This is a genomic window from Flavobacterium crassostreae (genome assembly GCF_001831475.1).
GTDB classification, from domain to species: Bacteria; Bacteroidota; Bacteroidia; order Flavobacteriales; family Flavobacteriaceae; genus Flavobacterium; species Flavobacterium crassostreae.
On the sequence record NZ_CP017688.1, the window covers coordinates 2,479,870 to 2,537,540 of the forward strand.

A 57,671-nucleotide genomic window follows, 5' to 3' on the forward strand; every position below is an offset into this window, starting at 1 on the left:
ACATTATGATGCCCAATTGGCCAAAAACCAAATCCGTGCTTTGTTTGACTTTCAGGAGCCTAACGGTTTTATTCCGGACTGTATCTTTAGAGACACCTCTATTGAAACCAATAACTACAGAAACACCAAAGCACCACTAGCTGCTTGGGCCGTATGGGAAATTTACCAACAAACAAAAGATCTTGCTTTTATTACCGAAATGTATCCAAAATTACAAAAATACCATGCATGGTGGTATAACGAGCGAGATAATGACCAAGACGGAATCTGCGAATTTGGCGCAACAGATGGTAGTTTGATTGCTGGAAAATGGGAAAGCGGCATGGATAACGCCGTGCGGTTTGATCACAGCAAAATGCTTAAAAACAATGAAAAAGCCTATTCAATAGATCAAGAAAGCGTGGATTTAAATGCTTTTTTGTATGCCGAAAAAAACTACTTAAACCAAATGGCAACTGTTTTAAAACTAAGCCAAGATCAAAAAAAATGGAAGCAAGAGAGTAGCACCCTAAAAAAACAATTGCAAATCCAATTTTGGGACCCAAAAACCGGTTGGTTCTATGATACCACACTCGATGGTACGTCTTTTATAAAACAAATGGGATGCGAAGGCTATTTACCTCTATGGGCAGGAGTAGCAACCTCAAAACAAGCTCGAGCCATCAAAAATAATTTAATGGATCCAAACACCTTTAATACCTTGGTACCCTTGCCTACTTTGGCGGCAAACAACCCTAAGTTTAAACCAGATAACGGGTATTGGAGAGGACCGATTTGGTTAGACCAAAGTTATTTTGGTATTCACGGCCTAGAAAAACAAGGCTTCAAAAAAGAATCCCAACAACTAACCTACAAACTTATCCATAATGCCGAAGGTGCCCTGAATAAAGGAATGTCTATTAGAGAAAATTACCACCCCTTAAGCGGTAAAGGATTAGAGGCCGAAAGTTTTAGTTGGTCTGCAGCACATTACTTACTTTTACTTTTAAATAATTAATTCTGAAAAACCAAAAAATGAACCACCATAACTCACTCCTATCCAGATTGCTTCCGCTTTGCCTATTGGTATTTAGTTTGCAATTAAACAGGCTATATGCACAAGAAAAAACAGCAACTCCTTTGCAGAAAAAAGATCCAAAAACTTTTTTTTCAAAACCAGATTTAATGCAAATTGGGGTATATTATTATCCTGAACAATGGCCTAGAGAACAATGGGAACGGGATCTAAAAAACATTAAAAAGTTAGGCTTTGAGTTTACCCATTTTGCAGAATTTGCTTGGACATTCCTGGAACCAGAACAAGGAAAATATGATTTTAAATGGTTAGATGATGCCCTAGCACTAGCCGAGAAAGAAGGCCTAAAAGTTATTCTTTGTACCCCTACACCCACACCTCCGGCATGGATGGGAGAAAAATATCCCGAAATTTATCTTGTAGATGCCAATGGCAGACGTAGAGAACATGGCAATAGAGCCAATATAGCGGTAACTAACGAAAAATACAACCAATTTACAGCCCAAATTGTAACCCAGTTAGCCAAACGCTATGGCAAAAACAAAAATGTAATGGGATGGCAAATTGATAATGAACCCTTAGGAACCGCCGATTTTAGTCCATCAGCACGCAAAGCATTTCAGGTTTGGCTCAAAACCAAGTACCAAACCATTGAAAAACTCAATACAGCATGGGTAGGTAGTTTTTGGAGTACGCGTTATTCTAATTTTGAACAAATCCTACTGCCTAATGCCGAAATTTATTTTGAAGACAAATTAAGTCCACATGCCGTTTTAGATTTTAAAAGATTTACCTCCGATGCCCAAGCAAATTTCTTAAACAAACAAGCAGAAATACTCCGGACACACATTGATCCAAAACAGTGGATCACCACTAATTTTACCAATGTGATTTATGATGCTGATCCGCGTAGTGCTAACCAAATGGATTTTATCACCTATACCATGTATCCGGTAAGTGGTCAAAATCATTTAGGCGGAGACAATTTTAGAATGGGGTCTCCAAACAAAATTTTTGAAGCCAATGACTACTACCGCTCTATTAACGGCGTTACTGGTGTTATGGAACTACAACCCGGACAAGTAAATTGGGCAAGCGTGAATCCCCAATTGCTTCCTGGTACGGTACATATGTGGATTTCGCAGGCCTTTGGAGGTGGTTGTTCCTTTACGTGTACTTACCGTTACAGACATCCGTTAGGAAGCAGTGAAATGTATCACGAAGGCATTGTAGGCACCGATGGTGTAACACTATCCACGGGTGGCAAAGAGTTTGTTGAAGCCATACAAGACATGAAAAAATTGCGTCAAGAATACCAGCCTACAGCAACTTATCCTGAAAATTTAGCCCAAAGAAAAACAGGTTTTTTGTGGAGTCATGACAATCTTTGGGATTTAGAAAATCAAAAACAAACCAAATACTGGAACACCTGGAAACACCGAAATACCTATACATCTGCCATAAAATCTACTGCAGCACCAATGGATTTTATTACCGAAGAAACCAATTTTGAAGACTATCCTTTTATAGTGGCACCAGCCTACCAGCTCATTGATTCAAAATTAGTTGCCAAATGGACTAACTACGTTCAAAATGGAGGACACTTAATACTATCTTGCAGAACAGGTCAAAAAGATAAAGAAGGTCATTTTTTTGAAGCCAACTGGAGCGCACCTATTGTGCCTTTAATTGGAGCCGATCTCGATTTTTTTGACGTACTAGTTACCGATGTAGAAGGAACCGTAAAAGCAGCCAATACACTTTTTAAATGGAATACCTGGGCAGATGTACTTAGTCCCAAAAAAGGAACTGAAATATTGGCCACCTACGAAGACCAATTTTATAAAGGTAAAGCAGCTGCTATCACTCGAAAATTAGGAAAAGGAACCGTTACCTACATTGGTGTAGAAAGCACAGACGGAAGCCTAGAAAAACAACTTGTACGAGAAGTATACAGTCGGGCAAATGTAGCCATCGAAAACCTACCCAAAGGCGTGCTTGTAGAATGGAGAGACGGCTTTTATGTAGCGGTAAATTATAGCAATGAACCCGTTACTATAGCAATGCCAAAAGCAAGTAAAATATTGGTAGGACAAAATCCGTTGCAACCAGCACAAGCCTTAATTTGGAAATAAAATATAACCTATTAAAAGTATACCCATGAATTTTTCAGAAACCACGATCCAACAACTAGTACAAGACCATTATGGACTTACTACCACCGCAAAAGCACTCAATGGTTATGAGGAGTTAAATTTTCTTTTGTCCGATGAAAAAAAAGAAAAATATATTTTAAAAATAACCAACGAAGCCCATTCTTTTCCTTTTCTGGAAGCGCAAGTTGCCATTATAGCCCATCTAGCAAATAGCAAAATGGCTACACATTTTCAGCATTTTTGCTTTAATAAACAAGGAGAAGCCTTAACCAAAATAGAAAAAGATTCTAAAACCTATTACGTCCGAATTTTAAACTTTTTAGAAGGTACTTTCTGGGTAGATCAAGCGGTTAAATCCAACGAATTACACACTAATTTGGGAGCATTTATGGGAAGCATGGATTCTGAATTACAACATTTTTCTCATCCTGCAATGCACCGCAACTACAGCTGGGACATTAGTCGTGCTACTGAAGCCAACGATGCTTTGCATCACATTTTAAACCATGAAAAAAGACGTATTGCAGGGTATTTTTTATTACAATTTGAAACCGAAGTACTTCCAAAAATACATCATTTGCGCCATGCATATATACACAATGATGCAAATGATTATAATGTATTAACTCAAGGAAACCAAATTAGTGGTTTGATCGATTTTGGAGACATGGTCTATACGGCTCTTATAAATAATCTTGCCATTACCTGCACCTATGCTATGCTCGAAGAAAAAGAGCCATTAGAGGTAGCTACAGCAATTGTAAAAGGATACCATAGCTCTTATTCTCTTACCGAGCAAGAAGTAGGTGTTTTGTATTATCTAATTGCCGCAAGACTTTGCATTAGTGTAACCCAATCTGCTTACAACAGTTCTTTAGACAGCAATAACGAGCACCACTTTATTACCGAAAAACCCGCCTGGAACTTATTATACCAACTTATCAAAATAAATCCTATAAAGGCAGAAGACCATTTCAGAAAAGCGTGTGGTTTTACTGCTATAATTGATGATCAAAATTACCATGATTTAGTAAATCTTCGGCAGCAAAAACTTGGCAAAAATTTAAGTATTGGTTACAAAGACAAGCTAAAAATAACAAAAGGCGCCTTACAATATCTTTATGATGACAAAGGAAGAACTTTTGTAGATTGTGTAAACAACCCCTCTCACGTAGGTCATTGTCATCCTGTGGTGGTCAAAAAAATGCAAAAACAAATTGCAACCTTAAACACCAATACTCGGTATTTAAATGACACTATAATAGAATATGCTCAAAAACTTACCGACACATTACCGGATGCACTAAGTGTTTGTTATTTTGTTAATTCAGGCAGTGAGGCCAATGATTTAGCCATCCGAATGAGCCGTCATTACACCAAGCAAAAAGACATTATTGTATTGGATCACGCCTACCACGGCACCTCTACAGTAGCCATGGAAATGAGTCCTTATAAATTTGATAGTAAAGGCGGTTTTGGGCAAATGCCTTGGATCCATAAAGCCATCAATCCAGATCAATATCGTGGACCATATACCTATACGGATGCCAATGCAGGCCCAAAATATGCTGCAGATGTTGCACGCATTATCCAAGAGTTAAAACATGAGAACAAAGCACCTGCAGTATTTATTTGCGAAACTCTTTTGGGCGTAGGCGGACAAATTCCACTTCCTGAAAACTATCTAAAAAATGTGTACCAACACGTCAGAGCAGCAGGAGGCGTTTGTATAGCCGATGAGGTACAAGTAGGTTTTGGACGTATCGGAACCCATTTTTGGGGTTTTGAACTACAAGATGTAGTGCCAGACATTGTTGTTTTGGGAAAACCAATCGGCAATGGACATCCTTTAGCTGCAGTTATTGTTACCAAAGAAATTGCAGAGGCATTCCATAATGGTATGGAGTATTTTAACACTTTTGGAGGCAATCCAGTATCCATGACCGCAGGATTGGCAGTACTAAATGTTATCCAAGACGAAGAAATGCAACAACACGCACTAGAGGTAGGAAACCATCTGATGGCTGGGCTTAAAAGCCTAATGCACAAATACCCTATTATTAGTGATGTACGTGGCCATGGTTTGTTTTTAGGAGCCGAAATGGTCAAAGATCCAATTACTAAAGAACCAGCTGTTGCTGAAATTGATCAAATAGTAGAAAAAATGAAAGAAAAAGGCTATCTACTAAGTACCGATGGCCCCTTACACAACGTATTAAAAATAAAACCTCCCATGCCGTTTAACAAAGACAATGCCGATGAAATGGTACACTTATTAGAGGTAGCACTTAGCGAGTTATTACACCCAAGCAACTAATTAAACCATAATAGATTACAATTAATTTCATTTTAAATGGAAAACAAAAAACCACCGCTAGCAACCGAGATACATCTTGCAGATTTAGAAAAACAATTAGAAGGTAGCTTATCCTGGGATTCAAGCAGCCGTTTGTTATACGCAACAGATGCAAGTGTTTATAAAGAAATGCCTTTGGCTGTAGCTGTTCCAAAGACCAAAGAGGATATTCAAAAAATAATTAATTTTGCCCGAGAAAATAAAACAAGTATTGTTCCTCGAGCCGCAGGAACCTCACTTGCAGGACAAGTGGTGGGCAACGGAATAATTGTGGATATCTCGCAAGAGTTTACTAAAATACTCTCTTTAGATACCCAAAACAAAACCGTTTGGGTAGAACCCGGAGTTATCCGTGACGAATTGAACTTGTATCTAAAGCCATACCAATTGTTTTTTGGCCCCGAAACCTCTACTAGTAACCGATGCATGATAGGCGGCATGGTTGGCAACAATGCCTGTGGTGCTAGATCGGTAATTTACGGTTCTACCCGAGACCATTTATTAGAAATAACTGGTTTTCTGGCAGATGGTAACCAAGTAACCTTTGGGGCTTTAACCAACGAAGAATTTGAAGAAAAATGCCAAGGAGTCAATGTGGTTAGCCCGCTTGAACAAGCAATTTATGTACAAATAAAAGCGATTTTATCCTCTGCAGAAAACACGCATTTAATAGAACAAAATTTTCCAAAAAAATCCATCCCCAGAAGAAACACAGGATATGCCCTAGATTTATTAGCAACAAGCATGCCTTTTAAAAATTCTGAAGAAAAATTTAATTTTTGCAAATTAATAGCTGGATCCGAAGGAACTTTATTTTTTTCTACTGCCATAAAACTAAATCTAGTAGAGGCTCTAAAACCCTTAGCTGCATTAATATGCGTGCATTTTGACAGCATTAACGAAGCCTTAAAGGCAAATTTGGAAGCGCTAAAATTCCAACCTAATAGTGTGGAATTAATAGACCATTATATCTTAGATTGTACCAAAGAAAACCTGGAGCAAAGCAAAAATCGTTTTTTTGTAAAAGGAGATCCCAAGGCCATACTGGCTATAGAATTTTTGAGAGATACCCCAGAAGAAATAGCACAAATTGCCAAAGAGATGGAAGCACAGATGCGTTCTAAAAACTTAGGACACCATTTTCCTATTGTTTATGGCGAAGATACCAACAAGGTTTGGAGTTTAAGAAAAGCTGGATTAGGGTTGTTATCAAATATTCCTGGAGATGCAAAAGCAGTAGCGGTAGTAGAAGACACTGCCGTAGATGTAAACGATTTACCTGATTTTATTGAAGAATTTAATGCCATTTTAAAACAACGGAATTTAAATTGTGTGCATTATGCCCATGCCGCAACCGGAGAGTTACACTTGCGCCCTATACTTAATTTAAAAACCAAAGAAGGAACTGAGCTCTTTAGAACCATTGCTACAGATATTGCTCATTTAGTAAAAAAATACAAAGGCTCTCTTAGTGGCGAACATGGTGATGGAAGATTGCGTGCAGAGTTTATTCCATTAATGCTTGGTACCGAAATTTACAACTTATTTTTGCAAATAAAACACAGTTGGGACCCCTGGAATGTTTTTAACCCCGGAAAAATTGTGAACAGTCCGCCAATGGATACCCACCTGAGGTATACAGCTGGACAAACCACTGCTCCTATTGAAACCTATTTTGATTTCTCAGAACAAAACGGCATTCTGGCTGCTACTGAAATGTGTAATGGATCTGGTGATTGCCGAAAAACAGAAAAAAGCGGTGGTACCATGTGTCCAAGTTATATGGCTACACGAAACGAAAAACACACAACCCGCGCTAGAGCAAATCTATTGAGAGAAACCATTACTCATGGCAGCACTGAAAACAAATTTGACAGCAAAGCCCTTATAGAGGTTCTTGACTTGTGTCTGAGTTGCAAAGGTTGCAAATCCGAGTGTCCATCAAATGTGGATATGGCAAAACTCAAAGCCGAAACCTACCAACATTATTACCAAAAAAACGGCATTAATTTTAGAACATTACTTATTGCCAACACGCCAAAAATAAACCAATTTTTTGCAGCTGCTCCTTGGTTATACAATTTATCCACCAAAGGTATTTTGGGTACTTTAATCCAAAAAACAACTGGCTTTACAACCAAAAGAACGTTGCCTTTGATGCATCACATTACTTTTGAAAAATGGATGGAAAAACACGTTCAAGAAGGAAATTTTGTACACGGAACCGTTTATTTATACAACGATGAATTTTTAAACTACTACGACGTTGCAATTGGTCAAACAGCAGTAAAGCTATTAAACCGTTTGGGATATCAAGTAATACTACCCAAAATTGGCATTAGCGGCCGTACCTATTTGTCTAAAGGAATGCTAAAAGAAGCTCGTGAAATTGCCGAAAAAAACATTATCGATTTTGAAAAAGAACTACCCAAAACCCAGGTTTTAATAGGCATAGAACCCTCGGCAATACTTTCCTTTAGAGACGAATATCCTGACTTATGCCGTGGCGATTTGAAAGAAAAAGCAAAAAAAATTGCCAGCAGAACCTTACTAATTGAAGAATTTATAGCACAAGAAATAGAACACGGAAGGATAACTTCGGATCAATTTACAGACAAACCCGAACGCGTACGCATGCATGGACATTGTTTTCAAAAAACATTATCTTCTGTGGTACCATTAAAAAAGATGCTCATGTTGCCTAAAAACTACCAGGTTCTAAACATCCCAAGTGGCTGTTGCGGAATGGCGGGTTCTTTTGGTTATGAAAAAGAGCATTATTCCCTTTCTATGAAAATAGGAGAACTTGTTTTGTTTCCTGCCATCCGATCCGAAGAAAAAAGTACTCTTATTGCTGCTTCTGGAACTAGCTGTAGGCATCAAATTGCGGATGGAACCAAACATGAGGCCCAACATCCGGTTGTTATACTGTATAGTGCCTTAAAATAAATATAAAGAGCTTAAAACAATGGTACTTATTTTAGAACTATTGTTTTAAGCATTCTTAGATTCAACTCATAAATACTACAAAAAAAGCCTCACATTACTGTGAGGCTTTTTAGTATAAAAAAGTGGAGAATTATTTTTTCTCTGATTTTTCCATTTTAGCTTTCAAGGCAGCTAATACATCGTTACTATCTCCTAGAGTAGCAGCTGGTGCATTAGTGTTTGAAGCAGAAGAAGTGTTTTCTGTAGCGGCTTTCACATTTTTCTCTTCTTCTTCACGGAAGATAGCAGTGTGAGAGGCAACTACTCTTTTGAATTCTTTGTTAAATTCAATTACTTTGAACTCAGCAGATTCTCCTTTTTTCAATTTCTTACCATCTTCTTTTTCAAGGTGACGTGTAGGAATGAAAGCAACGATATCGTCTCCAAATTCTACTGTAGCTCCTTTATCAACAATCTCAGCAATTTCACCTGTGTGGACAGTTCCAACAGCAAATGAACCTTCGTATTGATCCCAAGGATTAGGAGTAGTTTGTTTATGACCTAAAGATAATTTACGTCCGTCAACATCTAATTCTAATACTACAACATCTAGTTTTTCACCAACGTTTACAAACTCAGATGGGTGTTTGATTTTCTTAGTCCAAGATAAGTCAGAGATGTAAATTAATCCATCAATTCCTTCTTCTAATTCTACAAAGATACCAAAGTTAGTAAAGTTTCTAACAATACCTGAATGTTTAGAACCTACAGGGTATTTAGAAGTAATATCTGTCCAAGGGTCTTGAGACAATTGTTTGATACCTAATGACATTTTACGGTCATCTCTATCTAAAGTTAAGATAACAGCTTCAACAACATCCCCTACTTTTACGAAATCTTGTGCAGAACGTAAATGAGTAGACCAAGACATTTCAGAAACGTGGATTAAACCTTCAACACCTTCAGCAACTTCGATGAAAGCACCGTAATCAGCGATTACAACTACTTTACCTTTTACTTTGTCTCCAATTGCTAAGTTAGCATCTAGAGCATCCCAAGGGTGTGCGTTTAATTGTTTCAATCCTAATTGAATTCTTGTTTTCTCATCATCGAAATCAAGGATTACAACATTTAATTTTTGGTCTAATTCTAGAACTTCAGATGGGTGGTTAATTCTAGACCAAGAAAGATCCGTAATGTGAATTAATCCATCAACTCCACCTAAGTCAATAAAGACACCATAAGAAGTAATGTTTTTAACCACACCTTCTAATACTTGTCCTTTTTGTAATTGACCAATGATTTCTTTTTTCTGTACTTCAATATCCGCTTCAATAAGCGCTTTGTGAGATACAACAACGTTTTTAAATTCGTGGTTGATTTTCACAACTTTGAATTCCATTGTTTTGTTTACGTAAACATCGTAATCTCTAATTGGTTTAACATCAATTTGAGATCCTGGTAAGAATGCTTCAATTCCGAAAACATCTACGATCATACCACCTTTAGTTCTGCATTTTACAAAACCATTAACAATTTCACCAGTTTCGTTTGCAGCAATAACTCTATCCCATGATTTGATAGTACGTGCTTTTCTGTGAGATAAAACTAGTTGTCCAGTTTTGTCTTCACGGATATCAATTAATACTTCAACCGTATCCCCTACTTTTAAATTTGGGTTGTAACGGAATTCGTTCAAAGAAATTACACCTTCTGATTTTGCGTTGATATCAACAATAACGTCTCTATCTGTAATTCTAACAACAGTACCATCTACTACTTCTTCTTGGTCTGTAGCGATGAATGTTTTAGATACTAATTCTTCAAATTCTTGTAAGTTTTTCTCATCTACTGGATCAATACCTTCTTCAAAGTTATGCCAGTTAAAATTTGCTAAAAACTCTTCTTGTGATTGGATTTGTTCAGACATGCTGATTAAAATTTGTATTCTGTATTTTCTTGAGTTTCATAAAGTAGCAGAAAACAACAGAAGTTGTTTGTATAATTAATTTATCCCTAATGGAAACTCTTATCCACCAAAAGGTGTGCAAAAGTAATACTTTTTTTTGAAACAACAAAAAATTAATTCAAAGACAAGTTATTGAAAATCAGTAACAAAATATCTGGACCTATTGCAGATTTTGAGCTTGCTATCGCTTTTTTTTATACAAAGTTTAGAAATACAGTGTTTGCCAGATGGTATCTGATAAGTAAATAAGCGACCCAAGGATTTTTAAACTAGGTTTTTGAAGGTATAAATAAGCTAAACCTATTGAAGAATTAGTGGTTTAAATCCAGAATCTCTTTGGGATTGTGCTTGTACTTAAACACAAACGGAAAAATAATTGCAAGCACTAAAGCATAAGCGGCAAAGCTTAGCCAAATATGTTGCCATTGCCTACTACCATCTGCAAGGGTAAAATAATGCTCAATAAGATACCCACTAGCAAAACTTCCAATTAAAGCTCCAAAACCATTTACCATCATCATAAATAAGCCTTGAGCGCTTCCTCGTATTTTAGGATTGGTTTGGGTCTCTACAAATAAAGAACCCGATATATTAAAAAAATCAAATGCCATACCGTACACTACGCAAGACATAATAATCATCCATAATCCGTCTGTGGGATTCCCGAAAGCAAACAAGCCAAAACGCAATACCCAAGCCAACATGCTTAAAAACATGACGTATTTGATGCCAAATTTTCTTAAAAAAAACGGAATTGCTAGTATAAATAAAGTTTCGGATACTTGAGATACAGACATAATAATTGCGGGATATCTAACTGCAAGACTATCTTGGTATTTTTCTATGTTAGCAAAATCATGTATGTAGGTATCTCCATAGGCATTGGTTAATTGTAGCGCAGCGCCTAACAACATGGAGAAGGTAAAAAACACCGCAAATTTTTTCTGTTTGAATAACTCAAAAGCATGCAGACCCAATGCGTGAGTAAAAGTAGTTCGGGTATCTATTTTAGACATCGGAAGGCATTTTGGCAACGTCAAAGCATAGGTTGCTAATAAAAACGATACCGCAGCTGCAATATAAAATTGATTGGCAGAGGTTTCGTTATGCGTTAAACTCACTACCCACAAAGCAACTATAAACCCAATAGTACCCCAAATCCGGACAGAAGGATACTGTTTTACCACATCTAAATTAGCAGCAATCAAAGCATTATAGGCCACAGTAATGGATAAAGAAATAGTTGGCATATAAAAAAACATGTTTACAAGCATGACCCAAAAAAACGTAGTTGGGTTATCTACCATAGGCAAACAAACCAAAGACACGCCTCCCAAGAGATGGAGAATGCTGTATAATTTTTCGGCATTAATAAACCTATCCGAAATAATGCCTGTAAATGCTGGCATGAATACAGACGAAATCCCCATGGTAGAGAATATAATTCCGAACTCGGTACCAGACCAGTGTTTGTTATTGAACCAATAGGCACCAATGGTAAGCAACCAAGAACCCCAGATAAAAAACTGCAAGAAATTCATTAAAACCAACCTGTTTTTAATCCCAATCATCTGAATAAATTGTTTTTATTAGTTCCTGTAAACATAACTACCTAAGGCAATACTTGACTTAAACCACAACAAGTACGTTTGTTACCAATTGCATTACTAAGTCAAATTGGGCTTCTTTGGTAAGGTTGGAGTTGTCTATAGTTGTTGCATTTGGGGCTATTTTTAGAGGAGAATTTTCTCTATGGGTGTCGATATAATCGCGCTCCTCAACATTTTTCAAGACTGCTTCGTGGGTTACCAAATCTCCTTTGGCAAGCAACTCCTGGTAACGCCTTTGTGCTCGGGTTGCAGCCGTTGCTGTCATAAAAATTTTAAGCTCTGCATCCGGAAAAACCACCGTACCGATATCCCTTCCGTCCATTACAATGCCTTTGTCTTTGCCCATTTGCTGTTGTTGCTCTACTAATTTAGAACGCACTTCTGAAATTTCAGCTACTTTGCTCACAAAACCAGAAACCGCAATTTTCCGAATTTGTTGCTCTACATTTTCATCATTGAGAAACATCTCTCCATACCCTAAATCTTCATTAAATTTAAACTGCAATTTTACCTCTGCCAAAACTGCAATTAAGGATTCTTTATCAAAAAAACCGGCACCAATATAGCCTTTTTTCATAGCAAATAACGTTATTGCACGGTACATAGCACCAGTATCTACGTAGGCATATCCTAGTTTACTGGCCACTTGTTTTGCTAAAGTAGATTTGCCTGTGGATGAAAATCCATCAATTGCAATGGTAATTTTTTTATTCAAAATATTATTTTTCAAAATTTATTGTTAATCCAAACAAACTAGTATTGCCCGCTAGAGTGTACCTAGAATACGAATAGTTAAATTTTAATTTGTTAAATTTTAATCCAAAACCTAATGCGACTCCTGAAAAATTGCGTTTTTCAAGAATTCGTAATTCTTCGGCTCGCCTAAAGTTGTATCCCAATCTTAAATTAAATGCTTTTTGAGGAAACAGCTCTACTCCAATAATTGCATGTCTTAAGGCATTGTTTACAAAAGAAACGTTCTCTTGGGTAGTGGTGCCCTCTAGTGTAGTTATGCTTCTTTCTGGATTAGAAAAAGCAACATTCCACTGCTGTAAATTCTCTAAGGTAAGGTGCCAGCGTAAAGGAACATGATCCAGCTCTTGAGACACGCCTATAAGTATCTCTAATGGCAATTTTTCGTTAATTTCAGAATAGCTAGTAAATTGCATTCCTACATTACGGATTGCCAAAGCCCAGTTAACGTCATTGCGCTCGTCTATAAATAAAAACCCTAAATCTAGGGCTCCTCCTAAAGAGTGGTAGCGTTCTAAGGTGGACGATATTAGTTTTGCATTGGCGCCTACATACATGGTGGTATACGGAATATTGTAGGCATACCCGAGGGATAATGCGGCTTCACTTCCTGAAAAAGAATTGGTTTTTTGCCCCTTTTCATCATAGCCTTCAAAGCTTCCGTAATTTACATAATTAACCCCAGCATAAAATGTTTGTACATGCCTATCATAGGTGTACGCGTAGCCTGCGTTACCGTAGCTTACTTCTCCAAAATAGCTGCCATAATTCAAAGCCAAATGGTTGTGCATTTCTTGGTTTAAAGTAGCTGGATTAAAGTTTACTTGATTAACATCGTTATCATAAATGGTTACTGTTTTGCCTCCAAGTGCCGCTTGTCTGGGCGAAGTACTTAAGTTCAGAAATTGGTATGTTGCCTTTCCTCCTATTTGCGCCTGAGAAAAAACAGACAGCAATAAGAAAAAGTATAAAACCTTCTTTTTGAATAGTTGCATCATAGTATTTAGTACCAGCGAAGATAAAACTATAATATTAGTAATACCTTTTTTTTTGGCATCTTAAAAATAAAATAAAATTCCAAAATCGTTGTTTAGTATAGTATAAACTAGATTTTGGAATATATAGTATCTTGATTTAATAAACTTTACAGATTTTTTTTGTTTTTAACATCTTGATCTGTTACTGCAATTTTTAAAACCTCATTCATTTCTTTTACAAAATGAAAGGTCAGTCCTTGTATATACTCTGGTTTTATTTCGTCAATATCGCTTTTATTTTCTTGACATAAAATAATTTCTTTAATGTTGGCTCTTCGTGCTGCTAGTATTTTTTCTTTGATCCCTCCTACTGGCAATACTTTTCCTCTTAAAGTGATTTCTCCTGTCATGGCAATGTTTTTCTGAACTCTTTTTTGTGTAAACAAAGAAACCAACGAAGTTAACATAGCAATACCCGCACTTGGACCATCTTTGGGTGTAGCACCTTCTGGCACATGTATATGGATGTTATATTTGGACAAAATATCTGGGTTAATCCCTAAATGTTCTGCATTTGCTTTGATATACTCTAGTGCAATGGTTGCAGATTCTTTCATTACTGTACCTAAATTACCAGTAATGGTCATGGTTCCTTTTCCGGGAGAAATAAGGGATTCTATAAATAAAATATCTCCTCCTACGCTAGTCCATGCTAATCCAGTAACCACTCCCGCAACATCGTTGCTCTCGTATTTATCTCTTCCTAGTCTAGCTACTCCGAGTACTTTGATAACATCCTCATCGGTTACTTTTTTGTTGTAGGTCTCTTCCATGGCAACAGATTTGGCTGCATTTCGGATTACTTGTGCTATTTTGGCTTCTAAACCACGGACTCCAGATTCTCGGGTGTAGCCTTCTACTATTTTTTCTAGTTGTCTTTTTCCAATGGTTAAATCCTTAGGCGTAAGTCCGTGTTCTTTTAATTGTCTTGGAAACAGATGTTGTTTTGCAATTTCTATTTTTTCTTCGGTAGTGTAGCCAGACATTTTGATGATTTCCATTCGGTCTCGCAATGCCGGCTGAATAGCGCTCATGTTGTTAGAGGTGGCAATAAACATCACTTTAGATAAATCATATCCCATTTCCAGAAAATTATCATAAAAAGAGTTGTTTTGTTCTGGATCCAAAACTTCTAACAAAGCAGAAGATGGATCTCCTTGATTGCTATTGGATAGTTTATCAATCTCATCCAAAACAAAAACCGGATTAGAGGTTCCTGCTTTTTTAAGGCTCTGAATAATCCTACCTGGCATGGCACCTATGTAGGTTTTTCGGTGGCCTCTAATTTCAGACTCATCGCGCAAACCACCCAAAGAAATACGCACGTATTCTCGGCCTAGCGCTTTGGCTATAGAACGTCCAATAGAGGTTTTTCCGACACCCGGAGGCCCTGTTAAACAAATAATTGGCGACTTCATATCGTTTCGTAATTTTAAAACGGCCAAATGCTCAATCATTCTTTTTTTAACTTCCTCTAGGCCAAAATGATCTTTGTCCAGAATTTTTTGAGCACGTTTTAAATCAAAGTTATCCTTAGAAAAGGTATTCCAAGGAAGATCCAAAAATAGCTCTAAATAATTTCGTTGAATCCCAAAATCTGGGGCTTGCGGATTCATGCGGCGCATTTTGGATAGTTCTTTATCAAAATGTTGTTGGGTTTTTGGGTCCCATTTTTTGGTTTTTGACTTCTGGAGCATTTCGTCCATTTCTTCCTCCTGAGATACACCACCTAATTCTTCCTGGATGGTTTTCATCTGCTGGTGCAAAAAATATTCTCTTTGCTGTTGGTCTAAATCAAAGCGTACTTTGGATTGAATATCATTTTTTAATTCTAATTTTTGCAATTCAATATTCATGTACCGAAGTGTTTCTAAAGCCCGAGCTTTAAGATCACTAATGGCCAATAAATCTTGTTTTTCTTTTACGGTCAAATTCATATTTGAGGTAACAAAATTGATCAAGAAAGATTGGCTTTCGATATTTTTGATAGCAAAAGTAGCTTCACTCGGAATATTAGGACTCTCCTTTATGATTTGTATCGCTAGTTCTTTTACAGAATCTAATATTGCCAAAAACTCGGTGTCTTTTGGACCCGGACGACTTTCGTCAAAATTGCTAATGGTTGCTGTTAGGTATGGCTCTTCGGAGACCACAGCATCTATTTCGAAGCGTTTTTTACCCTGCAAAATTACCGTAGTATTTCCGTCAGGCATTTTTAAAACCCGTAGAATTCTGGCCACTGTTCCAATGGTATGGATGTCTTCTTTGGTAGGATCTTCGTCTTCTTCATTTTTTTGAGCCACCACTCCTATGATTTTTCCGGCAGCATTGGCATCATCAATCAATTTTATCGATTTGTCTCTGCCGGCTGTAATTGGAATTACTACCCCAGGAAACAAAACCATATTACGCAACGGCAGTATTGGCAAGGATTCTGGCAATTCTTCCTTAATCATTTCCTCTTCGTCTTCTGGCGTTAACAAGGGTATTAATTCTGCTTCTGAATCAAATTCATGAAGTGACAAATTGTCAATAGTAAGTATTTTATGATTTGACATAGTATATTTAGGTCTTTTTGTCATTATTTTTTTGTGGAAACAACAAATATAGGCCAAGGTTGGTATAAAACATCCCTTATTGCCTCATTATTCCTTTCGGGATATAAAAAAAGCAATCACTATGCCATTTTAAAACAATGGGAATTATTTAACGGAGTTGGGCTTTTGCATCGTAGATAATACTATAAATCCAAGCAGAAAGAAAACCGCTAGTATAAAAAAAGAATCTCGCATAGAGTTGGTTATGGCTCCTACAAACCCGAAAATAAAAGTCCCTACCACTATGGCTATTTTTTCGGTAACATCAAAAAAACTAAAATAAGTGGCGTGTTCTTGGGTTTCGGGCAGCAATTTTGAATACGTAGAACGAGATAAGGATTGAATGGCTCCCAAAACCATTCCAATTGTTGCTCCAAGAGCATAAAATTGTGCGTCTATATTTGGACTTTTTGCATTTAGAAAATAAGCGGCCACGCAGATGCCTCCCCACAATGCTATGGTTATTTTTAGGGTTGAAATGTTGCCTATTTTTTCGGAAATTCTAGAAAACAGATAGGCTCCAAAAATAGCCACAAAATTTATCAGCAAAATAATCAGAATTAATTTGCTGGTATCAATTCCTAATTCTTTTTTGCCATACAGACCCGCCAACAAAATTACCGTTTGAACTCCAATGCTGTACAAAAAAAAAGCGGTCAAAAATTGTTTTAAACTCTTTAACTCTTTTAAGCTTGCCAAAACCACCCTGAGCTCTCTGAATCCTTTAAAGATATACTCTTTTTGTGGTTTTTTATTAAACACATTATTGGGTAAATGATAAAAAGTAATTTGTGCAAAACCCATCCACCATATTCCAACTATTACAAATGAGATTCGGGCTGGCAAAGAAGCATCTGTGATCCCAAACCACTCGGGTTTCATTACCATTGTCAAGCTAAAAGTAAGCAAGATTAAAGACCCTAAATACCCAAACATAAATCCTTTGGCACTGACTCTATCGTGCTGTTCTGGGGGAGCTATTTCGGGCAAATACGAATTATAAAAAACAATACTACCCCAAAAACCAATGCTCGCCAAAATGGTTCCTACAATGCCTATCCATAACGTATCTTGTCCTTTAAAGAAAAACAAACTAATCACGGAGAACGATCCTAGGTAACAAAAAAATTGTAAAAACTTTTTTTTGTTACCTGTATAATCTGCAATTCCGGATAAAATGGGAGACAATAGTGCAACCATCAAAAACGAAAACGACAGGCTATAGGACAATAAGGAGGCGTTATTAAAATCTGTACCCAAAAAGTGTACTTTACCGTTGTTATTGTTGGTAACCGATTCGTAATAAATAGGAAATATTGCTGTGGTTATCACTAAGCTATAAACAGAATTTGCCCAATCATAAAATGCCCAAGCGTTGATTAGCTTTGTGTCTCCTTTTTGTACTAATTTCATTGGATGGTTTTTTTGGTACTAATTTATTCCTTTTATCCAAAGTAACACACAAAACAGGCTGTTTTTTAGGTCTATTACTCTTTTTTTAAAACAACAAAGCCAATTTAAAATAAATCAAATTGGCTTTGGAAAGTGGTTTCTAATACTTATTTGAATTTTACTCCAAATTTTGCTGCTGTAGCTTTTGCTTCGGGTATCATTGCTTTTAAATTAGCAATTCTGGTGGCGTCAGAAGGGTGGGTGCTCATAAATTCTGGTTGTGCAGCTCCATTTGCATTGGCAGCCATTCTGGTCCAGAATGAAATTGCTTCTTCGGGATTGTATCCCGCAATAGCCATTAAGGTCAATCCTATTTTGTCTGCTTCGCTTTCATGGCTTCTACTAAAGGGTAGCATTACTCCTACCTGAGATCCTAAACCATAGTATTGTTGCCACATTTGCTGTTTTTGCTCGCTCTGTCCTCCTGTGGCTACAGCAACTCCAACTGCTCCTAAACTTTGTAGTTGCGAAGCGCTCATACGTTGTGCTCCATGATTTGCTAATGCGTGAGAAACCTCATGCCCCATTACGGTAGCCAAACCGGCATCGTCTTTTGTGATAGGCAAAATCCCAGAATACACCACAATCTTACCTCCAGGCATGCACCAAGCATTTACATCCGGACTTTGTACTAGTTTGTACTCCCAGCGGTAATCGTTTAAATAAGCCGTTTGCCCTAAAGAGGCTAAATATTTTTCTGCTGCTAATTTTATTTTTACCCCTACGGTTTCTACCTTTTTGGCATCAGCCGTACCTGAAATCACTTTGTTTTCTTTCAAAAAAGTGCCATATTGCTGAAATGAGGAAGGAAATAATTCGCTATTGGATACAAAGTTTAGTGTTTTTTTGCCGGTTAAAGGATTTGTAGCGCAAGAAAACAGAAGTCCTATGACTCCTAATCCTACTACTATAGAATGCTTTTTCATGTTTGTTTTTTTTTAATAGGTAACAAAAGTACAATTATAATTAAATTATCATTTATAAAATTTACTTCAATTGTATCTTTTTTTTGACTTGGTTATACTCCAGTTATATGCACTACATGAAATTCTTTGGCTACTTTCAAAAAGCCTTCTTTTTTATAGGAAACTTTATCATACGAATCTTTTTCGTTATTAATCGCAATGGTGCTTATCTCAAAAGGTAAACCTATTAATTTTATTTCATAATGGGTGTAATTAGTTTCAAATTTACCTTCTTTGTGTAGTTGAATAATAACCTCGTTGTCTCTACCAATTACCTGAAAGGTCAAAAAACTGTATCTTCCTTTTTTATAATCGTACCCATCTTGAGCATCTTCATAAACAACGGATTTTTCTATTCCTTCTTTATAATAAACCTCTAATGTTAACACATCAAATTCCAACTCTTCTACATATTGCTGAACGGGGTATTTAGGCAAGATAGTGCCTGCTTTTACAAACAAGGGGATTTCGTCAAATTTAGTATCTACCCACATTTCTCTACCTCCGCTAACTCTCTCATTGGTCCAATAATTGTACCAAGATCCTCTGGGTAGGTACATTCTTCTTCCTGAAGAATTGGGTTCTAAGATAGGACATACTAAAATTTGATTTCCAAAAATAAACTCATCGTTACGATAATGGGTTTGGATATCCTCTTGATCATAATACACCAAGGGTTTAAGCATAGGGATGCCTTCTTCTATATATTGCCAAAACATGGTATATAAATAAGGTAACAATTGGTATCGGAGGTTGATAAATTTTCGGGTAATATCCAATACCTCCACATCAAACGCCCATGGCTCTTGGTTGCCGTGATCTCCTGAAGAATGGGTTCTGCAAAAAGGATGAAATACGCCTAGCTGGATCCAGCGTGCATAGAGCTCTCCTGAGGGTTGTTCTGCAAATCCTCCAATATCCGAACCAGTAAATCCCATTCCTGAAATAGACAACCGCTGTACCTGAATATTGGCTAGCCATAAATGTTCCCAAGTAGCTACATTATCTCCAGTCCAAGAGGAGCTATAGCGTTGCGTACCCGAATAGGCGGATCTGGTGATAATAAAAGGTCTTTTGGGGTAGGTATATTTCTTGACGCCTTGGTAGGTGGCTCTGGCCATTTGCATGCCATAAATATTGTGTGCTTTTCTGTGGCTACAAGGGTTTCCGTCATAATCGTGCCGCACATCCATTGGAAAAGTTTTGTTTGGCACCTCCATAACTGCTGGCTCGTTCATATCGTTCCAAACTCCCTTGACTCCTATTTCGGAAATTAACTCTTTGAACAATCCTGCCCACCATTCTCTAACCTCTGGATTGGTATAGTCTGGAAAATTACATTCTCCTGGCCATACCTTGCCTTTCATGTAAGGACCATCGGCTCTTTTGCAAAAAAAATCTTTTTCTAAGGCTTCTTTATATACAAAATAATCGGTGTCGATTTTTATACCTGGATCTATGATCACTATGGTTTTAAAGCCATTATCGCTTAACTCGCTAACCATTCTTTTGGGGTCCGGAAAATAATTTTTATTCCAAGTAAAACATCGAAATCCTTCCATATAATCTATATCCAGATAAATAGCGTCACAGGGTATTTTTAGGGCTCTAAATTTGGCCGTGATTTCTTTGACGTTTTTTTCGGGATAATAGCTCCATTTGCATTGATGGTACCCAAGGGCCCACATTGGCGGCAGCTCTGGTTTGCCTGTTAGGTCGGTGTATCTGGTAACTACTTCTTGCATTTGGGGACCATAGATAAAGTAATAGTTCATCTCGCCTCCTTCGGACCAAAAACTGCTAACGTTTCTGCGTTCGTAACAAAAATCAAAGAAGGTTCTAAAAGTATTGTCAAAAAATATTCCGTAGGATTGGTTGTTTTGCAACCCAATGTAAAAAGGAACTACTTTGTATAGCGGTTCTTGGTCTTTTTGGTAGGCATATTGGTCTGTGGCAAAGTTTTCTACTCGTTTGCCTTTGAGGTTCATTTGAGTGGCTTTGTCTCCTAGACCATAAAAACTTTCGCCGTCTTTAGAAACCTTGCTCATTTTGACAATATTGCCTCCAAACTCATAACTTTCTTCCCAATGAAAACCCAATTCGTCTTCTAACAATACGTTGTCTTGTAAGTCATAAATACAAACCCGTAGATCTGATTTTTGGATAACGCATTTGAGTTTACTGGTTATTATTTGGTACGATTCGGTTTTGTCTACTACCTCCAAAAAGTTGTATCCATGCGTATGGTTATCGTCTATTGCGTATGAAAAATCCGTACTAAAATATCCTTTGGTAGTGTATCTAAATCGGATTAAGCTATCTCTTAGGACCGTAACCTTCAAGATAACATTATTGTCTGTATAAAAATAAACGGAGTCAACGTTTTGATCAAAAGAAACAATTTTAGAGGGATATAAATTTCCTTTATATTCTAATTCTGTGTTTGTAATCATAGGATGGTAAATTAATTATTTTAGGCTTAGGATAAGGAGTAAACGTACAAAAAAAACTTTGTTAGCCACTAAATACCAGCCAATTGTTAACAAAAAGGTTACAATAACAACCCATAGAATACTAAAAATTTAAGTTTTTAAAAATACGGCATACACAGGCTATAGAGGCAACTAAAACGGTGTTTAAATGTATGTACTCTCTTGGAATTTTTATTTTAAATTATTTTAAAAACACTAATCCCTAAAGGAGCTAATTGTATGGCTGCAGAATAAGCTCTTGCGTCATAAGCAATCAATTCTATGGGTATCTCTATAGCGTTTTGGAGGTTACTCCCACCATAAATTTTTGCATCCGAATGAAATATTTCAACCAAATTTCCTCCTCTTGGAATGCCTATTCTGTAATTATCCCGAACTATTTGGGTAAAATTACACACCACCACCAAATCATCTTTGGTGTTGTTTCCTTTTCTGATAAAGGAAAGTACGGCATTTTGATGGTCCGAATAATTAATCCATTCAAAACCATCGTGACTAAATTGTTTTTCGTGCAAAGCGGGTTCTTTTTTGTAGAGGCTATTGAGTGCAATTATTAGTTCTTTAATTCCGTTATGATAGGGATATTGTAACAAATGCCAATCCAGACTTTGCTGAAAATTCCACTCCTCACTCTGACCAAATTCACAGCCCATAAACAATAATTTGGCTCCCGGATGGGTAAACATATAACTGTACAGCAAACGTAAATTAGCAAACTTTTGCCATTCATCACCAGGCATTCTGGTTGCTATAGATCCTTTGCCATGCACTACCTCATCATGGGATAGCGGAAGCATAAAGTTTTCGGAAAAAACATAGGTCATCGAAAAAGTCAACTCATTTTGATGGTGTTTTCTATAAACCGTTTCTTTTTTAAAATAATTGAGCGTATCGTGCATCCAACCCATCATCCATTTCATTCCAAATCCCAATCCGCCCATGGAGGTAGGTCTGGATACCATCGGAAAGGATGTGCTTTCTTCGGCTATGGTTTGCACGTCGGGATAGTTTGCATAAACGGCCTGATTAAACTCTTTTAAAAAACTAATGGTATCTAGGTTTTCATTGCCGCCATAACAATTAGGCTCCCACTCTGTTGCAGCTCTGGAATAATCCAAATACAACATCGAGGCAACTGCGTCTACCCGCAGCGCATCTGCGTGATAGAGTTGCAACCAAAATAAGGCATTGCTAATTAAAAACGAACGTACCTCGTTGCGTCCGTAATTAAAAACCAAACTTTTCCAGTCGGGATGGTAGCCTTTTCTGCGATCCGGGTGTTCATAGAGATTGGATCCGTCAAAAAAACCCAAACCATGACTATCATCCGGAAAATGGGAAGGAACCCAATCTAAAATCACACCAATCCCTGCCTGATGTAGTGCATCTACCAAAAACATAAAATCTTCTGGCTTGCCAAATCGGGAACTAGGCGCAAAATAACCCGTTAATTGATAGCCCCAAGAAGGGTCATAAGGATACTCCATAATGGGCATAAACTCTACGTGAGTAAACCCCATTGTTACAACATAGTCTACTAGATCTGTAGCAAATTCGGTATAAGTCAAAAAACGATTATCTGGCCCCTTGCGTTTCCAAGAGCCTAAATGTACCTCATAGACTGAATAGGGTTGGTCTAGACTATTGTGTTGGTGCCTTTTTTGCATCCAATTGGCATCTTTCCAGTTATAGTCTAAATCCCAAACAACAGAGGCAGTATTAGGGGGTTGCTCACAGTAAAAAGCAAATGGATCTGCTTTTTCGGTGGTTATTGCATTCGTATTGGATTGGATTTTATATTTGTAAAGGGCTCCTTTTTGAATCCCTGGGATAAAGCCTTCCCAAATTCCTGAGGCATCCCAGCGTACTTCTAATGGATGCGCATCTTGACTCCAATAATTAAAATCTCCAACTACCGAAACGGCTTGTGCTGTAGGTGCCCATACGGCAAAATAAACCCCCAGAACGCCTTGTCTTTCTATACAATGTGCTCCTAGCTTTTCGTACAAACGATAATGCTTGCCAGCTTTGAATAGCTCAATATCAAAATCAGTAAAAAGGGAATGCGAAAATACGTTATTCATATCAGGCTATGGTGTTGCTAATTGGTACCAATCAGGCTATTGTTGTTGTTTTTTTTTGAAAAAGTATTATTCTATTCTAAAATTATCTGGTAGGATAGATCCTTTTTTGATCACTACAATACCTTCTCGGATGGCATATAATTCTGTAGAAAAATCCTCTAAATGAGCGCCTCCATTGATATAAACGCCGTTACCAATTCGGACATTTTTATCTACCAATGCATTGTTTATAAAACAATCTTCGCCAATACCTATCCAAATTTTATCTTTGTTTTTATCTTTCGCAATTTCTTCCTCGGTTTGATAAAAATCATTACCCATTACATACGAATTTTGAATTATGGTGCCTTTGCCAATTTTGGATCGGATGCCTATAACGGATTTCTTTATTTCCTTAGCACTCACAATACAACCTTCAGAAATCAACGATTTTTCTATCAAAGAATGGTTAAATTTAGAAGGAGGCAACAACCGCGGTCGGGTATAAATTTTGTTTTCGTTGTCAAACAAATTAAACTTAGGAATGTCTTCTGTCAAGCCGATATTTGCTTCAAAGAAAGAATCTATGTTTCCTATATCAGTCCAATAGCCTTCGTATTGGTAACTCAGTATTTTGTTTTTTCCTACTGCTTGGGGTATTATTTCATTTCCAAAATCCTTTGTATCTGGATTAGACATTAACTCTACCAGTAGTTCTTTATTAAATATATAAATACCCATGGAGGCCAAGTAGTGTTTCTCTTGGCTCTTCATCTCTGGGCTTACGTCCGATTTCCAATCCGGCAAAAGCGTTTTGTTTGGTTTTTCTATAAATGCCGTTATGAGGTTTTCTTTATTGGTTTTCATAATACCAAATTCAGGAGCATCTTTGGCATTTACTGGTAGTGTAGCTATCGAAATTGCTGCTCCAGATTTCATGTGCGCTTCAATCATCTCGTTAAAATCCATTTGATAAAGTTGGTCTCCCGAAAGGATTAAGGCATAATCAAATTCGTGGCTCAAAAAATGGGGCATGCACTGTCTAACAGCATCTGCGGTTCCTTGAAACCATTTGGGATTGTCTGGGGTTTGTTCTGCTGCCAGAATATCTACAAATTCTTGACTAAAGGCGTTAAATGTATAGGTGTTTTTTATGTGGGCATTTAACGATGCAGAGTTAAATTGTGTGAGTACAAACATTCTTTTAATGTCTGAATTCATACAATTAGAAATTGGAATATCAACCAGTCTATATTTTCCAGCAATGGGCACCGCTGGTTTGGATCTAGTTGCTGTTAGGGGGTACAATCTGGATCCTTGTCCGCCACCAAGAATAATCGAAATTACATTTTTGTTTTTAACTTTCATATTTATGGGTTAATTAATAGGTTGTATAACGCTAAGTATTCTTGACATACACGCTCCCAGGAATGATCCTCAAGCATTCCTGAAAGTAGTATTTTAGTAAAAGCTGTGGTGTCTTTGTATAGCTTTGCTCCTCTTTGGATCGAATAAATAATATCTTCTACCGAAGCTTGGTTGTGGCTTATTCCGTTACCGCCATCACCAAAATCAATCACGGTGTCTTGTAGTCCTCCCGTTTTTCTAACAATAGGCATCGTACCATAGCGCAAGGCATACATTTGGTTCAAACCACAAGGCTCCACCCGCGAAGGCATTATTAAAAAATCAGAACCAGCATAGATCAAATGAGCCAATTCTTCGTTATAACCAATATAGGTGTGGTAATTTCGTGGATAACTCCCCTCTAGGGCGGTTAGTTGTTTTTCAATATCTGGATTGCCAGATCCTAGAATTAAAACAGTAATTTCTTGGGGCATTTGTGCCAACACCGCTGCGATTGCTTGTGGTAGCAAATCGGCTCCTTTTTCTTCATAGAGTCTTCCTATAAAAGAAAACAAGGGTTGGTTTGGGTCTAGATTAAAAAGAGCACACAAGGCTTTTTTATTTTCTTTTTTGCCTATTTCAAAAGTTTGCGTATTGTAATTACTCTTTAAGTAGCTGTCTTTATTAGGATCCCAAAGCTGTGTATCAATGCCATTCAAGATGCCTTTGGATTTGTAACGCATACTTCTAAACAACGTTTCTAATCCATTGGCCTGTTGGTTAATTTGGGTCAAGTAGCTAGGCGAAACCGTAGTGATCTGCCAGGCACACTTTATGGCTGCTGCCAAAGAATTAATACAATGATCCCAATCCAGCAAATAAACGTATTGCAAATCAAATTCAGGCAAATAATGTAGTTTATCGTAGCCAAATTGCCCTTGATACAACCCATTATGAATCGTAATAATCGATGGAATAGATTGCAACGCCTGATATTTGTAGGCATACTGCATCAAAAACGGAATCAATCCAGTATGGTGGTCATGGCAATGCACACAATCCGGCAGGTTATCTCTGGATACAAGCCAGTCTAGAGTAGCAATTTGAAAAGAAACAAAACGTTCTATATCATCTGGATAACTATATATATCCGGACGATCAAAAAACTCGGGCAACGCTACAAGATAGAGTTCAAAACCCAATTTATTGGTAGTTTCTTTTAAAACATCAAACGCATACGCAAATTCACCCAACTGAATTGTTCCAGAATAAACATTCTCAAAAGAGTTTTCTTTTTTAAACTTCGTGTCATAAGCTGGTAGTACCACCTTTACATTCTCTCCAGCTGCCGTTTGGTATTTAGGCAAAGCGCCCACTACATCTGCCAAACCACCCACTTTTGCAACGGGATAACACTCCGCACTAATATGAACTATATCCATGAGTTACCTTTTTACTTATTTACTTATTTTTACTTATCTCAAATAATTTCGTCCGCAACAAGCAGGATTAAACCTAATTCAAATTAGCAATAAAACCATATCTCTTCAAAAAATACAGTACATTTATCTTTTCTAAAATTAGTAAAAATTAAACAGAAAACACCCCCAAATAAAAATTTATTAAAATGCCAAAAAAACATTCAAAACCTGCACAATCTATAAAAATACCTACACTAATTTTAAAGAGTATTAAAATTATCTCTTACCTCTCTCCTAAATTAACCACACGGCTTGCCTTCAAACTATTTACAAGCCCCATAAAGTATCCCATGCCCAAGCGAGAACTAGAAATGAACACCAACAGTACCCAAGAAAAACGCAACATCCCAGCCATAAACAAACAAGTAGTCGTTTACCATTACGGCAAGAGCTCCCGCAAAGTACTGCTGGTTCATGGTTGGTCCGGTCGCGGCACCCAATTGGTAAAAATTGCCGACAGCTTAATCCAAGCAGGATACGCTACAATCAGTTTTGATGCACCCGGACACGGAAAATCTCCCAAAAGCAGCAGCAATATGGTAGATTTTATTGCTACAATTCAAGAAATCAACAAACACTACGGCCCCTTCGAAGCCGCCATTGGCCATTCCCTAGGAGGCATGTCTGTATTGAACGCCATAAAAGAAGGCCTACCTCTAAAAAGTGCCACCATAATAGGCAGCGGAGACATCGTTCAAGACATACTACAAGACTTTATAACAAAACTAGAATTGCCGCCAAAATATGCCCTACTCTTAAAAATCCATTTTGAAAAAAAATACGCCGGCAGCATGGCAGACTACTCCGCCTACAAAGCAGCCCAAAAAACCACCATTCCGTTGCTGATACTACACGACCAACAAGATCTTGAAGTACCCGTAAAAGCAGCACAACACATCTATCAAAATGCCCCCGATGCCAGCCTTATACTGACCGAAAACTTAGGCCATCGCAAAATTTTGGGAGACAACAAAGTAGTCCAAAAAGTTTGTAACTTTACCCAAAAACATTCCTAAACCAAACAATCATGGACTACCCACTACACAAAACCGAGGCCCAATGGAAAAAAGAACTAGGCCCAGAGAAATACCAAATACTACGCCAAAAAGGCACCGAAAGACCCCACACAGGCACCTACAACCTGCATTTTGAAAAAGGCACCTACTGCTGTGCAGCTTGCGCAGAACCCCTCTTTGCTAGTGACTCCAAATTTGACGCCCATTGCGGCTGGCCCTCCTTTGATGCAGCACTACCCAACAAAGTAAAAACCGTACTAGACAAATCCCACGGCATGCTACGTACCGAAATCGTATGCACCAATTGCGGCGGACACCTAGGGCATGTATTTGAAGACGGCCCAACCAAAACCAAACAACGTTACTGTGTCAATTCATTATCCGTAGCCTTCACCCAAAAACAAAACCCCTAAAACCTTTCTTTTTTTTGGGGTGCCCTCCCTAAAAAGTCCGGTCGTGCTATCCGTTCCAAGTCCTCGCACCTCCTGCGTCGGGCTGTGGGCTATCCACTACTATCACTCACCCAACACAAAAAAAGGTCCCCCAACAAAAAAGCAATTGCATCACCAGAGATACAATTGCTTTATAAAAGTTGTTAGCATTTCTAAAAACTACACACAAATTCTGGCTACAATTTCAGAAACCAAACCAATCTCCGTAGTATTCTCAATAGTAGGTCCAGCCACCCAAACCGTTTTATAAGTCACCTCCGTAGCAGCCTTGGTTACTGCATTCGAACCAATCATGTACCGAACCATTTTAACCCATTTCTTCAACGCCTTATTTTTATTCAAAGTTCTTTCAATCCAAGTCTGCTTTGTGCCCACCTTCTGGACATAAGGCGTATTTATAACCGTACAAGGAGTTCCCGAAATTTTTTCGGTCACCACAATATCTTTCGCCTTATAATCCACACAAGCCTGTTTGTACTCCTGAGACACCCCAGACTCCACCGAGGCTATAAAAGGACTCCCCACCGAAACTCCAATAGCACCATAAGACAACATGGTATCCAACTCCGCCTTAGTGCTTACTCCGCCTGCCGATATAACCGGCAAATCGGTGTTTTGGTTCAACTCCTTTATCAATTCTTCAGGAGATCTGTTGCCTCTATGTCCACCTGCTTGGTTGTTGACCGCAATTAAAGCATCTGCTCCCAAAGCGGCTACCTTTTGGGCAAAAGCCAAATCCGTTACGTCACAAAAAACTTTAATCCCAACTTTATGAGCAGCTGCAATAGTCTCTTCAGGAGAACCCAAAGAGGTAATGATAAAATCTACTTTTTCTTGGCACAAAACAGCCAATTGGTCTTTGTATTTAATATTTGATTTATTAACAATCAAATTATATCCAAAACTCCCACCAGCTACTTTGGCCTGTTGCAACTCCTTAATAGAGTCCCGGAGCTCCTCTAGGGTTCTATAATTCAAAGCCGGAATACATCCAGCAACACCCGACTTCATGCCTTCAATTACCATTTTAGTATTCGAAACCAAAAACATAGGAGCCATAATCAAAGGGTACTTGATTTGTAATAACGAAGTAAGTGTTGGTTTTATCATTTTATTTTCTTTTTTTAGAATAATAACAAATATAATTCAATTTAGTATGCGTGCCTAGTATTTTTAATACAAAAACAGATTCGTCTTTGCATGATCTCTTTTTAAACAAATCCGTAATAAAAACAATTAGGACTACAGCTCAAAACCTTGGTTCACAGCAACCAATATAGTGCTTTTAAACTACAAAATTCTAAAATTAAATACAAAAGAGGCTATAGATATAGCATCCATAGCCTCTTTTTAACTAACTAAAATAAACAAGTGTTTTTTTTAAATCCAATACCTAAAAATCAATACAATTGCTTTTCAAATAGATTTAGAATTAAAAATAATACTAAAGTTACATAAAATACAAATACAAACCCTAATAAAGAGACCAAAATCGATTGTTTTAACAACAAATAACAGATTTTACTTACCATACTATAATTAAGGAGACAATCGTTCTATCTTCCAGCTATAATCCTCTTGACTAGTGTACCGGATTCTGTCATGCAAACGGTTGGGTCTGCCTTGCCAAAATTCTACCGTGATAGGAACTACCAAATAACCGCCCCAGTGTTGTGGCCTAGGTATAACGATACTCTCGTATTCTTGCTCGAGTTTGGATAAATTTTGTTCCAAATAATCCCTAGAAGAAACCACCTCGCTTTGGTTAGAAACATGGGCACCTAATTTGCTGCCATCCGGACGAGAGTCAAAATAAGCATCCGATACCATTTCGTGGGTTTTTTGGGCAATTCCTTTAATGATTACTTGACGCTCCATTCCATGCCAAAAAAAAGAAAGACACACATTTGGGTTGGCCGCAATTGCTTTTCCTTTTTCAGAATTGTAATTGGTATAAAAAATAAATCCTTCTTCGGTAAATTTTTTCAAAAGCACCACTCTTGATTTTGGAAAACCATCGGTACCAATTGTAGCTACTGTCATAGCGTTTACCTCTTCGGTACCACCAAATTCTTCTGTTTCATGAAACCATCTATGAAATAGGTTTATTGGGTCTTCGGGAACATTGGTTTCTAACAATTCACTCTTTTCGTAGGATTTTCTATAATTACTCAGATCATTCATCGTGTGCTTTTTTTATAGGTTATACGTATAATTGGTTAAAATTCAAAGCTTTTACCATCTTCTGCCAGTAAAACATCTGGAAACACCTCCATGGCTTCTTGCGCAAACAAAGTAGTGTTTTTATAACGTGTAGAATAATGACCCAAAATCAAGTGCTGTACTTTGGCCTTGAGTGCAATTGCAGCGGCTTGTTTTGCGGTAGAATGCATGGTTTTAGCCGCTAATGCCGCTTCCGACTCTAAAAAAGTAGCCTCATGGTAGAGTACATCTACGTTTTCTAACAAAGGGATCAGAGCTTCATTATAAGCAGTATCCGAACAAAAGGCATAACGCATGGGCTTGGGCGGGTCAAAAGAAAGTGTTTTGTTATCTAATACCTCTCCCGTATCTAAGGTAATATCTTTGCCGTTTTTAATGTTTTGGTAGTAACATTTTTCAATGTTGTGGTGCTGAACTGCGGCAATATTTAGGGTTCTAGGGGCGCTTTTTTCTTCAAACAAAAAACCGTTAGTATAAATCCGATGTTTTAAAGGCAGGGTTTTTACCACAACTTTATCGTCTTGATAAATTAGGGTACTTTCGGTGGATTCTAACTCATGAAAAATTAACTTATAATTAGTCCAAGAGTTGGCTAACTTTAGCTGTAGTATTATAATTTCTTTTATTCCTTTTGGGCCATAAATATGTAAATCTGTAGTTCTGTTGAGTAGCATAAAGGTCGAAATTAGCCCTATTAGCCCAAAAAAATGATCCCCATGCAAATGAGAAATAAAAATACGGTTAATTTTAGAAAATTTTATTTTGTTTTTGCGCAGCTGTACTTGTGTCCCCTCACCACAATCAATTAGAAATAGTTGGTTTTTTATTTCTACTATTTGTGCCGTAGGATTGGTAAAGGTACGTGGTGTGGCAGCATAGCAGCCAAGTATAGTTAGATTCAATCTAAAAAATTATGGGTTAATCTAAAGCAAGGTACTACCGCAATAGTAAGGTCGATTTAAAATCCTAAATCTCGGGTTATTTCGTCCATTTCAATAATATCATGGGCTTCTAACAAGGATGGAACTACTATTAATGCTTCTGTAACGGCGTTAAAATCTATGGCGTCTGCTACAATTACAAAAGATTTTTGGGCGTTTGTATGTTGTTCTGCAAGGGGCAAAAACAGTTCTAAATCGGTATTATTAAGCGCTTTATAACTCAAAAGATCGATGGTGATGTTCTGCTTTTCAAAAGTTTTATATTGTTGGGTCACTTTAAGTATAAAAGAGGCCAAATCTCCTTGTGTATCTTTAAGTATAACGGCATGTGCTTTATGGTCCACTTTCATTGTGTTTTGTTTAAAGAATTACTAGGTGGCTAAGGTAATAAGGTTTTATTAAATTATTGGATTTTTGAAGCCAAAAGATAGATTACAGCCATTCTAATTGCTACACCGTTTTCTACTTGGTTCAAAATTACAGATTGTTTAGAATCTGCTACATCAGAGGTTATTTCTACCCCTCTATTTATTGGACCAGGATGCATTACTACTATTTCTTTATTTAAGGAGTCTAATAGGGTTTTATCTAGGCCATATTGTTGTGCATATTCTCTGGTTGACGGAAAATAATTCACGTCCATACGTTCGTTTTGTACTCGTAGCATATTGGCTACATCACACCATTCTAATGCTTTTCGTAAATTTGGCTCTACGCTAACCCCCAAAGAGGTTATGAATTTTGGAATTAAGGTTTTAGGACCACATACTTTAACTTCTGCACCTTGCATTTGCAGGGCATAAATATTAGAAAGCGCTACTCTGGAGTGCAAAATATCGCCTACAATCACTACTTTTTTTCCTGCCACATCGCCTAATTTTTCTCTAATGGAGTAACTATCCAATAAGGCTTGCGTGGGGTGTTCATGGGCTCCATCTCCTGCGTTTACAATACTTGCTTTTACATTTTTGGACAAAAAATAAGCCGCTCCAGGAGTAGCATGACGCATCACTACCATATCTACTTTCATAGAAAGAATATTATTGACTGTATCTATCAGGGTTTCGCCTTTTTTTACAGAAGATTGTGCCGCCGAAAAACTTATAACATCCGCCGATAGTCTTTTTTGGGCTAACTCAAAAGAAAGTTTGGTACGGGTACTGTTTTCAAAAAAAATATTTGCTATGGTAATATCGCGTAACGAAGGTACTTTTTTAATAGGGCGATTGATAACTTCTTTAAAATGATCTGCAGTCTCAAAGATAAGATCAATATCATTTGGGGTAATGTATTTGATGCCTAATAAATGATTTACGCTTAATTCTTTCATTTTTGTATGGTTAAAATAGTATATAAGGTTAGCGGTCAAATTTCACAACGTTGTGGATCTGAGTGGATTTAATTAGTGATTAAGTAAACGGCATCTTCTCCTTGGTTTTCTTTCCAATTTACTTTTACTTTTTCGTTGTTAATTGCATCTACTTGTCTGCCTCTATAGTCAGGCTGTATTGGCAAATTACGACTAAAACGCCTATCTATTAAAACCAACAATTCAATCTCTGCGGGTCTTCCAAAGGACTGAATTGCAGTCAAAGCCGCCCGAATACTTCTACCGGTAAACAACACGTCATCTATAAAAATAACTTTTTTGTTTTCGACAATAAAATTAATTTTGGTTTTATTGGCCTCTAATGGTTTTTCGGTTCTACGAAAATCATCTCTAAAAAAAGTAATATCCAAATAACCCAATTGAATCTCTGGGGTATGGTACTCTTTTTCTAAAATTGTCTTTAATCGTTCTGCCATAAATGTTCCTCGGGGCTGAATCCCCACAAGAATGGTGTCTTTAAAATCGAGATGTTTTTCAATCAATTGACAAGCCAAACGGTGTAAAATGATGTTGACTTCTTTGGAATTAAGTAAAACTTTTTGAGTCATAATGCTATATAAGGTTTGGTTGGGCAAATATACAAATTCCTGTTTAGGATTTCTAAATTATAGCTTTAGAATATTCTGTGTTTTTTTTAATCTAAAATCCCCTATTTAAAAGAACCCGTTGAAAGCATCAGAGATTGTAATTACTAATTTATGTCACCAATCAAAACCCGAATGATGGTTTAGGCTTTTTTTGGCAAAACCCAATGTATTATTTAACACTTATAGTAACTAAAAAAAGCACTTGAGATAATCTACAAGTGCTTTTAATATATTACTCAAAAAAATAAGAAAAAAAACGAATTATTTTATTATTAATTTTTTTGTCTGCTTGAATATTCCATCTGAAACCACTACAAGATACATCCCGCTTGAAAGACCTTTAAGGCTATAACTTAATGGGTTTTTAATTACATCAATAACAGCACCTTCTAAATTGTATATTGTTGTAGTTATTTTGTTGGTATCCATGTTGGTAAAACTAAAATTTACTGTTTCTGAGGCTGGATTAGGATACATTGCAAACCCTTTTTTCTTTAATTCATAAAACAAGGTAGAGAGCGTGAATGTTTTGTCATTCAAATTTGCTACGGCATAACTCCAAGGGCTAAATTCGGTAGCATTTTTTGCTCTAACTCTAAAATCATATATTGTTTGTGTACCCGATTTAGGTACCCATAATAATCCTTCGATAGTAGTCGAAAAAGAAGTCCATTCTCCCAAACTATTTTTTAGTTCTATTTCATATACCGTAGCATTTATAACGGTATTCCAATAGGCATAAAAGCCCGTATCATATAGATCCCCATCGGTAATTATAGGTTTTGCTAAGGTGGTTTGTGTTGGAGTGATTGACATAGGGACAACAACAACATTAGAAAACATAGAGGAAACAGCATTTGATTTAGCAGTTACCCGATACGAATACGTTACCCCTGCCATTAAACCTGTGTCAGTATATGTTGTTGCATCAGCACTAAGGGTGGCCAAAAGATTGTATACTCCATTTGGCAAGGCTCTTTCTACCACATAAGATGTTTCGTTTGTAGCGTTATCAATCCAACTTAACTCAACCATTAACGAGCTAATATTTGGCAATGCTACCAAATTAGTTGGTGTTGCAATGCTTACGGTATTGGAACTAGATTTCACCAAAACCGAATAATCTTCAACTTCTCCAAAGTAAGAATCTTCACCACACGGATCAGAGGTTTTTCCATAAGAATAACGCACCCGCATCCTTGTAACTCCTGGAGTTGCATTTGAAGGTATTAAAATTGATCCAACCGCATTTATTCCTTCATAAGAAAACACCCGTTCTCCTGGGTCAGTAAACAGTCCGTTTTGATTCCAGTCTATCCAGACGTTTATATTGTTTCCTTGGGCTGAATGCGCTGGATAAACCTCAATTGGGTACGATTTACCTGGATCTACTTGAGCCAAAAAATTAGTAAAATCAGCATACCCATTTAGAGGAAACCCTTGAGAATCATTATTTATATTAGCAAAGGTAACATTTAGTATGCTGGAATAGTCATAAACTACAGATGCATTACAATACACTCTAGTTGGCTTAGAATAAATACTAATATAATCCTTTTTTAGCATCGTATTGCTGGAGTTATTGTTTCCGTTTACAACCAATTCCACATTGTAGTTACCCGCCGACAGATAGTTCACAATAGGCTCTGCATCAGTACTAGTAGCAGGTGTTCCGCCAGGAAACGACCATAGATAACTTTTTATGTAACCCGTAGACTGATTTTTAAATTTTACAGACCCTCCAGTAATTGTTGCTACTGTTGAAGACGAAAATTGAGCATCAACCGCATCATCAACACTTGCATTCCTTAAGGGACCAGTTATGACGTAGGTGGCTGTATTTCCTGAAATATTTTTATAATATCCTGTGAGATATTTAAAATTATTTATCGTAGGACTTGTATTTAATTTTTTAATAAGATCATTGAGCGAGGTATCAAAATTGCCATTTGTAAAGGTCCCTGTAAGACTAAAACGTCTTAAAGAAGTCGTTGCCTCGAGTGCAGCTATAGCTGTTTTACCCGTTAGAGCGATAAATTCAGTTTGTACATCAGCCGGAGCGCCTACTGTATAAAGTTTATCCTCTTTCCATGGGGTTGTAACAGCCCACCAATTTTCATGCTTTATCACAGTATTATTCAAATAATTAACAAACGAAGTTTGTAAGGCACTATTAGCTTTTAATTGGTTAATTTTTGCATCATACCCCGCTACATCGTCTGCTCGAACCAACCTAACCAACTCTTTAGCGGTTGCCATATCGTTTTTGAACCAATGGGACCATAGCATGTTTCCATAACGGTAAAACTTAAACCCATTATTATAATCCGCACTCAAAATCTGACTTACTGTCATGTATTCTGAAGGGCCTTCATTTTTTATAGCACTACCTTGACTCTCACGAATTGTCACGCCCTGAGTATCCGTACTTCCGGCAAAATGCTCTGCCATCCCTTCTTCAAACCAAACCAAACGATTATTTTTATAAATTGGAGACTCTCCCCAAAAACCATTAGCCATGTAGCGCCCCTGTAAATAATGTACGTACTCGTGTCTAAATAACTCTTCTAATGAAAAAGTACTTTCCATTGTTGTTCTTTCATAAGTATAAAAAGTAGCGCCTCGTTCAATATACATCCCTCCATTGTTGGTGTCAATTCCATTTAACAAGGTTTGCCAATCTTGGTAGTTTGCCAAAGTACCATAAACAACCATATTTAATTTAATGTTAGGGTCATTAGCCACAGCAGCATCTGTTTCTATAAATCTAAAAACTTGTGCTTGTACTTGCTTGGATGCATAATATAATGGTAAAACAGTTTCGTAACTAAGAGGTGTTTTAACAACTAATTTACCATCATCAAAAGTAAAGGTATTAGGAAACAACATGTTGTCTATTTCGGACTTAATAGCATCTATGTTTTCACACAAGGAATAGGCTGAACAGTTTCCTGATTCGTTAATCGCCTTTATAATTCTGTACCAATTAGGAGTTAGTCTTGGCAATGTTTTCACAATATCTGCAAGATAAGGCTCTACTTTAGGTTTTAAAACAGAGCTAGTCATCATCCTAACCATTTCTCCAATAGAATTATTTGGAATTAGCTCTAAGGTATTATTTGTCTTTAATTCTGAATCTGTTGCCAATTTTGACATTAAACTTATAAATTCAGAATCTGTATTTAAAGCCGATTCAAATAAAGGATCAACAGGTTGGATCCCTCTAAACATTAAAAAAAACATTCTGTTATATGCAGTAACGTATTTTTGCATTAAAGCATCGTCATTAACTATTGTTTTCCAATTGTCCAAAACTGTCAAGTTTTTCATGGCTGTTTTTACAACATTAATAATAGCAGGTTTATGCCTTAAACCTGTAGCATCACACATTATCAAATATTCATCTAAAATTAACAATGCATTTTCTGTAACATCCCATAAATGCGCATTGTTTGCGAAAGACTCCACGGCATTGTTATATTTTTGGGTAGAATTAGCATCAAAATTAACTGAAGTTTGAAAAAAATCATGATAACTAGCCGCATGCAAGTAGGTAGCAAGACCAAGCATACCACTATTTAATGTTCCATCGTGCGAGATAGAAATAGAATACATTTCTTGAGCAACAATAGCAACATTTGCATTAGAAAACAAAGAAGGCCCATAACTAGCATCAAATGAAAACAAAGTACGCAAACAGCCATCATAATCTGTAGCTGCTTTTAATTGTTGCACTAAAGCACTACCACTATAGGACGCCCATGTTGCCATTGTGCCAGGACAATTAGCTAAAAACTTATTTGTTTTTTTTATTGCTGTATTAGGTTCTTTCACAACACCTCTTGAACACACGGTCAATTGGTCTTTAGAATTATACAGTTCTTTAGGTGGAGCTTGTTGCCCCAAAACATTAAAGCCTAAAAACAACAAACCTACTTGCTGCATAATCTTAAATAGTTTTTTTTTCATAGTTTTAAAATTTCACATCCTTTTAAGAATGTTGATTTACTTGTTAATTTAAAAACAACAAATGTATAATTATTTATTATTTTATAAAGATTTACAACAAAAAACATGATTTATTTTATAAAAATATGTTTTCAGGACACAAAAAGCATAACATTATTTGATAATTGTATAACTAGATATTTTATGTAAAAACTAATTTTGTAGTAAATCAAAAAAAAAGTATTATGAAAAACAAATTAACAACATTACTAACATTAATTACAGTAGCATTTACCTTCACAAGTTGTGAGGTTATTGGGGGTATTTTTAAAGCCGGAATGGGAGTAGGAATTTTTATGGTTATTGCTATTATTGCTTTGGTACTGTTTGGGGTAGCAAAATTATTTGGAAAAAAATAACCGTATAAAAAAACTCCTGTAAAATTAATTACAGGAGTTTTGGTTGTAATACCAAAGATACTACAAGTTATTTTGCATACATTTTGATTCGTAATTCTTGAATTTTTTCATCATCCAAATACTCGTCAAAGGTCATGTAGCTATCTATGGCTCCGTTGGGAGTTAGCTCCACCACTCTATTTCCTACTGTTTGTGCAAATTCATGATCGTGTGTGGTAAAAATAACCGATCCTTTATAATTTTTTAAAGAGTTATTAAAGGCCGTAATAGACTCTAAATCTAAGTGATTTGTTGGTTCGTCTATCAACAACACGTTGGCTCTTTCCATCATCATTCGAGACATCATGCAGCGCACTTTTTCTCCTCCAGATAATACTCTGCAGGTTTTTAAGGCTTCTTCGCCCGAAAAAATCATTTTACCCAAAAAGCTTCGGATATTTACCTCGTCGCGCTCTTCTTCGGTTTTAACCCATTGACGCAACCAATCTACCAGAGACAAATCATTTTCAAAAAAAGAATGGTTTTCTACCGGCAAATACGCCTGATTGGTCGTAACTCCCCAGTCATAAGTGCCTGAATCTGCTGGTTTGTTTCCGTTTACTATTTCATAAAAAGCGGTAGTAGCACGAGAATCTTTAGAAAAAAGCACAATTTTGTCTCCTTTTGCCATATTCAAATCCACACCCTTAAACAATAGTTCTCCATCTACCGAAGCACTTAAATTCTGAACATTTAAAATTTGATCTCCTGCTTCTCGCTCTTGATCAAAAATAATTGCTGGATACCTACGACTAGAGGGTTTTATTTCGGATATATTTAATTTACTAATCATTTTTTTACGCGAAGTAGCTTGTTTTGACTTGGCTACGTTGGCACTAAAACGACGTATAAACTCTTCTAATTCTTGTTTCTTTTCTTCGGCTTTTTTATTTTGTTGTGCTCGTTGTTTGGCTGCTAATTGACTGGATTCGTACCAAAAAGTGTAGTTTCCAGAATAGTGGTTGATTTTGCTATAATCTATGTCCGAGATATGGGTGCAAACCGAATCCAAAAAGTGACGGTCATGCGATACCACGATTACGGTGTTTTCGTAATTTGCCAAAAAGGTTTCTAACCAAGCAATGGTTTCAAAATCCAAATCATTGGTAGGCTCATCCATGATTAATAAATCTGGATTTCCAAATAAGGCTTGCGCCAACAAAACCCGCACTTTAATTTTTCCTTCTAGATCTGCCATTAAGGTATAATGGTGTTCTTCTCCAATGCCTAAATTAGAAAGCATCGAAGCCGCATCGGAATCTGCATTCCAACCGTTCATTTCTTCAAACTGTACTTGCAACTCTCCTATTCTATCCGCATTTTTGTCATTATAATCTAAATAGAGTTCGTCCATTTCTTTTTTGACTGCATATAAAATTTTGTTTCCCATTATTACGGTCTCTAAAACAGTATGCGCATCAAACATGTTGTGGTTTTGGTTTAAAACCGACATGCGTTTTCCGGGTTCTAAATGAATGTGTCCTGAGGTAGGATCCATCTCGCCCGAAATTATTTTAAGAAAGGTAGATTTTCCAGCACCATTAGCTCCAATAACACCATATATATTGCCATGGGTAAAAGTAGTATTTACCTCATCAAATAATATTCGTTTACCAAACTGGACGGATAAATTATTAACTGTTAACATGAATGTTTATTTTATAAATTTTCGCAAAATTACAAAAAAAATACTGATTTCTTAGAATTGTAGCCCTCTTAATCCTAGTGTTGTTCTTTGGGTTCTTTATTAAAAAAATACCTTTTATTTTTTGTTGCAAAAAAAATTAATTTAAATACTTTTTTTAATCTCCTCTAAGCTAGCGTTGGTATACACCAATTGGTCAATAATACGTTTTCGGAGCAGATCTAGATCTTCAAATTCATAATATTTGGCCCAAGAGGTAAGGGCAAATAAATTTCGGATTTGTTTGATTTTTTTGGTAGTATCCAAACTGTTGCGCAAAACCGCTCTTTTATCGTACAATGGATTGTTTTTATGTTGGTAATTTACCGTTTTGCGGGTATAATCCACCTCCAAATAATACAATAAATCGGTATTATTATCGGGATAAAATCCGTCCCAGGCCGCAAAACCTAACTTAAACTTAGTAGTTGTGGGCTGCTGCTCTAGTGCAACCAAACGCCATTTGCTGTTTGCTAACCTGCCCCAATGATTGGACCAACGATACATACCCAATGGGGTATAATAATACGTACTACCCGCCTTGCTTTGGTATTGTACTTTTAAACCCTCGGTGGCAGAGATAGGTACTTCCTGAAAAACACAAAAGGTGTGTTTGAAAGCATTAGGAGCTGGTTTGAAATTTTTTTGCATGCGCAAATATAATCAGAATGTCTTAAAGACAAAACTGCCAATAAAATGCTTAACTTTGGCGCCTACAAATTAAAACAACAACGATGACCAAGACTTCAGACGAAAAAATGTTACAAAAAGGGATCTATACCGGAGTAATTGAAAAAGACGAAAACAACAATTTTTTTTGCGGCATCTATCTCTTAGATTATAAAATGGTACAATCCAAACATGCCATTGGAGATTTAATTACCATAAAATCTGTGATAGAAAACCCAAGTGATATTAGTCATAATCAATATCCAAAAAAGTCTAAAAACTTTGACAAAGCAAACCACAAACCACAACAGTAAGCACCACAACAGAATTGCTTTTGTAGATCCAAAACCAGAAAATTTTATTTTTTGGGGGTATAAAGTAAAAACTTAAAAAAAAGTGTACCTTTGCAAAAAATTGTTGTTTTTTAAAATTAATTGAATTAATTTCTAAATTAAAAGACAAGTAGTTACCTTATTTATGAAAAAAATAGTTGAATACCGCAAGTTACTTAATGTAGATAAAACTGCAGAGCTAAAAGATTTAAAAACCATTTATCGCAATGCGATGAAAGAATCCCATCCAGATAAATTTCAAGGAGACGAAGCTGGTTTGAAAGCTGCAGAAGAAAATAGTAAAAAAATAATTGAAGCATACCACTTTTTGGTAAGTATCAATCCTGAAACTATTAAAGTAAACTTACCCGAATATACCGAAACAATCAATATTGCAACCATTACAGATTACAAATTTGTAGAAGGTAGATTGATTATTAATTTTTCAAACGGAAGCGTTTACGAATACATTAGTGTCCCTAAAGCTACTTACGTAAAAATGGTAAATGCATCTTCTCCTGGAAGATTTGCAAAAAGACACATTTTGAACTCGTATGTTTGGAGAAAAACAATCAATCAAGATTAGTTTTTGATCTTGTTTTAAACAAACAAAAGCCTAAAATAATAAAGCCCAATTTACAAATTGGGCTTTTATTGTTTCTATAATAAACTCGTTTATTGCCAACCACCTCCCAAATCTCTATAAATCAAAACAAAAGCGTTCCGTTGTTTGATTTTGGTTTCAATCAATTCTAGTTTGGAGTCAAGAGCATCGCGTTGGGTCATTAAAACTTCAAAATAATCTGCTCTTGCAGACTGAAATAAATCACCAGCTATACTTATCGATTGGTTCATGGCTGCTACTTGTTCGGCTTTTAGTTGGTATCTTTTTTCTAAATAAGCCATAGTAGCCATTTGGGTAGCAACCTCTAAATAGGCATTCAAAACAGTTCGTTGGTACGCATACAATGCCTGCAGTTGTCTGGAATTAGCAGACGCAAATTCTGCCTTGATTGTATTTCTATTAATCAAAGGTGCTGCAATATCTCCTATCAAATTATACAGTAAAGACTCTGGAAATTGAGCCAAATAAGATGTTTTAAAAGCCTGTAAACCAAATGCAGCCGAAATATCTAAAGAAGGATAAAAAGCCGCACGGGCTACTTTTACATCTAGTTTTGCCGCTGTGAGAGCCAACTCGGCTTGTTTAATATCTGGCCTATTGGATAGCAATTGAGAGGGAGTTCCGGTGGCAATAATTGCCGAGGCTGTTTGCATAAAAGTACCACTATCTCTTTTTATTTTTTCGGGATATTGCCCCAATAAAAAATGGATGCGGTTTTCTGTTTCTACTATTTTCTGTAGGATTTCAAACTCCATACTTTTAGACGAAAACACCTCTGCTTGAAATTTTTGTACTGCCAATTCTGTGGTTCTAGCTGCTTGTTTCTGGATTTTAACAATTTCGAGGGCATTTTGTTGCAAAACAATGGTTTGTTTTATTATATCCAACTGGTTGTCTAGTGCCATTAATTCGTAATACGAATTGGCAACCTCAGCAATTAGATTTGTAACTACAAAATTTTTGCCCTCAATAGTGGCTAAATACTTGTTTACTGCCGCTTTTTTAGAATTGCGAAGTTTTTTCCAGATATCGACTTCCCATTTTGCATAAGCGCCAATATTAAAATCCGTCAATGGATCCGGAAATTCTTTGCCTGGAGTAATTTCGGTGGTAGCATCTCCGGCGCCTTGGCTGGTATAACGTCCTACTTTTTCTACTCCAGTACCTGCTCTAAGACCTACCGTAGGCAATAGAGCTCCTTTGCGAACCAGGATATCGTTTTTGGCTATTTCTATTTCTTGCAACGTTATTTTTAGTTCTTGATTGTTTTTTAAGGCAATCTCTATCAGCAAGGCAAGATTGGGATCTTTAAAATAATTTTTCCAAGCTATTGCTGCAGTATTGGTTGTATCGGTACTGCTACCAAAATGCTCTGGTATTGCTTTGTAGGCTGTATCGGTAACCGTAGCAGGGGTTTTGCAACTAATCACGGCCAGAGTGCCGAGAATTAGTAACGAGTAGGGATATATTTTTGATTTAAACATGATGCGTAATTTCTTCGGTTAATGGATTTTCATCTTCGTCTTTAGAGAGTTTGTGTTTTTCGGAAATGGTAGCAAAAATAAAATAGAGCCCCGGAATAAGTACCACACCACACAGGGTGCCTATAAGCATCCCTCCTGCGGCTGCAGAACCCAATGTTCTATTGCCAATTTTACCTGGGTCCGAAGCCACTGCTAACGGAATTAAACCTGCTATAAAAGCAAAAGAGGTCATTAAAATAGGCCGAAAACGTACCATAGCTCCTTCTGTGGCTGCTGCAATTACGGAGGCGCCTTGGCTGTGTTTGTGTGCTGCAAATTCTACTATTAATACGGCATTCTTTCCGAGCAAACCAATAAGCATAATAAAGGAGACTTGGGCATAAATATTGTTATCCAAACCAACTAATTTTAAGAATAAAAAAGCTCCAAAAATACCTGCTGGCAAAGACAAAATTACTATCAGTGGCAAAACAAAGCTCTCGTATTGGGCTGCAAGAACCAAATACACAAAACCCAAACAAATTAAGAAAATATAAATTGCCTCATTGCCTCTGGCTACCTCATCTGCTGAAATACCTGCCCAATCAATACCAAAACCTCTAGGAAGCGTTTTTGCAGCTACCTCATTTACAACTGCAATGGCAGTACCGCTACTAAATCCAATGGCGGGAGCGCCACTGATTTCGGCAGCATTGTACATATTGTGTCTGGTGATTTCAGAGAGTCCGTATACTTTTTTCATTTTCATGAAAGCAGAAAAAGGCACCATTTCGTCTTGGTTGTTCTTTACATATAATTTTAAGATATCCTCTGGCAAAGCTCGGTATTCTGGTGAGGCCTGTACAATTACCTTATATTGTCGGTCGTATTTTATAAAGTTTGTTTCGTAATTGCTACCCACTAAGGTAGATAAGGTATTCATGGCATTCTCAATACTTACGCCTTTTTGTTGCGCAATATCGTTATCAATATCCAGCATGTATTGCGGAAAACTAGCGCTATAAAAAGTAAAAACAGAGGTAAGTTCTGGACGTTTTTTAAGAGCCGCAACAAATTCTCTACTTACGGTTTCCATCTTTTTATAATCTCCGGAACCTGCTTTATCAAGCAATCGCAATTCAAAACCACCCGCGGCGCCATATCCAGGCACTGCTGGAGGCTGAAAAAACTCTATAGTAGCTCCAGAAATATTTTTGGTCTCTTCTTCTAATTTTTTAATAATTTCTTCGACATTTTCGTGGCGTTCTTCCCAACTTTTTAAATTAATTAAACACGTACCGGTATTGGCTCCAGTACCTTCGGTTAGAATCTCGTAACCTGCCAATGCAGATACAGACTGCACGCCATCTATTTTTTCGGCTACTTTTTGCAATTTTTCGGCAATTTGGTTGGTTCTTTCTAAAGAAGATCCTGGAGGAGTTTGAATAATGGCATAAAACATTCCTTGGTCCTCGTTTGGAATAAATCCAGAAGGCAAACTGTTATTGATAAAGAAAATCCCAATACAAAAGGCAAGCAATACTCCAATAGAAACCGATCGTCTGTTGATAAAAATAGCCAATACTTTTCTATAGCCTTCAGACAAATGATCAAACTTTTTATTGAAACCATCCAAAAATGTATTAATTAAATTCTTAGGACGTGGTTTGCCGTGGTTGTTTTTTAGCATCAAAGCACACAATGCTGGTGTAAGAGTCAAGGCAACAATACCGGAGAGGATAATTGCAGTAGCCATCGTAATAGAAAACTGACGGTAAAAAATACCTACAGGTCCAGACATAAATGCTACGGGTATAAAAACAGCCGCCATTAAAAACGTGATGGCAATAATGGCCCCACCAATCTCGGATAGGGCTTTTTTGGTCGCTTTTCGGGCAGAAAGATGTTCTTCTTCCATTTTGGCATGTACGGCTTCAATAACCACAATGGCATCATCTACCACTACTCCAATGGCCAATACTAGCGCAAATAGGGTAATTAAATTGATGGTAATACCAAAGAGTTGCATAAAAGCAAAGGTACCGATCAAAGATACTGGAACCGCAATGGCTGGTATGATGGTCGAACGCCAGTCTCCCAGAAACAAGAATACCACTAGACCTACTAGTATAAATGCTTCGGCAAGGGTATGGATTACTTTTTCTATAGAAGCGTCTAAAAATTTAGATACATCATAACTGATTTCATAATCCATCCCTTTTGGAAAAGATTTTTTTAGATCTTCTAATTTTGCTTTAACATCTTTAATAACCTGACTGGCATTACTGCCGTAGGATTGCTTGATGGTTATTGCTGCAGATGGTTTGCCGTCAATACTAGAATAAATATCATACATGGAGCTACCAAATTCTACGTCTGCAATGTCTTTTAGTCGGAGCAATGCGCCATCTGGATTGGCACGTACCACGATGTCATCATAGCCTTCCTTGGTGGTGTATCTTCCTTTATATTTTAATACATATTCAAAGGCTTGGGATCTTTTACCAGAACTTTCTCCTGTTTTACCAGGCGATGCTTCTAAACTTTGGTTGCTTAAGGACTCCATTACCTCTTCGGCCGAAATTTTGTAAGCTAACATTCGGTCTGGTTTTAACCAAATACGCATGGCATAATCCCGATTTCCTAAAATATCTGCAAAACCTACCCCATTAACCCGCTTTAAATCCGATAAAATATTAATATCGGCATAGTTGTACAGAAATTTTTGATTTGCTTTGGGATCTTTGCTAAATAAATTGACATATAAGAGCATGTTGGGCTCTTCTCGGGTTATTTTTAATCCTTCTCTAACTACCAAGGGCGGTAGTTTGTTGATGACCGAAGCCACACGATTTTGAATATTAATGGCGGCTTGATTGGGATCCGTGCCTAGGTTAAAAATTACTTGTATGGAGGCTTCTCCGTCATTTCCTGCATCGGAGGTAATGTATTTCATTCCTGGAACGCCATTAATGGCTCTTTCTAACGGAATAACTACGGCTTTAACCATTAACTCCCCGTTGGCTCCAGGGTAAGCTGCGGTAATGTTGACCTTTGGAGGAGATATGGCCGGAAATTGTGTTACAGGTAATCCGGTCATGGCCAGTATTCCCAAAAACACAATCACCAACGATATAACTATCGACAGTACGGGTCTTTGTATAAATTTATCAAACATCTTTATCTTTTTATAGCGTTAAATGAATTATTCTGCTTTTAATCTTAAGCTAGACAACACTTTATTGGGGTTTATATACTCAAATTTGATTTGATCGTTCTCATTTGCTTTTTGAATTCCATCCAATAGTATTTTTTCTTTTGCTGTAATACCAGTAGCAATAACATACAGATCTGGCATTTGGCCTTTTATGGTAATTTCTCTGGATGTAATGGTGCTGTTTTTATCTACTACAAACACAAATTTTTTGTCTTGTATTTCGTAGGTTGCTTTCTGAGGAATCACTAAGGCTTCATGCAACGGAACGGTCATCATTACAGAGCCTGTTTCGCCATTTCGCAAAAGTTTTTCTGGATTAGGAAACCGAGCCCTAAAGGCAATATTGCCTGTTTCGCTATCAAACTCTGCTTCTATTAATTCTACTTTTCCTTTGTATTTTAATAACTGGCTGTTGGCCAATAATAGGCTTACTTTGTTGTCTGCACGGTTTTTAATATCGGTTTGGTAATTTAAATATTCGGGTTCCGAAACGTTGAAATAGGCAAACATTTCGCTATTGTCGGACAAACTAGTAAGCAGCTCCCCTTCTTCTATTAGGCTTCCTAGTTTTTTGGGTATTCTATCAATTGTTCCTGCAAATGGCGCTCTAATTTCGGTAAAAGACAGATGCAATTTGGCCAAGGATACTTCGGCTCGCGCTTGTTGTACTTTAGCTATAGCTATTGCTTGCTCGTTTTTGGAAACGATGTTTTTATCGGCCAAGGTTTTGGCATTTTGCAATTCAATTTCGGCGGCTTTTTCTTCGGCTTGGGCCTTTAGCAACTCGGCTTGGTACATTTTGGGCATGATTCGGAACAGTAACTGGCCTGCCTTTACATACTGGCCTTCATCTACATAAATATTTTGCAAAAAACCACGCTCTTGTGCCCGGATTTCAATGTTTTGTACGGATCGGATTTGCGAAACATACTTTTTGGTAAAGGAGGTATCTATAACCACCGGATTGGTAACCGTGAACTTGGTTGGTTCTTCTTTTTCTTCTTTTTTGGAGTTACAACTAACAAGGAACAACGCGGCTAAAAAGCCCGTAATTAGGAGTGTTTTTTTCATGATCTAAAATAAAATTTAAGCAGTGCAATGGGTGCTAATTATACCTCTCTTGAGGGAGTAAAAAAAATAGCAGCTGCCTAAAATGTATCCATACCAAAAAACCTACCTAATTTACTTTAGGAAGTATGGAGCACACGGATTTAGAGCAACTACTGGGGTGTAATGCTCAAATTCGTAATACGCGTTGTCTGGCAAAAATCGGGGAAGAATAACCACAAAAAGAAGTGGTGCTTTTTAAAATTGAAACCTCTTTAGCTAGCATAGCTACTGCACAAAGGTTTTGGTACCAAGGCAAATAGTATTTGTTGTTGGTTTGCTTAGCGTCAAGGACATTTTTTTTAGAGACATCAAAACAACCTTCTTCTTCTATCTCGGTGTTTGTTTCTTCAATTAGGTTGGTGTCTTGGCTTTTGTTTGAGATTTTTATTTGAGTATTTTTAAAAAAAACAGACTCTAAGTGAGGCGTTGTCTGGGTATACTGAAGGCTAGCCTGTAGCTTGTTTGCTCCGCCTAAGAGAAGCATATACGAGTATATAAAAAACAAGACTACTCTCATTTGAGTTCTAATTAATTTTTTCTTGAAAAAAAACACTTCAAAACAAGCAAAGCATCTTTTAATGGATTGTAAAATCAGGTCAAAAGTAAATTGAAATTTTTAATAAATTAGGTTTTTTAATACTATTTTAAGAATAATATTTATTGTAGTAAACAAACTTGCTAGTTGCAGCAAATTGGTGTAAAAAGAGTAAAAAACAGTTTTACAACAAACGTAAAAAAAATGGATTGCGTTACTTTTTTTATGGATTGCGTTAAACTCTATGGGTTGTTTTTGCCAATTTTGTACCAACAAAAAAATAGTTACTAACTCAAAAAAAAATAATTATGTTAAGATGGACCGTTACATTTATAATTCTAGCAATAATCGCTGGTATCTTTGGATTTGGAGGAATTGCTGCTGGCGCCGCTAGTATTGCCAAAATTTTGTTTTTTATCTTTATAGTTTTATTTATTTTATCTCTAATTAGTGGTCGAAAAAAACTATAAAAAACAAATACCATTCCAGTGGATTTTGTCCCAGCAATGATTTTTTTTTCAATTTAAACTAAAAACTTATGGAAGAATACGCAAAACACGAAATTGATTACATTAAAAAGTATCAAGACAAAGGATATACCACTAATTTTTTATTTCAGGAAAACCGCTTGATCCATACCGAATCCAAGTACAAATACCATCCCGAAGAACTCTACATTGTGGCACAGCACCGATTTGAAGGCATGAGTAATCCCGAAGATATGTCTATACTGTATGTATTAGAAACCGCAGATGCCGCCAAGGGTACCTATTTAGTAGGTTATGGTCCAGCAGCAGATTTAGATGCGGCTTCTTTTTTTAATGCTATTCCGGAAGAAAACTGCTCGGATAGAGAAGAAATAAAAGAAGTTTAATTTTTATTAACGCCATGCTGCTACTTTTGGTTTGGGTAGTGGCATGGTTTTTTTTAAACTAATGGCACTTATAATTACGCAACATTAGGTTCTAATTGTATAATACACACTATAGACTTTATCCCGAAATTTGGATTTATAAAAACAACCCATTTTGTTACACATAACAATGAAGCAGCTGGGCTTACTAAATTAATACAAATTGTGATGAAAAATATAGACATTCCATCGGGCTCTTTAAAACAAAGTATGCTATATCTTAAAACGAAATTAAATGGTTTTTTGGATTGTAGCACCAATGAGTTTAAACTGCGCTTTGACTCCGATTTGATAAAAGGGAGCATCGAAGCTATATCCTACTCCAAAGAGATGCACTATATAAACCTAGCGGTTTGTTTTACGGAAGATATCCGTATTAGTTTACAAAACATACCATCCTTGCCTAGCTACTTTATTTACTGCTCGCAAGGTACTGTGACGCATGCATTGGATGCACTGCCCGAAAAAAGAGTTATTAAAGCAGATCAAAATATCATTATCTCTTGTGCTAAGGCAAAAGCCAAAAATGTGTTTTGGATCCCAAAAAATACTCCTACAAAAATTGCACTTATTGTGGTCGAAAATCACTTTATGCCAGAGAGCGATTCTTTGTATTCTAAAATTCAACATACTTTTTTTGAAAACAGACCCGATGGTGTGTATTATGGAATTCAAAATAATAGCATTAGCACCAAAATAGCACAATTGAGAGCAGTAAACCAAAAAGGAATAGTTGGAAATTTATTAAAAAAAGGTATTTTACAAATTGTTTTGGCCACAGAAATTGAAGGTTTTAGCGCAGCGGTAAACAGCAGTAAAGTTACCGAAATTGGCTTGACCAAAAAGCAGATTGAGGATATTAGATTGCTCTCGGAGAGCATCAAAAAAAATCCCTCAGCAGCATACTCCCTAAAATCAATGAGTCAGAAAACAGGAGTATCTCCCAATAAATTGCAAGAAGGGTTTAAAATTATGCACCAAACTACGGTAAATGATTTTATAACCTTGGTACGTATTGAAAGAGCCGAAAGCCTAATTAGAACTAGTGATCTGACCATTTCGCAGATTGTATATTCTATAGGGTTTAGTAGTAGAAGTTATTTTTCTAAAATATTTAAGCAAAAATACCATTGCAGCCCTAAACAATACAAATACAGTCAAAATTCGTTAGCTATTACAGCGTAATATATTTTTATTTTTATAAAAAACAGCTTAGAAATAGGCTGTTTTTTTTTTAGACTAAGTCCAACAGAAAGTTGCTAATTTCGAGGGTATTTAGAGTATGATCTGGATGTGCCTGAAGCAGGGCATGTTGGGGCATAAAAGGCATTTCGGCCTCCAAAGGGTTTTGTACTATGGTAGTACCGCCGGCTTTATGAATGGCTAACAACCCTTTGGTTCCATCTGCATTTGCGCCAGAGAGCAGAATGCCTAGTAAAGAGTTTTTGTACACCTCTGCTAGAGATTGAAAAGAGACATCTATACTGGGTCTGCTAAAATTTATTTTTTCGGAAATATCCAACGAAATTGTTTTGTTTTTTTCAAACAACAAATGGTAATTAGCCGGAGCGATGTAAATACTACCCGGCAGGATTGGTGTTTTGTCTTCTACTTCTTTAACTTGCATGCTTGTTTTTAATGCAATCAAATTTTCGAGCATACTGTCTGCAGAACTGGTTCTATGTACTACAATAACCAAAGCAAAAGGTGCGTTTGCTTTTAGTTTGGGCAGTATCTCCATCAAAACATGCAAACTGCCAGCAGAACCACCCAAAACTACTGCATCAAAATGGGTTATTCTTTTATTTTTCTCCATATTTTTTGTTTGTTGAGCTGTTTAAAGTTTTTGCTCATGGAGGCAAATTTTAGTGTCTCTTTGCTTCCTAAGGCAAGATAACCCAATGGAGATAAACTTTGATCAAAAAGATTCAAGGCTCTTTCTTGCAGGTTTTTATCAAAATAAATCATTACATTTCTGCATAATATCAAATCAAATTCATTGAATTTACCTACTCACTTTTCACTTATTCGGTATCTTAAAAACTGAAACAATTTTGTTCTAACAGGCTTGAGTTCCATTAGGCTGCGTTGCTGCACCGGATTATCTACAGTGAGTTGTTGTACTTTATCAAATGCTGCATGGGCTTCTTCTTCGGATTGGTCAAAATGATTTAAAAAATCTTCTCTGCCTGTGATCAAAAAACCGCGCATGGCTGCTAGAGATATGGCGGAACTGAGGTATAAATTTCGTTTAAAGTTGTTTTTCATGTGATGCAAAATCCAAAATTATTTAATTGTTTAATTGTAAAGGCAAAACCAAAATAAAAGTTGCTTCTGCATCCACTTGACTTTTGGCGGTAATTAAGCCTTGGTGTTTTTCGATAATTTTTTTGGCAATTGCCAAACCTATTCCAGTTCCTTCATAAATTTTTCGATCGCTCAAGCTTTGAAAAATCATAAAAATTTTACTCAAATATTGCTCATCAAATCCTATTCCGTTGTCTTGAATAAAAATCCTACAATAGGCACCATCATCTTGTATCTCACTATCCAAACTGCGTTTAGCAATGCGTTCCGAACGAATATTAATAATAGGTGGCACTCCATCTTTGGTAAACTTTAGCGAATTGCCTATTAGGTTTTGAAATACTTGCCGCAATTGCGATGGAATACCCATAATTGTAGGCAAATTATGCACCGTAATAGTAGCTTTTTTTTCTTCTATCAAATGATCATTATCTGTAATCACCTCGTGCACCAAAACATCCAAAGCTACTTTTTCAGGCCGTACGGTGGCAGATAAACGGGAGTATTCTAGCAAATCCGTAATCAAATTTTGCATTCTTTCGGCTGCTTTTACGGTACGGTTTACATAATCTTTGGCTTTATCATCTTGTAGCAAATAATTATCTTTAATGATATGGATAAACATCTGAATTTTTCTCAAAGGCTCTTTTAGATCATGAGATACCACCCAAGAGAATTGCTGCAATTCATGATTTTTGAGTTCTAATTCTTCGTTTTTGGTAACTAATTCATTGGTTCTAGCGGCAATTTTTATTTCTAAATTTTCTTGAGCTTCTTTTCTAATTTCTATCTCTTTAGATAATAAATCTTTGATAACCAAGAGTTCGTTTTGCTGCTGATAGATTTTTAAAAAAGTTTTAACCTTAAGGATTAATAAATCCGAATCTACCGGTTTAGTAATATAATCTACCGCACCGGTTTGGTAGCCTTTAAATATAAAATTCTTTTGCTTGTTGACAGCAGATAAAAAAATTACCGGAATATTCTTAGTTCGGTTGCTTCCTGCCAAAATTTCCGCCACTTCAAAACCATCCATACCTGGCATCTGAACATCCATAATAATAAGGGCGTACTCTTTTTTTAGGATTTTTTTCAAGGCTTCTTCACCAGATTCTGCCGCTTCAACTTCTAAATCCTGAAGCTCCAATATCTTTTTTAAAGCTATTAAATTAGCCTTAATGTCATCCACAATTAGTATCATAAATTTGTTTTTGTTCCCTTTGTTTTTTTTTAATAAAAGGACACATTAATAGGGCATTAATTTTGAAATAATTTTACATATTACAACCCATTATAAGCTTGGTATAAAATTCCTTTTTTTGGGTAAAAAAAGCTGTTTTGAACTTTATTTACTATTCAATTAATTAAAAAAAACAGGTATTACCATTCAAAAATAAAAAAAAGAAGTTATAAACCTTGGTAAAAAAACGGTAATTTGAGCGCAATTATTCAAAATAAAAAAATGAACACTTCTGCCTTATAATCTTATAACTTTATACCAAAATAGTGTAAATTGTAGTGCTACAAAATAGCCTAACAAATTGTACCCTAAAACACTACAACTAATTTAATCTCTATAAATAGACTTTAAATGGACCCGAGTATTTTAATACAATTGTGCAAATAGAGCTTCCAAAAAAGAGTTTTCATACCCACAAAAAAGATCTCTATAAATACTAGATATCATTTGCAAAAAATATAAAAACCATCTTAAAAAGATGCTCTTAAATTTTGTTAATTTGCAAAGCCAATTGGTTGTTTTTTATATCGCAATTTTCCCTCCCTAAATGACAGACTATTTATACCATAAAATCTATACTGACACCTCTTTTAAAACAACGGATTTAAACCAGCAAGAATTTGAATCTTGCCAATTTAATAGTTGTGATTTTAGTTTGTGTAATTTTATTGGAGTAACTTTTATTGATTGTGTATTTACCCATTGCAATTTTGAACATGCCAATATAAATCACGTAGCCTTTCGAGGCGTGCATTTTAATTATTGCAAAATAATCGGGGTCAATTTTGCCATGTGCGATGCGCTTATTTTTGAGGTACATTTTAAAAATAGTATTTTGGATTTTTCAAAATTCTATACGTTAAAAATGAAAAGAACCCCCTTTGAACAATGCAGTATGGTTGCCGTAGATTTTATGAATACCGATCTAACCGAGGCTTTTTTTGATCGTTGTGATTTGTACCGTGCCGAATTTGCTAACGCCACGGCTATTAAAGCCAATTTTAGAACCAGTTATAATTATACCATAGATCCCGAAAAAACAAAAATAAAAAAAGCGCTTTTTTCAATGGATGGTATAAAAGGATTGTTAACCAAACATAACATTTGTGTAAGCCCATAATTTTATAAACCCAGCCCCTTTTTACTGTTTATAAAATTCCCTATTTTTGTAGTCTAAAATTTATTATGATGCCAAATAAAAAATATAAAATAGCCGTTATCCAATTAAATCTTAATGATGTTGCCGAAAACAACCTCAAAAAATGCTTGCATTGGGTACGGGATGCCGCCAGCCAAGGTGCCGAGGTAATTTCGTTGCCAGAATTGTACAGTAGCCATTATTTTTGCCAAAGTGAAGATGTAGCTAATTTTTCTATAGCAGAACCATTATACAGTACGTCTTTTATTGCTTTTAGCGCTTTAGCAAAAGAGTTGTCTGTAGTAATTATTGTTCCTTTTTTTGAAAAAAGAATGGCTGGCATTTACCACAATAGTGCCTACATTATAGATACTGATGGGACAGAGGCAGGATTGTACCGTAAAATGCACATTCCGGATGACCCTCATTTTTATGAAAAATTTTATTTCACACCTGGAGATTTAGGGTTTAAAACCATCCCTACGCAAAAAGGAAAAATAGGCACCCTAATTTGTTGGGACCAATGGTATCCTGAAGCAGCAAGACTTACAGCCCTTAAAGGAGCTGAAACCTTATTTTATCCTACTGCAATAGGTTGGCATCCTGCAGAGAAAGAACAATATGGCGCTAATCAATATGGCGCTTGGATGAATGTAATGAAAGGGCACGCTGTTGCCAACGGAGTGTATGTGGCTGCCGCAAATCGTATTGGTCTTGAAAAATACCTTCCGGACACAGATGGTATTGAATTTTGGGGAGCATCATTTATTGCTGGACCACAAGGAGAAATTTTGGCGCAAGCCTCTCATGATAAAGAAGAAATTTTAATTGCGGAGGTAGACTTGGATTTGCAAGAAAACGTGCGTCAGAACTGGCCTTTTTTTAGAGACCGAAGAATTGATGCCTTTGGAGACATAACCAAACGTGCAATTGACTAATCCCAACACATTTGTAACCGCTAAAATAATTTAGTTAGTAACACCTACAAAAAATGGACTACAGCAGTTGCTATAGTCCATTTTTTGTAGGTGTTGTTTTATTATAATCCGTTGTTTAGTTTCGGTCTGGTTGGTAAATTTTGATGGTACCATCTCCTTCACTACTTACTACCACTAAGCTTCTTTTATTAGGACTTTGAGAAGCCGGAATAAACAACAATCCCTCTGGAGCATCTCCTGTTTTTAGGGTTTGTAAGTATTTAGGTGCATTGGGATTAGTCACATCATAAACCATACAATTATCGGTTCTTTCTAAACCAACAAATAAGATGGATTTTGATCCCATTTTGGCCACTACAACTGCCTCCGGTTCTGCACCTTTATCATCACTACGTTTGTCATCATAGGTGCCAAAATCATGGGCTTTTTTGTCTAATTCATTTTTGCTATCAAATACCATTTTGCCTGTAGTACCATTCCAGATACTAAAAGATCTTCCACCAAAACTTACCAACTCATCGATATCTCCATCTCCATCAGTGTCTCCCATTTTGTTAACAATGTTTAAACGTCCCATTTTGGCATTGTCTTTTAGAGCAAGGGCATTCGGAAATTTTACTGGATCTAAAATCACAGAGCTGCTTCCTATTCTACTTACGTCAACATAGTTGTCGTATTCTCTGGCGTCTCCTTCGTTGGCGGTTACAAAATAAGCAACATTGTTTACCTCAAAACTACTAATAGCATCTGGCATGAACATTCCTTTTACATTCCAAGGGTTAAATACGATCTGATCGTCTTTATCACTAATATCAATAGCGTTTTCGGCCAAACTAAAATCTTTGTAACCTAATGGAAATATAGCCGTAATTTTTTTGGCAAGTAGGTCTACTTTGGCAACGCCATTATTTTCTTGTAGAGTTACCCAGGCTGTTTTAGAATCTGCAGCAATGGTGATGTATTCTGGCTCAATGTCTTTTGCAAAATCATTTGTCGGGCTAGAAATCTTAAAACCACCTGCTTTTAGGGTTGTTAATTGGCTACTAAAATTGCTAAAATTTAAAGTAGTAACGGCATAGTTATTAGCAACATCAATTATAGAAACAGTTCCTTCTGGATCTACCGAATAATCACTATTTGGCTCGCCTTCATTGGCAGTCATGATCCATTTTCCGTCTGGCGAAAACGTAACCATATCTGGCAATGCACCTACGGTAATCTCCTTAATAACACTATAATTGGCCGTATCAAAAACAACCACTTTACCTAAATCTTGTTTGCTTGAGGTAGCCTCTAAGGCCACAGCCAATTTGCCTTGGTAAGTAGCCACACTGTTCGAGGCGCCATTAAAGGGAGTCAAATCTATTTTGGCGATCCACTTTGGATTGGATGGATCGGACAAATCTACTACATCGATGCCGTTGGTATCGCTATTATTAACTGTAAACAGCTTTTTGGAAACTGCATCATACGCACTTATTTCTGCGGCACCTTCTGCTCCGATGGTAATAGACCCTATTTCTTTAAAACTAGCTGGGTTTTCGTCAATTAGTTGTTCTAGTATTGCGTCTTCTATAGACTCATTTTTGGTGCAACTAGATAATAGGCAAATTGCAGCTAATACTGTTAATCCATAATTTTTCATTGTGTATTTTTTTTGTTTTTGGCAAAAATAACAGGATACACCCGAAGAGGTATTACTAAAATATTACCTAATGATTAATTAAAAATGTCCGAAGTACTTTTTATAAAAAAATGCAGCAATAAAAGAGCTCTAAAAAATTAAATATTTAATTTTACCTCTGAATGTTTACCTTTGTATTCGTATTATAGAAATTGATTATGACTGAAAATAAAAGAAGATTTCCTGCAGAATGGGAAAAACAACAAGGTGTTTTACTTTGTTTTCCACATAACGGAAAAGATTGGCCCGGAAAATACGAAGCCATCCAATGGGCATTTGTGGAGTTTATCAAAAAAGTTGCCACATACGAAACTGTTTTTTTGATTGTAGCCGATCAAAAACTTCAAGAAAAAGTAACCCAAATGCTTCAAATGGCACGAGTAAACCTTGCCAATGTTAGCTTTGTTATTCAAAAAACCAATCGGAGTTGGATGCGAGACTCAGGTCCCATTATTATTAAAAATGGAACTAGTAGAGAGGCTCTAAATTTTAATTTTAATGGATGGGCCAAGTATAAAAACTACCAATTAGACAGGCACGTACCCGCTACTGTGGCGCAACATTTAAACCTACCCCTTACGCAAGTAATGTACCAAGGCAAGCCCGTTATTATTGAAGGAGGTGCAATAGATACTAACGGAAAAGGCACCTTGTTGACCTCCGAAGAATGTTTAATGCATCCAGATATTCAGGTCCGCAACCCTAACTTTACCAAACAAGATTACGAAGCTGTTTTTAAAGAATATCTTGGCATCACTAATGTGATTTGGTTAGGAGACGGCGTAGAAGGAGACGATACCCATGGCCATATTGATGATTTGTGCCGCTTTGTGAACGAAGACACTATTGTAACTATTATAGAAACGGATGAAAAAGACGCGAATTACAAACCTTTACAGGATAATTTAAAACGCCTTCAAAATGCTACTCTAGAAAACGGAAAAGCTCCTATTATTGTGGCATTGCCTATGCCCAAACGAATTGACTTTGAAGATTTAAGACTACCGGCTAGTTATGCTAATTTTTTGATTTTAAATCACTGTGTATTAGTACCTACCTTTAATGATCCTAATGATCGTGTGGCTTTAAATATTTTAGCTAGCTGTTTTCCGGATAGAGAAATAATAGGCATTAGTGCCATTGACTTTATCTGGGGATTTGGTACCCTACACTGTTTGAGCCAGCAAATTCCGGCCTAATATTTAGTATATTTTTGATAAAAAAAAAACCAGCATCAGTGCTGGTTTTTTTTATGAAATAGATGTTATATTTTTTTATTTTTGGTCTTTCGTAAAAGGAATTTTTTGATTTTCACTAATAATCATATCAAATCCCGTTTTGTCTTCATTGAACTGGAATTTTAATCCTGCTCTCTTAGATTCAAACAAATCTTTTCCAATAGAGGTAACCGGAAATTTAGGATAATCTGTAATAAAAACCGTTAAAACCCCATTTTTTTCAGTAAAATTAATTTTTATTGGTGCTCTATTGTTAGAATAATCTCCAACATACGAATCTAGAATAAGGTCTTTTTCAAGTACTCCAGTTGTAGCGTTCCAGGTGTTATTGGATTCTTGATTGTCTGGAAAAACGTGTTCTGGATCCAAGATAATACTTTCAATTTCTTCGGTGCTAGGGTGCTTAAAAGACCAAATAGTGTTTTTTTGCCAAACCTCAACTGGGAGTTTAATTCTATCTACTTTGCCACTTTTGGTTTTTATGTCTAGAATGACTGGCAGGGGCATTTTTTCTAAATTTTCTATAGTAATAATTACCCCTTGTTTAGGATCGTTTTTTACATATTTAATCCCTTGGATTGCTTGGTCAAACTGCCAGTTGTATACAAACCAGCCTCTCCAGAACCAGCTTAGATCCTCGCCTGCAACGTTTTCTATAGTTCTAAAAAAATCATCCGGAGTAGGATGTTTAAAAGCCCAACGAGCAACATAAGTACGCAGCGCTAAATCAAAACGCTCAGGCCCTAATATTTGCTCTCTTAAAATAATTAATCCTGAACTAGGTTTTGCATAACACAGAACACCTATATTGCCCTCTTTCATGTTATCTGGAGCGCTCATAATAGTTTCTAAACTCGGATTGGTATAGCTACTTGCCAATTGGTGCATATCCGAAACCGGATTTTTATACTCTCCTTGGTTAAAATCTGTTGCACTCAAGGTATTGATAAAACTATTAAAGCCTTCGTCCATCCAACCAAACAAACGCTCATTGGATCCAACAATCATTGGGAACCAGTTGTGCCCAAATTCATGGTCTGTTACCGCCCATAAATCTTCGCCTCTAGATTCCCAACTACAAAAAACAATACCTGGATATTCCATACCGCCTTCGTTTCCGGCAACGTTTATCGCTACAGGATAGGTATATTCTAACCATCTTTTGGAATAATTTTCTACCGAGGTTTTGGTGTATTCTGTAGAACGTCCCCAAGCATCATTTCCGGCACTTTCTACCGGGTAGGCAGATAATGCTAGTGCTTTTTTGCCGCTCGGAAGATTAATTTTGGCACCATCTAAAATAAATGCTGCAGAAGATGCCCAAGAAATATCTCTAGCGTTC

Annotated in this window: 45 protein-coding genes (2 of these 45 only partly in view); 15 read left to right on the forward strand and 30 right to left on the reverse strand. The window is 36.6% G+C overall.

The window, feature by feature from the left end:
• The 4 genes in view from LB076_RS11055 to LB076_RS11070 are tightly spaced (at most 36 nt apart) and all read left to right on the forward strand, a layout consistent with a single transcriptional unit that may run on beyond the window.
• Nucleotides 1-997 carry the 3' portion of an MGH1-like glycoside hydrolase domain-containing protein gene (locus LB076_RS11055; RefSeq protein ID WP_066335507.1) on the forward strand. It extends 1,010 nt beyond the left edge of the window, so the window shows 997 of its 2,007 coding nt (coding positions 1,011-2,007); its start codon lies beyond the left edge, outside the window; its stop codon occupies nucleotides 995-997.
• Nucleotides 998-1,014: 17 nt separating this feature from the next.
• A complete protein-coding gene (locus tag LB076_RS11060; RefSeq protein ID WP_066335512.1) occupies nucleotides 1,015-3,150 on the forward strand; it encodes a beta-galactosidase in 2,136 nt (711 codons plus the stop codon).
• A gap of 25 nt (nucleotides 3,151-3,175) precedes the next feature.
• Nucleotides 3,176-5,488, forward strand: a complete 2,313-nt coding sequence (locus tag LB076_RS11065; RefSeq protein ID WP_066335513.1) for an aminotransferase class III-fold pyridoxal phosphate-dependent enzyme — start codon at nucleotides 3,176-3,178, stop codon at nucleotides 5,486-5,488.
• A 36-nt stretch (nucleotides 5,489-5,524) separates the two neighbouring features.
• Nucleotides 5,525-8,476, forward strand: a complete 2,952-nt coding sequence (locus LB076_RS11070) for an FAD-binding and (Fe-S)-binding domain-containing protein (RefSeq protein ID WP_066335514.1) — start codon at nucleotides 5,525-5,527, stop codon at nucleotides 8,474-8,476.
• A gap of 130 nt (nucleotides 8,477-8,606) precedes the next feature.
• Here LB076_RS11070 and rpsA read toward each other — a convergent pair whose 3' ends face one another.
• The 11 genes from rpsA to LB076_RS11125 all read right to left on the reverse strand — a co-directional run bounded on the left by rpsA (nucleotide 8,607) and on the right by LB076_RS11125 (nucleotide 26,182).
• The gene (gene rpsA, locus LB076_RS11075; RefSeq protein WP_066335515.1) at nucleotides 8,607-10,385 is read right to left on the reverse strand and encodes a 30S ribosomal protein S1; all 1,779 of its coding nucleotides are present in this window, start codon (nucleotides 10,383-10,385) and stop codon (nucleotides 8,607-8,609) included.
• 350 nt (nucleotides 10,386-10,735) lie between these two features.
• On the reverse strand, nucleotides 10,736-11,992 hold the full coding sequence (locus LB076_RS11080; protein WP_066335738.1) for a nucleoside permease: 1,257 nt from the start codon (nucleotides 11,990-11,992) through the stop codon (nucleotides 10,736-10,738).
• A gap of 61 nt (nucleotides 11,993-12,053) precedes the next feature.
• Nucleotides 12,054-12,764, reverse strand: a complete 711-nt coding sequence (gene cmk, locus LB076_RS11085; RefSeq protein WP_232505651.1) for a (d)CMP kinase — start codon at nucleotides 12,762-12,764, stop codon at nucleotides 12,054-12,056.
• On the reverse strand, nucleotides 12,754-13,785 hold the full coding sequence (gene porQ / locus LB076_RS11090) for a type IX secretion system protein PorQ (RefSeq protein ID WP_425598050.1): 1,032 nt from the start codon (nucleotides 13,783-13,785) through the stop codon (nucleotides 12,754-12,756). The genes cmk and porQ overlap by 11 nt, the downstream gene beginning before the upstream one ends.
• A 146-nt stretch (nucleotides 13,786-13,931) precedes the next feature.
• A complete protein-coding gene (lon, locus tag LB076_RS11095; RefSeq protein ID WP_066335745.1) occupies nucleotides 13,932-16,382 on the reverse strand; it encodes an endopeptidase La in 2,451 nt (816 codons plus the stop codon).
• 144 nt (nucleotides 16,383-16,526) lie between these two features.
• Nucleotides 16,527-17,834, reverse strand: a complete 1,308-nt coding sequence (locus LB076_RS11100; protein WP_066335518.1) for an MFS transporter — start codon at nucleotides 17,832-17,834, stop codon at nucleotides 16,527-16,529.
• Between the two features lie 146 nt (nucleotides 17,835-17,980).
• Nucleotides 17,981-18,799, reverse strand: a complete 819-nt coding sequence (locus LB076_RS11105) for a M48 family metallopeptidase (RefSeq protein ID WP_066335520.1) — start codon at nucleotides 18,797-18,799, stop codon at nucleotides 17,981-17,983.
• 92 nt (nucleotides 18,800-18,891) lie between these two features.
• Nucleotides 18,892-21,291: a glycoside hydrolase family 31 protein gene (locus tag LB076_RS11110; RefSeq protein WP_066335522.1), complete on the reverse strand. Its 2,400-nt coding sequence runs from the start codon at nucleotides 21,289-21,291 to the stop codon at nucleotides 18,892-18,894.
• Nucleotides 21,292-21,506: 215 nt separating this feature from the next.
• Nucleotides 21,507-23,414, reverse strand: coding sequence for a 1,4-alpha-glucan branching protein GlgB (glgB, locus tag LB076_RS11115; protein ID WP_066335526.1), 1,908 nt, complete (start codon nucleotides 23,412-23,414; stop codon nucleotides 21,507-21,509).
• Nucleotides 23,415-23,480: 66 nt separating this feature from the next.
• Entirely contained in the window at nucleotides 23,481-24,761 is a 1,281-nt protein-coding gene (locus LB076_RS11120) for a glucose-1-phosphate adenylyltransferase (protein ID WP_066335530.1), read from the reverse strand.
• Between the two features lie 2 nt (nucleotides 24,762-24,763).
• Entirely contained in the window at nucleotides 24,764-26,182 is a 1,419-nt protein-coding gene (locus LB076_RS11125; RefSeq protein ID WP_066335532.1) for a glycogen synthase, read from the reverse strand.
• A 185-nt stretch (nucleotides 26,183-26,367) separates the two neighbouring features.
• Here LB076_RS11125 and LB076_RS11130 point away from each other — a divergent pair, with 185 nt between their 5' ends.
• Nucleotides 26,368-27,237 (forward strand): alpha/beta hydrolase, encoded by an 870-nt coding sequence (locus LB076_RS11130; protein WP_066335534.1) that lies wholly within the window; start codon nucleotides 26,368-26,370, stop codon nucleotides 27,235-27,237.
• Nucleotides 27,238-27,248: 11 nt separating this feature from the next.
• Nucleotides 27,249-27,650: a peptide-methionine (R)-S-oxide reductase MsrB gene (msrB, locus tag LB076_RS11135; RefSeq protein ID WP_066335541.1), complete on the forward strand. Its 402-nt coding sequence runs from the start codon at nucleotides 27,249-27,251 to the stop codon at nucleotides 27,648-27,650.
• A gap of 198 nt (nucleotides 27,651-27,848) precedes the next feature.
• Here msrB and LB076_RS11140 read toward each other — a convergent pair whose 3' ends face one another.
• From LB076_RS11140 to LB076_RS11170, 7 genes are all read right to left on the reverse strand, one after another.
• Nucleotides 27,849-28,799 (reverse strand): NAD(P)H-dependent flavin oxidoreductase, encoded by a 951-nt coding sequence (locus LB076_RS11140; RefSeq protein WP_066335543.1) that lies wholly within the window; start codon nucleotides 28,797-28,799, stop codon nucleotides 27,849-27,851.
• Nucleotides 28,800-29,228: 429 nt separating this feature from the next.
• A complete protein-coding gene (pdxH, locus tag LB076_RS11145) occupies nucleotides 29,229-29,873 on the reverse strand; it encodes a pyridoxamine 5'-phosphate oxidase (RefSeq protein ID WP_066335545.1) in 645 nt (214 codons plus the stop codon).
• A gap of 35 nt (nucleotides 29,874-29,908) precedes the next feature.
• On the reverse strand, nucleotides 29,909-30,814 hold the full coding sequence (locus tag LB076_RS11150) for a ribonuclease Z (protein ID WP_066335546.1): 906 nt from the start codon (nucleotides 30,812-30,814) through the stop codon (nucleotides 29,909-29,911).
• A 56-nt stretch (nucleotides 30,815-30,870) separates the two neighbouring features.
• Nucleotides 30,871-31,203 carry a ribonuclease Z gene (locus LB076_RS11155; protein ID WP_066335548.1) on the reverse strand — a complete coding sequence of 111 codons (333 nt, stop codon included), beginning with the start codon at nucleotides 31,201-31,203 and terminating at the stop codon, nucleotides 30,871-30,873.
• 53 nt (nucleotides 31,204-31,256) lie between these two features.
• Nucleotides 31,257-32,183, reverse strand: coding sequence for an aspartate carbamoyltransferase catalytic subunit (locus tag LB076_RS11160; protein WP_066335550.1), 927 nt, complete (start codon nucleotides 32,181-32,183; stop codon nucleotides 31,257-31,259).
• 68 nt (nucleotides 32,184-32,251) lie between these two features.
• A complete protein-coding gene (pyrR, locus tag LB076_RS11165) occupies nucleotides 32,252-32,791 on the reverse strand; it encodes a bifunctional pyr operon transcriptional regulator/uracil phosphoribosyltransferase PyrR (protein WP_066335552.1) in 540 nt (179 codons plus the stop codon).
• Between the two features lie 300 nt (nucleotides 32,792-33,091).
• Entirely contained in the window at nucleotides 33,092-36,799 is a 3,708-nt protein-coding gene (locus LB076_RS11170) for a collagenase (protein ID WP_066335554.1), read from the reverse strand.
• A gap of 224 nt (nucleotides 36,800-37,023) precedes the next feature.
• Here LB076_RS11170 and LB076_RS13995 point away from each other — a divergent pair, with 224 nt between their 5' ends.
• Nucleotides 37,024-37,197: a hypothetical protein gene (locus tag LB076_RS13995; protein WP_176699283.1), complete on the forward strand. Its 174-nt coding sequence runs from the start codon at nucleotides 37,024-37,026 to the stop codon at nucleotides 37,195-37,197.
• Nucleotides 37,198-37,264: 67 nt separating this feature from the next.
• Here LB076_RS13995 and LB076_RS11175 read toward each other — a convergent pair whose 3' ends face one another.
• Both LB076_RS11175 and LB076_RS11180 read right to left on the reverse strand, forming a co-directional pair.
• Nucleotides 37,265-38,884 (reverse strand): ABC-F family ATP-binding cassette domain-containing protein, encoded by a 1,620-nt coding sequence (locus LB076_RS11175; protein ID WP_066335557.1) that lies wholly within the window; start codon nucleotides 38,882-38,884, stop codon nucleotides 37,265-37,267.
• Between the two features lie 141 nt (nucleotides 38,885-39,025).
• Complete coding sequence (locus tag LB076_RS11180; RefSeq protein WP_066335558.1) at nucleotides 39,026-39,571, reverse strand: hypothetical protein; 546 nt, start codon at nucleotides 39,569-39,571, stop codon at nucleotides 39,026-39,028.
• An 83-nt stretch (nucleotides 39,572-39,654) separates the two neighbouring features.
• On the opposite strand from LB076_RS11180, the gene LB076_RS11185 reads away from it, so the two are divergent.
• Together LB076_RS11185 and LB076_RS11190 are read left to right on the forward strand one after the other, a co-directional pair.
• The gene (locus tag LB076_RS11185) at nucleotides 39,655-39,903 is read left to right on the forward strand and encodes a hypothetical protein (RefSeq protein WP_066335563.1); all 249 of its coding nucleotides are present in this window, start codon (nucleotides 39,655-39,657) and stop codon (nucleotides 39,901-39,903) included.
• Nucleotides 39,904-40,066: 163 nt separating this feature from the next.
• Nucleotides 40,067-40,507: a KTSC domain-containing protein gene (locus tag LB076_RS11190; RefSeq protein WP_066335566.1), complete on the forward strand. Its 441-nt coding sequence runs from the start codon at nucleotides 40,067-40,069 to the stop codon at nucleotides 40,505-40,507.
• A gap of 89 nt (nucleotides 40,508-40,596) precedes the next feature.
• Here the strand turns inward: LB076_RS11190 and LB076_RS11195 are convergent, their stop codons facing one another.
• The 4 genes from LB076_RS11195 to LB076_RS11210 form a co-directional block, all read right to left on the reverse strand.
• Nucleotides 40,597-42,030 carry a TolC family protein gene (locus LB076_RS11195; RefSeq protein WP_066335568.1) on the reverse strand — a complete coding sequence of 478 codons (1,434 nt, stop codon included), beginning with the start codon at nucleotides 42,028-42,030 and terminating at the stop codon, nucleotides 40,597-40,599.
• Nucleotides 42,023-45,187, reverse strand: a complete 3,165-nt coding sequence (locus tag LB076_RS11200; protein ID WP_066335570.1) for an efflux RND transporter permease subunit — start codon at nucleotides 45,185-45,187, stop codon at nucleotides 42,023-42,025. Before LB076_RS11200 ends, LB076_RS11195 begins: the two co-directional genes overlap by 8 nt.
• A 27-nt stretch (nucleotides 45,188-45,214) precedes the next feature.
• Nucleotides 45,215-46,297: an efflux RND transporter periplasmic adaptor subunit gene (locus LB076_RS11205; RefSeq protein WP_066335573.1), complete on the reverse strand. Its 1,083-nt coding sequence runs from the start codon at nucleotides 46,295-46,297 to the stop codon at nucleotides 45,215-45,217.
• 166 nt (nucleotides 46,298-46,463) lie between these two features.
• Complete coding sequence (locus LB076_RS11210) at nucleotides 46,464-46,820, reverse strand: hypothetical protein (protein ID WP_066335575.1); 357 nt, start codon at nucleotides 46,818-46,820, stop codon at nucleotides 46,464-46,466.
• A 359-nt stretch (nucleotides 46,821-47,179) separates the two neighbouring features.
• On the opposite strand from LB076_RS11210, the gene LB076_RS13670 reads away from it, so the two are divergent.
• From LB076_RS13670 to LB076_RS11230, 3 genes are all read left to right on the forward strand, one after another.
• Entirely contained in the window at nucleotides 47,180-47,341 is a 162-nt protein-coding gene (locus tag LB076_RS13670) for a DUF1328 family protein (RefSeq protein ID WP_078055296.1), read from the forward strand.
• A gap of 68 nt (nucleotides 47,342-47,409) precedes the next feature.
• Nucleotides 47,410-47,745, forward strand: coding sequence for a hypothetical protein (locus LB076_RS11225; RefSeq protein ID WP_066335579.1), 336 nt, complete (start codon nucleotides 47,410-47,412; stop codon nucleotides 47,743-47,745).
• 207 nt (nucleotides 47,746-47,952) lie between these two features.
• Entirely contained in the window at nucleotides 47,953-48,969 is a 1,017-nt protein-coding gene (locus LB076_RS11230; RefSeq protein ID WP_066335581.1) for a helix-turn-helix domain-containing protein, read from the forward strand.
• 49 nt (nucleotides 48,970-49,018) lie between these two features.
• On the opposite strand, the gene LB076_RS11235 is transcribed toward LB076_RS11230, so the two are convergent.
• From LB076_RS11235 to LB076_RS11245, 4 genes are read right to left on the reverse strand one after another with little or no spacing between them, the layout of a single operon-like run.
• Entirely contained in the window at nucleotides 49,019-49,600 is a 582-nt protein-coding gene (locus LB076_RS11235) for a chemotaxis protein CheB (protein ID WP_066335582.1), read from the reverse strand.
• Nucleotides 49,579-49,773 carry a CheR family methyltransferase gene (locus tag LB076_RS13795; protein ID WP_232505652.1) on the reverse strand — a complete coding sequence of 65 codons (195 nt, stop codon included), beginning with the start codon at nucleotides 49,771-49,773 and terminating at the stop codon, nucleotides 49,579-49,581. The genes LB076_RS11235 and LB076_RS13795 overlap by 22 nt, the downstream gene beginning before the upstream one ends.
• A 24-nt stretch (nucleotides 49,774-49,797) precedes the next feature.
• A complete protein-coding gene (locus LB076_RS13800) occupies nucleotides 49,798-50,052 on the reverse strand; it encodes a CHASE3 domain-containing protein (protein ID WP_066335584.1) in 255 nt (84 codons plus the stop codon).
• Between the two features lie 22 nt (nucleotides 50,053-50,074).
• Entirely contained in the window at nucleotides 50,075-51,292 is a 1,218-nt protein-coding gene (locus LB076_RS11245) for a sensor histidine kinase (RefSeq protein ID WP_066335587.1), read from the reverse strand.
• 586 nt (nucleotides 51,293-51,878) lie between these two features.
• On the opposite strand from LB076_RS11245, the gene LB076_RS11250 reads away from it, so the two are divergent.
• The gene (locus LB076_RS11250) at nucleotides 51,879-52,451 is read left to right on the forward strand and encodes a pentapeptide repeat-containing protein (protein ID WP_066335588.1); all 573 of its coding nucleotides are present in this window, start codon (nucleotides 51,879-51,881) and stop codon (nucleotides 52,449-52,451) included.
• 68 nt (nucleotides 52,452-52,519) lie between these two features.
• Nucleotides 52,520-53,407 carry a carbon-nitrogen hydrolase gene (locus tag LB076_RS11255; RefSeq protein ID WP_066335746.1) on the forward strand — a complete coding sequence of 296 codons (888 nt, stop codon included), beginning with the start codon at nucleotides 52,520-52,522 and terminating at the stop codon, nucleotides 53,405-53,407.
• 115 nt (nucleotides 53,408-53,522) lie between these two features.
• Here LB076_RS11255 and LB076_RS11260 read toward each other — a convergent pair whose 3' ends face one another.
• Nucleotides 53,523-55,052, reverse strand: coding sequence for a choice-of-anchor I family protein (locus tag LB076_RS11260; RefSeq protein ID WP_066335590.1), 1,530 nt, complete (start codon nucleotides 55,050-55,052; stop codon nucleotides 53,523-53,525).
• A gap of 197 nt (nucleotides 55,053-55,249) precedes the next feature.
• On the opposite strand from LB076_RS11260, the gene LB076_RS11265 reads away from it, so the two are divergent.
• Nucleotides 55,250-56,290 carry an agmatine deiminase family protein gene (locus LB076_RS11265; RefSeq protein WP_066335592.1) on the forward strand — a complete coding sequence of 347 codons (1,041 nt, stop codon included), beginning with the start codon at nucleotides 55,250-55,252 and terminating at the stop codon, nucleotides 56,288-56,290.
• Between the two features lie 75 nt (nucleotides 56,291-56,365).
• Here LB076_RS11265 and LB076_RS11270 read toward each other — a convergent pair whose 3' ends face one another.
• Nucleotides 56,366-57,671 carry the 3' portion of a M1 family metallopeptidase gene (locus LB076_RS11270; protein ID WP_066335598.1) on the reverse strand. The gene runs 965 nt beyond the window's last position, so only the last 1,306 of its 2,271 coding nucleotides appear in the window; its start codon lies off the right edge, out of view; the stop codon is at nucleotides 56,366-56,368.

Excerpts from the sequence above, each read along its gene's own strand:
- LB076_RS11065 (WP_066335513.1), top strand. The coding sequence starts at position 3,176 with ATGAATTTTTCAGAAACCACGATCCAACAACTAGTACAAGACCATTAT.
- LB076_RS11070 (WP_066335514.1), top strand. The coding sequence starts at position 5,525 with ATGGAAAACAAAAAACCACCGCTAGCAACCGAGATACATCTTGCAGAT.
- LB076_RS13670 (WP_078055296.1), top strand. The coding sequence starts at position 47,180 with ATGTTAAGATGGACCGTTACATTTATAATTCTAGCAATAATCGCTGGT.
- LB076_RS11230 (WP_066335581.1), top strand. The coding sequence starts at position 47,953 with ATGAAAAATATAGACATTCCATCGGGCTCTTTAAAACAAAGTATGCTA.
- LB076_RS11245 (WP_066335587.1), bottom strand. The coding sequence starts at position 51,292 with ATGATACTAATTGTGGATGACATTAAGGCTAATTTAATAGCTTTAAAA.
- LB076_RS11250 (WP_066335588.1), top strand. The coding sequence starts at position 51,879 with ATGACAGACTATTTATACCATAAAATCTATACTGACACCTCTTTTAAA.
- LB076_RS11140 (WP_066335543.1), bottom strand. The coding sequence starts at position 28,799 with ATGATAAAACCAACACTTACTTCGTTATTACAAATCAAGTACCCTTTG.
- LB076_RS13995 (WP_176699283.1), top strand. The coding sequence starts at position 37,024 with ATGAAAAACAAATTAACAACATTACTAACATTAATTACAGTAGCATTT.
- LB076_RS11105 (WP_066335520.1), bottom strand. The coding sequence starts at position 18,799 with ATGAAAAAGCATTCTATAGTAGTAGGATTAGGAGTCATAGGACTTCTG.
- msrB (WP_066335541.1), top strand. The coding sequence starts at position 27,249 with ATGGACTACCCACTACACAAAACCGAGGCCCAATGGAAAAAAGAACTA.
- LB076_RS11125 (WP_066335532.1), bottom strand. The coding sequence starts at position 26,182 with ATGGATATAGTTCATATTAGTGCGGAGTGTTATCCCGTTGCAAAAGTG.
- pyrR (WP_066335552.1), bottom strand. The coding sequence starts at position 32,791 with ATGACTCAAAAAGTTTTACTTAATTCCAAAGAAGTCAACATCATTTTA.
- LB076_RS11255 (WP_066335746.1), top strand. The coding sequence starts at position 52,520 with ATGCCAAATAAAAAATATAAAATAGCCGTTATCCAATTAAATCTTAAT.
- LB076_RS11100 (WP_066335518.1), bottom strand. The coding sequence starts at position 17,834 with ATGAAATTAGTACAAAAAGGAGACACAAAGCTAATCAACGCTTGGGCA.
- LB076_RS13800 (WP_066335584.1), bottom strand. The coding sequence starts at position 50,052 with ATGAAAAACAACTTTAAACGAAATTTATACCTCAGTTCCGCCATATCT.
- LB076_RS11205 (WP_066335573.1), bottom strand. The coding sequence starts at position 46,297 with ATGAAAAAAACACTCCTAATTACGGGCTTTTTAGCCGCGTTGTTCCTT.
- LB076_RS11130 (WP_066335534.1), top strand. The coding sequence starts at position 26,368 with ATGCCAAAAAAACATTCAAAACCTGCACAATCTATAAAAATACCTACA.
- porQ (WP_425598050.1), bottom strand. The coding sequence starts at position 13,785 with ATGATGCAACTATTCAAAAAGAAGGTTTTATACTTTTTCTTATTGCTG.
- LB076_RS11260 (WP_066335590.1), bottom strand. The coding sequence starts at position 55,052 with ATGAAAAATTATGGATTAACAGTATTAGCTGCAATTTGCCTATTATCT.
- LB076_RS11175 (WP_066335557.1), bottom strand. The coding sequence starts at position 38,884 with ATGTTAACAGTTAATAATTTATCCGTCCAGTTTGGTAAACGAATATTA.
- LB076_RS11160 (WP_066335550.1), bottom strand. The coding sequence starts at position 32,183 with ATGAAAGAATTAAGCGTAAATCATTTATTAGGCATCAAATACATTACC.
- LB076_RS11225 (WP_066335579.1), top strand. The coding sequence starts at position 47,410 with ATGGAAGAATACGCAAAACACGAAATTGATTACATTAAAAAGTATCAA.
- glgB (WP_066335526.1), bottom strand. The coding sequence starts at position 23,414 with ATGAATAACGTATTTTCGCATTCCCTTTTTACTGATTTTGATATTGAG.
- LB076_RS11170 (WP_066335554.1), bottom strand. The coding sequence starts at position 36,799 with ATGAAAAAAAAACTATTTAAGATTATGCAGCAAGTAGGTTTGTTGTTT.
- lon (WP_066335745.1), bottom strand. The coding sequence starts at position 16,382 with ATGTCAAATCATAAAATACTTACTATTGACAATTTGTCACTTCATGAA.
- LB076_RS11210 (WP_066335575.1), bottom strand. The coding sequence starts at position 46,820 with ATGCTTCTCTTAGGCGGAGCAAACAAGCTACAGGCTAGCCTTCAGTAT.
- LB076_RS11110 (WP_066335522.1), bottom strand. The coding sequence starts at position 21,291 with ATGATTACAAACACAGAATTAGAATATAAAGGAAATTTATATCCCTCT.
- LB076_RS11180 (WP_066335558.1), bottom strand. The coding sequence starts at position 39,571 with ATGCAAAAAAATTTCAAACCAGCTCCTAATGCTTTCAAACACACCTTT.
- LB076_RS11200 (WP_066335570.1), bottom strand. The coding sequence starts at position 45,187 with ATGTTTGATAAATTTATACAAAGACCCGTACTGTCGATAGTTATATCG.
- LB076_RS11190 (WP_066335566.1), top strand. The coding sequence starts at position 40,067 with ATGAAAAAAATAGTTGAATACCGCAAGTTACTTAATGTAGATAAAACT.
- LB076_RS11060 (WP_066335512.1), top strand. The coding sequence starts at position 1,015 with ATGAACCACCATAACTCACTCCTATCCAGATTGCTTCCGCTTTGCCTA.
- LB076_RS11195 (WP_066335568.1), bottom strand. The coding sequence starts at position 42,030 with ATGTTTAAATCAAAAATATATCCCTACTCGTTACTAATTCTCGGCACT.
- LB076_RS11120 (WP_066335530.1), bottom strand. The coding sequence starts at position 24,761 with ATGAAAGTTAAAAACAAAAATGTAATTTCGATTATTCTTGGTGGCGGA.
- LB076_RS11235 (WP_066335582.1), bottom strand. The coding sequence starts at position 49,600 with ATGGAGAAAAATAAAAGAATAACCCATTTTGATGCAGTAGTTTTGGGT.
- rpsA (WP_066335515.1), bottom strand. The coding sequence starts at position 10,385 with ATGTCTGAACAAATCCAATCACAAGAAGAGTTTTTAGCAAATTTTAAC.
- LB076_RS11265 (WP_066335592.1), top strand. The coding sequence starts at position 55,250 with ATGACTGAAAATAAAAGAAGATTTCCTGCAGAATGGGAAAAACAACAA.
- pdxH (WP_066335545.1), bottom strand. The coding sequence starts at position 29,873 with ATGAATGATCTGAGTAATTATAGAAAATCCTACGAAAAGAGTGAATTG.
- LB076_RS11155 (WP_066335548.1), bottom strand. The coding sequence starts at position 31,203 with ATGAAAGTGGACCATAAAGCACATGCCGTTATACTTAAAGATACACAA.
- LB076_RS11185 (WP_066335563.1), top strand. The coding sequence starts at position 39,655 with ATGACCAAGACTTCAGACGAAAAAATGTTACAAAAAGGGATCTATACC.